This is a genomic window from Pseudomonas sp. R11-23-07 (assembly GCF_003852295.1).
Lineage (GTDB): Bacteria > Pseudomonadota > Gammaproteobacteria > Pseudomonadales > Pseudomonadaceae > Aquipseudomonas.
In genome coordinates, this window is sequence record NZ_CP027761.1 from 1,991,968 (window position 1) to 2,048,054 (window position 56,087).

The following is a 56,087-nucleotide window of genomic DNA, read 5'->3' on the forward strand; positions in this document are numbered from 1 at the left end:
GCGGCAGGTGAAAGACCTGGCACAACAGCCACGCCACGCCTGGCATGATCACAAAGTGCGCGACCACGCCGAGGGCGACGCGCCAGGGATGGCGGGCCACCTCAGCGAAGTCTTCAAGTTTCAAGGTCAGGCCCATGCCGAACATCACCAGGCCCAGCAACGGCACGATGGCGCTTTTCAGGCCGATGAACCACGCGGGTTCCAGGAAGGCGAGCACCGCGAACATCAGCACCCAGTAGGCGAAGGTATTGCCGACGAATCGGCTCAGGGCGGCGAGTGCGCGCATGGGGTAGTCCTTGTTATAGAGATTTGTAAATGCGGTCGAATGTGGGAGGGGGCTTGCTCCCGATGGCGGTGGTTCAGTCAAAGATACTTTGGCTGACACTCTGCCATCGGGAGCAAGCCCCCTCCCACATTTTGCTTCACATGGCTTAGATGCCTTGTGGCGTCTCTTCACCGCCGAGTGCTTCGATCAGCGCTGGCAGGAACTCGCCGAAGGTCAGCATCATCAGGGTAAAGCTGGCATCCAGCTGGCCCAGGGCTTCGTCGCCGCCGTCCTGTTCGGCCTGGTCCTGCAGCAGGTCTTCGAACTTCAGGCGCTTGACGGTCATTTTGTCGTCGAGCATGAAGGACAGCTTGTCCTGCCAGGCCAGGGACAATTGGGTCACGACTTTGCCGGTGGTCAGGTGCAACTGGATTTCTTCGCCGGTCAGGTCCTGGCGCTTGCAGCGCACGATGCCGCCGTCTTCGTGGGTGTCGCGCAGTTCGCATTCGTCGAGCACGAAGAAGTCGTCGGCGGGTTTCTGGGTGGTGACCCAGTCGGTCATGATCGCCGTCGGTGCGGTTTTCACGGTCAGTGGGCGAACGGGCAGGGTGCCGATCACTTCGCGCAAGGTAGAAAGCAAGTCTTCGGCGCGTTTCGGGCTGGCCGAGTTCACCAGGATCAGGCCCTGTTTCGGCGCGATGGCGGCGAAGGTCGACGAGCGACGAATAAAGGCGCGCGGCAGGAACGCCTGGATGATTTCATCCTTGATCTGGTCGCGTTCCTTTTTATAGACCTTGCGCATTTGCTCGGCCTCGATCTCCTCGACCTTCTCTTTAACCGCATCGCGCACCACGCTGCCCGGCAGGATGCGTTCTTCCTTGCGTGCGGCGATCAGCAGGAAGTCGCCGCTGACGTGCACCAGGGGCGCGTCTTCACCTTTACCGAAAGGCGCGACAAAACCGTAAGTCGTCAACTCCTGGCTTGCGCACGGGCGCGCCAGTTTGGTGGCCATGGCCGCTTCCAACGCCTCGGCATCAACGGGCAGATCTTGGGTCAGGCGATAGATAAGCAGGTTCTTGAACCACATGGGGTGAGTCTCTCCTCTATACAAAGGGGGGCATTATTCTCTTGATCACGCCCCAGGCCAACCCTGCGTAAGCCATTGGAAGGGCTGAAAAAAAAGATTTAAGAAAGTGCTTGCCAGACCTGGGGGCGCTCCGTAGAATGCGCGCCACACCGAAACGAAGGGTGATTAGCTCAGCTGGGAGAGCATCTGCCTTACAAGCAGAGGGTCGGCGGTTCGATCCCGTCATCACCCACCATTCGCTTCATGTGTTACGCGCAGCGGTAGTTCAGTCGGTTAGAATACCGGCCTGTCACGCCGGGGGTCGCGGGTTCGAGTCCCGTCCGCTGCGCCATATTCGGTAACCTGGAACGCTGAACGCCAGGTCACCACAAGAAGCCCGCTCATTGAGCGGGCTTTTTATTGTGCGAAATATGGCAAAAAGTCGTGCGGTAAACTTTTTTTAAATAAACTGCATTTAAATCAAGACATTACGATTTTTTGATGTATGATGCGCCCACACCGAAACGAAGGGTGATTAGCTCAGCTGGGAGAGCATCTGCCTTACAAGCAGAGGGTCGGCGGTTCGATCCCGTCATCACCCACCATTCGCTTCAAGTGTTACGCGCAGCGGTAGTTCAGTCGGTTAGAATACCGGCCTGTCACGCCGGGGGTCGCGGGTTCGAGTCCCGTCCGCTGCGCCATATTCGGTAACCTGGAACACTGAACGCCAGGTCGCCACAAGAAGCCCGCTCATTGAGCGGGCTTTTTTTCGTCTGCACAATTTCGCTGCAATTGCATCGCCAACCACGATTTTTAATAAGACGGTTAAGCTGCGTCGTTAGAACAACGGGAGGGGCGTCATGCAGCACCTGGATCACTTATCTTTGCACTTGTTCATTCTGGTCTGTGAAGAGGGCACGATTGCGCGCGCCAGCGAGCGGGCATTCATTGCGCCGTCGGCGGTCAGTAAACGTATTTCCGATATTGAGGCGCGGTTTGGTACGCCGCTGCTGAACCGCAGCAAGCGCGGGGTCGAACCGACGCCGGCGGGGTTGGCGCTACTTCGGCACGCTCGGTCCCTGACGCGGGCCATGGAGCGGCTCGATAGCGAGCTTAGCGAATACGCTGAAGGCGCCCGAGGACATGTGCGGGTATTGGCAAACATCTCATCAATCATGGAGTTCCTGCCCGAAGAACTGTCGGACTTCATGATCGAGCATCCAAGAATCCAGGCAGACATCGAAGAGCGTTTCAGTCCCGACGTGGTGCGCGGGGTAGCCGAAGGCAATGCCGATTTAGGTATTTGTCGACGATCAATGGCCGTGGGCGATCTGGAATTTCTGCCCTATCGCCGGGATCACCTGGCGGTCGTGGTAGGGGCAAACCATGCCCTGGCCGGTCGTACCCATATTGCGTTCGCAGAGACCCTGGCCTTTGATCACTTGGGGCTGTCGGCTTTCGCCACGTTGAATAACTTCATGCGCAGTGAGGCGACGAAGGAGGGCCATGAGCTGCGGTTTCGCTCCTATGTGTCGTCATTTGACGCAGCTTTTCGGCTGGTGCAATTCGGCTTGGGACTTGCCGTATTCCCCCTGGAAGCAGTGGAGCGGTATGCGCGGTTGTTTGACTTGCGGATTATCCCTCTGACCGACGATTGGGCATTGGGTGAGTTTGTTATCTGTGTCCGTGACCGGGATGCACTTTCGCTGTCGGCCCGGCGATTGCTGGATCATCTGCTTTTGCGCGCGACACCGCTTGCGCCCCGCACCTGACTGTATCCGTCGCCGTTGGCGATGGATCACCGCGTAAATGACGTCTTTTTGCTGACTCCCTGGCTCTCTAATCTGAAGGTGCGCTTCAGCCTGTGAGAGCTTTTTTCATGACAAAAATAACAATCAACGAAGTCGGCATGCGTGATGGTTTGCAAAGCCTTCAAGCCACTATGCCGACATCCGCCAAACGACAATGGATTGATGCCGCCTATGCCGCAGGTGTGCGGTACATGGAGGTCGCGTCCTTTGTTCCCGCCAAACTGTTGCCGCAGATGGCCGATGCCAAAGAAGTCGTCGCCCATGCCTTGAGTTTTCCGGATCTGGTTGTCACGGTCCTGGCGCCTAACCTGCGCGGCTGTCGCGATGCGCTGGAATCCGGCGCGCACCGTATCATTGCGCCCGTGTCCGTCAGCGCAGCCCATAGCCTGGCCAATGTGCGCCGTACTCCGTTGGAAATGGTCGAAGAGCTGGCGCGAATGTGCCAGCTGCGGACTGAATCCGGCTTGCCCAACGTTCAAGTGATCGCCGGAATGTCCGTGGCCTTCGGCTGTACCCGCCAAGGTGATGTGCCATTGAGCGATCTCTGCGCGTTGACCGGGCATGTGCTGCAAGCCGGCTGCGATCTTGTGTCCCTGGGAGACACCACGGGCTACGCCAATCCCGGCCAGGTGGCGACCACCTTGCAGGCGGTTCGCGCCATCGCAGGTGACAAGCTCAGGGCCGCGCACTTCCACGACACTCGAGGCCTGGCGCTTGCCAATAGCCTGGTTGCCGTTCAGCAAGGTATCACCGAGCTCGACTCGTCACTGGCCGGGTTGGGCGGTTGTCCGTTCGCACCGGGTGCATCCGGCAATACGGTTACAGAAGACTTGGTGTTCATGCTGCAAAGCATGGGCTACGAGACGGGCATCGACTTGGCAGCCCTGATCGCTTCCCGACACGTGCTCAGCGAAGCACTGCCGCACGAGACGCTCTACGGCTGCATTGCACGAGCTGGCCTGCCACTCAATTACGCATCAGTCGCCGGTCGCGTCTGAACCTGCCCGATCAAGGAGAACCCTAATGTCCAGGCTTCCATTGGACGGCATTCGTGTCGTTGAAATTTCTCACATGGTGATGGGCCCGACCTGCGGAATGATCCTGGGTGACCTCGGTGCCGAGGTGATCAAGATTGAACCGATCCGTGGCGACGGTACACGCCGTCTGCTGGGCGCCGGTGCCGGTTTTTTTCGCACGTTCAACCGCAACAAACAGTGCATCGCCATCGACGTCAATACTCAACAAGGACGAGATGCGGTACTGGAGCTGATCGATACCGCTGACGTATTCATCGAGAATTTCAAGCCCGGCCGCATGAGCGAGCTCGGCTTCGGTTACGCGGCGATTCGAGCGCGTAACCCGCGCATTATCTACGCCTCGCACAAAGGCTTTCTCAACGGCCCCTACGACAATCGCCTGGCCCTGGATGAAGTTGTGCAAATGATGGCAGGCCTGGCCTATATGACCGGCCCGGTAGGCAGGCCTCTACGTGCCGGCAGTTCGGTGAACGACATCATGGGCGGCATGTTCGGTGCTATCGGTGTGCTTGCTGCACTCAACGATCGTCATGTCACCGGCGTCGGTCGTGAGGTGCAAAGCGCGCTTTACGAAAACTGCGTATTGCTCGCTGCTCAGCATATGCAGCAATACGCCGTGACCGGCCAAGCGGCTGCACCGATGCCAAACCGTATCAGTGCATGGGCCATTTACGATGTATTCGAGTTTGCCAATGGGGAGCAGATGTTCGTCGCCGCCACGGGTGAAGGTCAGTGGACCGCCCTGTGTCAATTGCTCGGCCAGACCGCGTTGCTGGACGACCAGACCCTTGCTACCAACAATGATCGCGTGCTGCAGCGGCCACGTCTGCTGGCTCACTTGGCTGAAGTCTTTGCCGGCATGGACGCTCAAGCGCTGGCCCTGGAGCTTGAGGCCAACAGTATTCCGTTTGCTCCGATTCGACGGCCCGAGGAATTGTTCGAGGATCCTCATCTGCTGCACAGCGGTGGCCTGGCAAATCTTGAACTTGAAGACGGATCGTTCACCGCCATGCCATTGCTGCCGTTGTCCCTGGATGGCGAGCGGCTGCAACCCCGTCGATCTATCCCACGCATCGGCGAGCACACCCACAACGTCATGCGTGAACTGGGCTACAGCGACGAACACATTGCCGAGCTGTGTGCCGCCGGTGTCCTGAAAACCGACGCTCAGCCTTGAGGAAGAACTGCCATGGCTATTTATCAATACGACACCCTTATTCCTGTCATTCACGCCGAAACTTTCATCGCGCAAGACGCTACCGTCATCGGCAATGTCACGCTGGCGCAGGGCGTCAGTGTCTGGCCGCAGGCTGTTCTGCGGGGTGACAACGAGCCGATTCACATCGGTCAGCACAGCAATGTGCAGGAGGGGGCGGTGCTGCATGCCGATCCGGGATTTGCGCTGACGGTGGGCGAGGGCGTCACTATCGGCCACCAGGCCATGTTGCACGGTTGCACCGTCGGCGACGGAGCGCTGATCGGGATTCAGGCTGTTGTGCTCAATGGCGCGGTCATCGGCAGCAATTGCCTGGTCGGTGCCGGGGCGGTTGTCACCGAAGGCAAGGTGTTCCCGGACAACTCACTTATTCTCGGCGCACCTGCCAAAGTCGTGCGCGAACTGACACCTGAAGCAATTGCCGGCATGCATCGAAACGCCGCTGACTATGTCGTCAAAGGTCAGGCTTACAAGGCCAAACTTATTCTGATCGGCTGAACCCATTGAGCAGGGTTCCTCAAGAGCCTTGCCTCTCTCCAATAATTACAACAATGGAGAAACATCATGGTTGCCATGACTGGCGAGATCGCGCTTGCGCGCAACGCAGAAACAATCAATGAGCTGCTGCTCTACCGGCGTGTGGCCTGGCGCATCATGCCGCTGGCCATTATCTGCTTTCTCTTTTCCTATTTTGACCGGATCAACATCAGCTTCGCCAAGACCCAGATGCAGCAAGAATTGGGTTTGTCCGACGCGGCGTACGGCCTGGCCGCAAGCATGTTCTTTTTCGGCTACGTACTATTTGAAGTCCCCAGCAGCCTGGGGCTCAAGCGCTATGGCGCACCTGCCTGGATCTGCCGGATCATGATCTCCTGGGGGCTGGCAACGGCGGCGTTAATGTTCGCCTACACGCAATACACCCTGTACTTCCTGCGTTTTCTGATCGGCGTCATGGAAGCCGGTTTTGGCCCGGCGATCCTGTTTTACCTGGCGTGCTGGTTTCCCAAGAAGCACCTGGCGAAGATGAATGGTCTCTGGTTCCTCGCTGTCCCTCTGGCAGGCGCCGTCGGGGGGCCAGCGGCGGGAATTCTGTTGGGCACGATGGATGGCGTGTTCGGTCTGGCTGGCTGGCACTGGCTGTTCCTGATGTCCGGACTGCCCTGTGTGGTGCTCGGCCTGCTAGTGCTGTGGAAGCTGGACCGAGACATCGAATCGGCCAAATGGTTAAGCCGTAGCGAGAAGGATCTGCTGGCGGCGAACCTGGCGCATGACAAAGTCAACGATAAGCCGGTATTGGGGTCCTTGTGGCGCGTGTTGCTGACCCGGGAAGTCGCGATCATGGCGTTCATCTACTTTGTGATCAAGACAGCGTCTTATGGCCTCAATTTCTGGATGCCACACCTGATCAAATCGTCCGGTGTACAGAGTCTATTCTGGATAGGGATGCTTTCGGCGCTGCCTTACATCGTGGCCTGTATCGGCATGATATGGCTGACCCGGCGTTCCGATCGTACGGGTGAGCGCAAGACTTACCTTGTTCTGTGCCTGGCGGCGGCAGCCGTCGGCTATCTGTTGGCTTGCCTGTTCTCGGATTCATCCTGGGCCATGATGGCAGCGCTCGTACTCGCTACTGCGGGTACCTTTATTGCGATCCCGATTTTCTGGACCATCCCGCAATCGACCTTTTCGGGACTGGCGATCGCCACGGGGACTGCGGCGATCAACTCCATCGGTCAACTGAGCGGTATGGTTGCCCCGGTGATGGTGGGGAAAATCAATGATCTGACCGGCTCTACCTACATGGGCATGCTCTCCATCGCACCGCTGATTCTGGTCGCTGGTTTCGTGGTCATGCGTTACGTCAAGAATCCCGGGGCCTGACCCCGTTATTCAACCCGGCAAGGGCTAATCTGCTGAATCCGCCCGGCAGGCTTTGTGCTTCAGCCGATCGCCTGGGTCACCAGCGCAAACTCGGTGACCCCGGCGCTTGATCGGGGCGGCACACCGCGCACCATCCGTGGCGCGTTATCCACGCAGGGCAGCCCCAGGTTTTCCAGCCAGTCGGCCAACCCGCATGCGGTGGGAATATCGAAACGCACGAACGCACCCGGGATCAACCGAAGAAGGTAAGTGATCAAGTGTCGGGCCTGCTCCGGGTGTTGCGCGACGACGGGGCCAATGAGGTGGCCGCGACCAAATTGGCGCAGCAGGGCGCACCCTTGCAGGTGCCCCTCTACCTCGATACCCACCACGTGCTCGGCCGTCGGCAGCAGGTCGTTGAGTACACCAGTGCGGTCCAGGCCACTGGCGGCATTGGCCAGTTCGATTACCTTGGGGTAGTCGGCCCGGTTCAGTACGCGACATTGCGCGTGGCGGGTCTCGGGTAGGGGCTCCGGCGTCTGCGGCACGCCCTGATGTTGCTGAATCCGTGCAAATTCAACGAACCCCATGCTGGCGTACAGCGGCGCGCCTGACTCAGTGGCATTGAGGATCGGCGTGCGCGGGCCCACGCTGTCCAGGCACAGATTCATCAAGCGACGCCCGATGCCTTTGCGCTGGTGCTGATGACTGACGATCACCAGGCCGATGGACGAATAGGCCCCCTGATGGCAGGCGAATGCAACGCCCGCCAAGACACCGTCCTGTTCGGCGACGAAGCCTTCGGATGTGCGCTGCACCATCGCCCAGTCTTCCTCGCGGTGCGGCCATTTGAGGTGCACGGACAGTGCATGGGCGGCGGGCATGTCGGCGGCGGTTGCCGGGCGATACAGGTAAGCGCAACTCACATCGGTTTCCTCTGCTGGCATGCAGGCTCCGAGCCTACGGTGCGTTGCGGCTGTGGCGATAATCGCTGACGGCCTCGTACACCGCCTTGCGCAGGCGGTTGATGCCGCCGATGGGGCGGTGTTCTTCCACGCCGAACCAGGGGTTGAATGACTGGTTGTCACAGGCGAGATTCAGCGCGGGCGTGTCGAAGTCCTGCGCCGGAACCCGCACCTTGGCCACGGTTTCAAAAGGGGCGTCGCTTTCCTTCCATTCGATGCTGGTGTCTTCGATGGGCATGAATGTCTGCGGGTTCTGTCGCTGGATCTGCAACACGAAGCACGCCGGTACGCGGTCGGTGGAGAGCTGCTGGTTCAGGGCGCTGCGCAGGAAGTTCGGCAGGTCCAGGTTCTGTTTGGGCAACGTATATTCCGGGCAGCTTTGCGGGTCGGGGGCGACGCGGAACTTGGCGTTGGCCGCACCGAACTTGTAAGGCGAAACCGAAAAGTAGGTGGTCTGCGTCGGGCTGGCCGGGGCGGGGGCGAGGGTTGCCAGGGCGATGAACAGGTGGCGTATCTGCCAGGTGCGTGGGTCGGCCTTGGGGAAGAACGCCAGCACTTTCTTGCCATCCGCCTGGGCCCCGATGTTCTGAGCATATTCGGCCACATCGCTGACAAAGAAGTTCGGGTGGCTGAACATCACGAAGTCCTGTTCCGTGCGCGCTTGCTGATCGGCCATCAGCTGTTTGCCCGGTACATCCAGCAGTTTGATGGCCATGCCGCGGGCATCGCGGATGCTGTCGAATTGCGGGTAGGCATTGCCGTTGGACAAGCGCATCGTCGCCTGCCAGGTTTTGCCCGGCTCGGCGAACACACCCTGGCGCAAGGCCGGGTCGAGGTCGGCCAGCACGCTGACTTCGGCTTTCACACAGCCATGCGCCTTGGCGTGGGCATCGCGCAGGTAGCGCGTGCCTTCGCGGTGCTGGTCGACGATGCGTACCGCCGTCTGAATGATGCCCTGGGTCATGGCGGCTTCACCTGGAGGGATCTGTTCGTCCGGCGACACCGGGCCGCTGTGCTGCCAGGCGAACCACAGGCTCGCGGCCAGCCATACCAGCAAGCCCAGGCCCACCAGCCACAGCAATGTTTTGCCAACGAAGGCGCCGAGACGCAGCCAGATACGCGCGAGCATGGAGGGTTCCTTGTGGGGTGATCGGATCATCATGGCAACTGTTGCTCCAAGGGGCCGCCCAGCACTTTGAGGTATTCCAGCAGCGCCCAGCGTTCTTCGGGGAGCAAGCCCCGGCCGATCACGCCGTTGCCACGCTGGCCGGCACGGAATTCGTGGCCGCTGTTGTGGTTGCCGGTAATTTTGGTATCGAACACAAAGGCATTCTTGAACGCGTCGGTCTCAAAGCCGAGATGGCGCGGATCATAGTTGAACGTGCCTTTATAGAAGGTGCTGCTGCGTTCATCCTGGGGTGAAAGCAACTGGTAAATCGTCGGCACGGAACCGTTGTGCAGGAACGGCGGGGTGGCCCACACGCCCGCCAACGGCCGGGCTTTGTAAGCACGTAATTCCCTGACCCCGATGGGCAGGCCAAACCCATCCAGGCCGGGGCGTTCGGCAGGAGTCACGCCTGCGGCGCGGTAGGCGTGTTCTTCAACGAGCGCGGTGACATATGCCAGGCCCTGGGCCACGGACAGGTGTTTGGGGTCCAGTGGCTTGGTTGGTGTGGGGTGCAGCTGCACATTGAGCGTGGCCAGTTCCGCTGGATCCCATTGCAGGGCGCTGAGGTCGTAGCGCTGGTCGGCAATGTTGTTGGCGGTGTTGGGGTCGGTGCCGATGTAGTCCACCGCCAGCATCTTCAATTGTTGCACCGGGCGACCCTTGTCCTGGGTGACGCTGGGCACGTGGCAACCGGCGCAGTTTTCCGCGAACAGTGCGCGGCCTTGAGCGGCGAGCGGTTTGTCGATGGCGCCGAACAGGTCTTCGGGCCAGGTGGGCGCCTTGAGGCGCTGCAAGGTTTCTTCGATCAGGTTCAGATCACGCACGCGTACGCTGGACGGGTAGCGCGCGTCGCCCTGCAAAGGCTGGCCGGCAGCGTCGAAGAAGTCCAGGGTCGCGCCCACGCCGAGGGCTTCACCGATATTGCGTGCCATGGGTTGCTGGGCCGAACCGTTCCATTGCACCCAGTCGAAGGTCCAGATATCCCACAGCTGCGGGTAGTCCACCGGGGCGTTGGCGATGCGGTAGTTCTGCGGCGAAATGGCATCGCCGAAGCTGGCATTGGCGATGCGGCCGAAGGCGTCGGTGCGCCCCGGCCCTTCTTCGGTGGGGTAGAGGCCACGGTGGGTATCGTTCCAGGCGACCTTGAGGAACCTGTTCAGCGATTGTTTGAAGTCCCGGCGCAGTTGGCTGTGCTCGGCTTCGTAGCGGTCGCCCAGGACCTGGCGGGCGAAGCGCTCGAACTTCCATGGGTTGTAATAAGTCGCCGCAAGGCTGGCGACCAGGGCTTGGCCGAAACTGCCGCCGCGCAAGGTCGGCACGCTCGACGGCAGTACATGCTGGGCTGAGCCACCGTCGATTCGCAGAGCCTGGCCCTTGAAGTGCAACTCGCCGGTGTGGCAGGCGGCGCAGGTGATATCCAGGTATTCAACGTCGCTGCCGGCATTTTTATGCCGGGCGAAACCTACAGGCAGGTTGCCGGGGTTTTGCGTGGTGGGCACTTGCTTGGGGTCGACCAGGAAACCGAAACGGGCCAGGTACTCAGGCGTGGCAAAACGGCGCTCGGAAAACGGCAGCTCCAGGGCGCTGAACCAGTCGTAGTGCAGGCCTTTGACCTGGGTGCCCTGGGGTGTGAAGTAATAGGTCTGGCGGTCGGCGGCGCTCCATTGATCCTGGTAGTGCACCTGCTCCACGGGCACGTAATCCGGCAGCTTGGGGTTGACGATGTAGTAGAGCACCACGGCCAGAATCAGGCCCAGGGCTGTGAGGATCACGAGCAATACACGGGAAAAAATGCGCAAGTTAACTATCCTTGTCGAGTTATCACGTTGTTATGCCACTACGCCAAGGGTGCGGCAAGTGGCCATGAGCCTGGTAGTGGCCGTCCCACGATCCGTCGCGGGCCTTCATCATGGATGAAATGCTTTTAAACACGTGAACTTATCAGACGTTTCCTGCTCACATGCCGGTAGCCATTGGTCGTGGCCGCCTGATAAGCTCGCGACTTTATTCGAATGCCCTTTTGGCGCATGAACAAGGAAATAGCATGAAACAGCATCGGTTGGCGGCGGCGGTGGCCCTGGTTAGCCTGGTACTTGCGGGTTGTGATTCGCAGACCAGCGTAGAGCTGAAAACCCCGGCGCAAAAAGCTTCCTACGGCATCGGCCTGAACATGGGCAAAAGCCTTGCCCAGGAAGGCATGGATGACCTGGACTCCAAAGCGGTAGCCCAAGGCATTGAAGATGCGGTCGGCAAGAAAGAGCAGAAGCTCAAGGACGACGAACTGGTTGAAGCCTTTGCCGCGCTGCAAAAGCGCGCTGAAGAGCGCATGACCAAAATGAGCGAAGAGTCGGCCGCAGCCGGCAAGAAATTCCTCGAAGACAACGCCAAGAAAGACGGCGTCGTCACCACCGCTTCCGGTCTGCAGTACAAGATCGTCAAGAAAGCCGACGGCGCCCAGCCTAAGCCGACCGACGTGGTGACTGTTCACTACACCGGCAAGCTCACCAACGGCACCACCTTTGACAGCTCCGTAGACCGTGGCAGCCCGATTGACCTGCCGGTCAGCGGCGTGATCCCAGGTTGGGTCGAAGGCCTGCAACTGATGCACGTAGGCGAGAAGGTCGAGCTGTACATCCCGTCCGACCTGGCTTACGGCGCCCAGAGCCCGAGCCCGACGATTCCAGCCAACTCTGTGCTGGTATTCGACCTGGAGCTGCTGGCCATCAAGGACCCAGCCAAGGCTGACGCCGCTGCCGCACCCGCTGCACCTGCTGCACCTGCCGCCAAGAAGTAATCGGCGCTTGAACAGACAACGCCCCGTTTCGACGGGGCGTTGTCGTTTATGGAGTTTGAGGCGCTGCAAACCCCCGGTGAGGCTCGCGAGCCGCCGCACAACGCCCGGGCAAATCCAAACGAACGTCCGCAACCTGAAGCAGTCTGATATAAAACTCGAGCACGGGTAGCCGCACACGCCTGCCAAGTCAATGAAATCTTGGGTTTTTTTGATGTGCGCAAAAAACGCCCGATCTGACTGCAAGCCTTGTAGTCCGTGGCTTTCAGCCATGAAAAAAGGCTCTGTTCACAAGGTTATCCACAATTTGTGTGGATAACCTTTCTGTCGTATGGAACTGGAGTGACCCATGAAACCACCCTTCAATTTCACCCGCTTCCTGCCCATGGCCGCACGTCTGCTCGGGCGTGGCCGTTTGCCAACGCTGCTGTTCGCGGTCGCTGCCAAGGGCTCAAGCCAGGGCAATCGCCTGGGCCAGCTCAAGGATGATCTCAAGTTGCTCCAGGCCCTGTGCCTGGCCTACTGGCGCGGCGAATATCGGGCGATCAGCCCCAAGGCGTTGATCTCGGTGGTGGCGGGGCTGATGTACTTCCTCAGTCCGATTGACGCGATCCCGGACTTTATCCCCATGTTCGGCATGCTCGACGACATCGCCGTGCTGGCATGGGTCATGAAGACCCTGAGCGGCGAGCTGAGCGCGTTTCGTGCCTGGCGTGACGCGCAGCGCCCGGAAAAGCTGGCCGTGGTCGAGCGCCTGCCCGCCACGCCCGAGCTGCTCGCCCGGGAAAATCCGCAAAAAAACTAATGCTATGGACTATCCTCTGCGACCTCTGTGGCTGTTAGGATTACACTTCTAAGGAAAGAACTTACTTAGTAAGTGTTTTTATCCTACGGGGCAGTCATGGATATCCAGATCATTTCACGCAATGGCGAACCCGAATATGCGGTGTTGCCATGGGACCAGTACCAGGCGCTGCTAAAAGCGGCCGGTCAGCAACCCCCCACATTCGCTCCTTCCCCTGCCGCACCCACTCTCACCGACCAGGACCTGCGCCCGCTCGCAGCCCTGCGCGGCCTGCGTGAAGCCAAGGGCCTGGCCATCGAAACCCTGGCGCGCACGGTGGGTATCAGCCCCTCGTACCTGGGTTTGATTGAAACGGGTGAACGCCAGCCGGATGCCGCTATTCGCCGCAGCCTGGCCTGGGAATTGGGCGTTGCAGGTTGGAGGGAAGAATCGTGAGTCTACGTATCAGCCGTCAACATTGGGATGGGTTACTCAACGAACTGGACCAGGCACGCCGCCAGCGCCATCTGCTGACCTACCGTGCGCTGCTCGAGCGCTTGCAGTTCCCGACGCCGGCGATGCAGACCCTGGCCGCCGCCCTGGAGCACCTGGCGGCGCTGGACGCCAAGGCCGAGCAGCCGCTGCGCAGCTCGCTGGTGATAAGCCAGGGCGCCAGCCGCCTGCCGCGTACGGGGTTCTTTGAATGTGTGGAGCGCCTGGGGCGTTTCAGCGGGCCTTCCGACGGCGTGGCCGCCGCCTCTTGGCACGCTTCGGAGGTGGTGCGGGTGTTCGAGTACGAGTACCCGGAATCCGCCGAAGCCTAAGCGGGCAGCAGGTCCACGCTGTCGATCACATGGATGCTGTAGCCGGCCACTGCTTTGGCATGATGCTTGGCCTGCGACGCCAGTTCCGCCAACTGGCTGGCATCGAGTTGCGCACAGGCCTGTGGATACAAATGCACCACCCCAATCGACAGTGAAAGCAATGCGAACTCCTGGCGTACGCCCTGGCGGTTTAGTGCGACGAAGCAGCCGGCATCGAGGTGCTCGGCGCGGTAGAAGCGCCGGCATTGGGTGTGAAAGTCATCCAGCAGTTGATTGAGGCGTTTGCGCCAGTCCTGTGGGCCCAACACCAGTAAAAAGTCATCGCCACCGATATGCCCGACAAAGTCGCGGCTGGGGTCGACCCGATCGTTCAGGCACTGCGCCAGGCACAACAGCACCTCATCCCCGCGCCCATAACCGTAGATATCGTTGAATGGCTTGAAGCTGTCGATGTCCACGTAGCAGATCACCGATTCACGCTGCTGCTGCAGCAGACGCGTCAGGCACTGCTGGATCGGCACGTTGCCCGGTAGCAGGGTGAGCGGGTTGGCGTAACGCGCCTGCTGGATTTTCAGCTCGGTGATCAGCTTGAGCACATCGATGACCCGGCCCAGGCCCAGGTAGTCGCCGTTCAAGGTAATGATGAAATCTTCTTCAATGCGTTGCCGCGCGCGGCTGGTCAGCAAGCGGCTGACCTGCTGCAGGGACTGGCTCAACTCCACGGCCAGGAAGTCGTCGCTCATCAGGCGACTGATCGGCTTGCGGGCGAACAGGTCGGTAGCGAAGGGTTTGAGCAGCGCGTCCGACAGCGAGTGTCTATGCACAATGCCGACCGGGTGGCCACGGCTATCGAGCACCGCCAGTGAGTTGAGATTGGCCTGGCGGCGGAAGGATTCGAGCACCTGGGCGGTTGCGGTGTTTTGGTCCACCGCCGGCTGTTCATTGAGCAGGGCGCTGAGGTCACTGCCTTCTTCACTGAGCGCGATATTGGCGTTATCCGGCTTGGGCAGCATCAAGCGTGCTTCTTGCGGCGGCTGTTCCTGGGGCCGGCAAAGCAGGTAGCCCTGGACCAGATCGACGCCCATGTCCGTCAACACCGCCAACTCTTCCGGCAGTTCGATCCCTTCGGCGATCACCTGGGCGCGGGATGCCTTGGCGATCTGCATGATCGAGCCGACGAATTCGCGCTTGAGGGCGTCCTGGTGAATGCCGTCGATAAAGTGCCGATCAATCTTCACATAATCCGGGCGCAGCTCCGACCACAACCGCAGGCTGGAGTAACCGGCGCCCAGGTCATCCAGAGCGATGGCAAAGCCCATGTCGCGATAATGATGCAACGCGGTCTGCAACAGCTGGAAATCATCAGTGGGGGTTTGTTCGGTGAGTTCGATCACCACCTGGCTGGGGGCGATCCCGAAGTCGCGCAGCAGCTGCAGCGTGCGTCCGGGTTGGTGCGCCGTCTCCATCAGGGATTCCGGCGAGATATTGAGAAACAGCTTGCCCGGCAGCTTTTGTTCGCTGAAGCGTCGGCAGGCGCTCGCACGGCAGGCCATTTCCAGTTCGCTCAGGCGCCCGGCATGGCTGGCGATGGAGAACAGCGCGACGGGGGAATGCAGCGGGCTGTTGGACGGGCCGCGACTGAGGGCCTCGTAGCCGAGAACGCGCCGTTCAGACAAGCAGATGATGGGTTGGAACAGGCTGTGCAAACTGCCTTGAGCCAGGATAGAGCCCAGTGCATCCAGCTGTTCGGTCATGGTCATGGCAATCTCGAGCGAAAATAAAGGACCGCATGCGTGAAGCCTGCGGTCCTTTATTTCACGACAGAATGATGTCTATATGATGACACTCCGAGGAGCGATCACATTAAATTGCCATCATTTACTGCTTGGCCACCTGCTTGGTGATTTTCAGGTAGTCCAGCAGGATGCGACCGGTCTCGGCCAGATAGGCGTCGTCTTCCGGCTTGGTTTTATCTGCCTCGGTGGGCAGTGCATCTTCATCTTCTTTCTTCAGCTCTTTGAGCGGCTCTTCGCCCTTGGCCTTGCGGCGCACGTTTTCCAGGACAAGCTGTTGATTTTCAATGTCGGCGTGCTGCTTGCGACGATCCGCCTCGTTGAGGCTGACGGTTTTCTCTTCCATCAACTTCTTGGCCAGGGCCAGCTTGTCGCGGATGAAGACGAACTCGGCGTCCTTGGCGGAGCGCGTGTCGTGGTCAGCTTTGAGCTGGGTCAGGAACGGTTTGAACGGGTCCGACGCCGGCTTGATCGCAGGACGGATGGTGTCCCACGGCATGGCTTCGGGCAGGGCGCTCTCGCCGATTTCCTTGGTGTCGATGATCGACGGGAAGTCGATGTCCGGCAGTACGCCCTGATGCTGGGTGCTCTGCCCGGAAACCCGGTAGAACTTGGCCAGCGTCAGCTTGAGCTCGCCATGGTTCAGCGGCTGGATGGTCTGCACGGTGCCTTTGCCGAAGGTCTGCCCACCGATGATCAGCGCGCGGTGGTAGTCCTGCATGGCGCCGGCGAAAATCTCCGAAGCCGAGGCCGAGAGACGGTTGACCAGCAATGCCATCGGCCCTTTGTAGAAGGCGCCCGGGTTCTCGTCTTCCAGCACGTCGACACGGCCGTCAGCGTTGCGCACCAACACGGTCGGGCCCTTGTCGATGAACAGGCTGGTCAGCTCGGTGGCTTCCTGCAGGGAACCGCCGCCGTTGTTGCGCAGGTCGATGACCACGCCGTCGACTTTTTCCTTCTGCAGTTCCGTGAGGATTTTCTTCACGTCGCGGGTGGTGGACTTGTAGTCCGGGTCACCGGCGCGGAAGGCCTTGAAGTCCAGGTAGAAGGCCGGGATTTCAATCACGCCCAGCTTGTAGTCCTTGCCATCCTGCTTGAGGTTGAGGACTTTCTTCTGCACGGCCTGGTCTTCGAGCTTCACCGCTTCACGGGTGATCGACACGATTTTGCTGGTCTGGTCGTTCGGTGCATTGGTGTGCGGAATCACTTCCAGACGCACCACGCTGCCTTTGGGTCCGCGGATCAGCTTGACCACTTCGTCCAGGCGCCAGCCGACCACATCGACCATCTCTTTGTCGGCCTGGGCCACACCGATGATCTTGTCGGCCGGGGCGACCTGCTTGGTCTTGTCCGCCGGACCTGCCGGTACCAGGCGCACGATCTTGACCTGGTCATTGTCGCTTTGCAGGACGGCACCGATGCCTTCCAGGGACAGACTCATGTTGATATCAAAATTTTCCGCGTTATCTGGCGACAGATAATTGGTGTGCGGGTCGTAGGACATCGCGAATGTGTTGATGTAAGCCTGGAAGATGTCTTCGGCACGGGTCTGGTCCAGGCGCGCCAGTTGATTCTTGTAGCGCTTGGTCAACAGTTCCTGGATGGCCTTAGGCTCTTTGCCAGCGATCTTCAGGCGCAGCACCTCGTCCTTGACGCGCTTGCGCCACAGGTCGTCGAGTGCGGCGGTGCTGGTCAGCCAAGGGGCGTCCTTGCGATCCACCAGAAGGGTTTCCTTCTCGGTGAAGTCGAGCTTGTCGATGCCTTTGTTCAGCTCACCCAAAGCGAAGTCCAGACGCGCTTTGACACGGTCCAGGTAACGCTTGTAGATGGTGAAACCAGGCTGCAGGTCGCCGCTCTTGAGCAAATCGTCGAACTGGGTCTTCCATTTGTCGAACTCAGTGATATCACTGGCCAGGAAGTAGCTGCGCGACGGATCCAGCAGCTTGAGGTAGCTGTCGTAGATGATCACCGAGCGCGCGTCGTCCAGCGGCGGCTTGCTGTAGTGATGGCGCTTGAGCAACTCGACGACGTTAAGGCTGGCAATCACCTCATCGCGATCAGGCTGAAGGTTGTCCCAGCTATTGGCTGCGAACGTATTGGTCGACATCGACGCGAAGCCGAGACCAATGAAAAGAGCGAGGGCGGTGCTGGGGAACAGATGCTTCATGCTGATTCGACGCGGGGGCAATTGATAACGCATATTAGGCCGTCTTTGAGGGAGCCGGTTCCATATGGTCCGGTCGCATAATGCAAAAAGCCCGGCGCTACTGCTACGGGCTCAGTCCGGACTCACTATGGAGGCACTGTGAAAGCATTGCAAGGCGTTGAGGGGCATGTCGAGTCGTGGAATAGCTCACTCCTACATGGGATGTAGGCCAAGTTCGCATCCCTGAGGTGACAGCGAACGCTCATCGCGCTGAATTCCAGAGTGGGACGGGGCTTGCTCCCGATGGCGGTGTATCAGTGAAGAATGTTTCATCTGATAGACCGCGATCGGGGGCAAGCCCCCTCCCACAGGGGGATCCCGGGGGGTTCAGACCCAATGGTGGATCGGCCAGCCGGCGTTTTCTGCGTGTTCGCGCAGTACCGGGTCCGGGTTGACCACCTGCGGATGGTCCACCTTGAGCAATAACGGCAGGTCATTGCGCGAATCCGAATAGAAATACGCGCCCTCCAGGTTTTCACCTTCCTGCTCCAACCACGCCAGCAGCCGTGTGATCTTGCCTTCGCGGTAAGTCAGTACGCCTACCGTACCACCGCTGTACACGCCATGGCTGACATCCAGCTCGATGCCGAGCACTTCGTCGATACCGATGCGCGCCGCAATCGGCTTGACCAGGTGCGTACCCGAGGCGGAAATCACCAGGATCCGGTCGCCATTGGCGCGGTGCCGGGCGATGGTCTTGGTCGCGTCGCTATAGATCAGCGGCTCGATCACGTCCTCGACCCAGGGCTCCACCAAGTGTTCGATTTCTTCCGGGGTGCGGCCGATCATCGGCTCCAGGCTGAAATCCATGAAATCTTCCATGCGCAACTCGCCCCGGCTGTAGGCCGCCATCAGTTCGTCGTTCCTGCGCATGAAGGATTCAGGGTCGACCCAGCCCAGGCGGCCCATCTGTGCGCTCCATAACGTGGCGCAGTCGCCGTGGATCAGGGTGTCGTCCAGATCAAAAATTACCAATGCCATCCGTCTGCTCTCTCAGTCAATCGTCGCCCTTCAGGCTACTTCACACAGGGCGCTGGGGTCGATGGAAAGTGCCAGGCGCTGGCCGTCCGGATGCAGATCGTCGGCGCTGCGGTTGAGCACATCCACCACCAACTCCACGCCACGCGCTTCGATACGGTAGCGAATCACGTTGCCCAACAGGCTGTGGCTGCGCACCAGCGCATCGAGTTCGCCGCTGCGGCTCAGTTCGATGGCTTCGGGGCGGATCGCGATGCGCCCGCTGATTGGACGTTGCAGCAGTTGGCTGGCCTTGTCGGCATCCAATAGGTTGTAGTTGCCGATAAAACCGGCTGCGAAGACATCCACCGGCGCGGTATAGAGGGTCTCGGCATCGCCGCTCTGCACGATCTTGCCCTGGTTCATCAGGAAGATGCGGTCCGACATGGTCAGGGCTTCTTCCTGGTCGTGGGTGACGAAGATGGTGGTCAGCCCCAATTCGCGCTGGATCTGGCGGATCTGCTCGCGCAGGTGTTTGCGAATCCGGGCATCCAGCGCCGACAGCGGTTCATCCAGCAGCAACAGGCGCGGGCGGGTCACCAGGGAACGGGCGAGGGCGACGCGCTGGCATTGGCCGCCGGACATCTGGTGCGGGTAACGGCCGGCCAGGTCCTTGAGCTCCACCAATTGCAGTACATCCTGCACCCGCTTGTGACTCTCGTCGGCGTTGACCTTCTGCATGCGCAGGCCGAAGGCAACGTTCTGCTCCACGGTCATGTTGGGAAACAGCGCATAGCTCTGGAACACCATGCCGATGTGGCGTTTCTGCGGGCTCAGCGGGACGATGTCCTGGCCGTCCAGCAGGATTTTCCCACTGTCCACCGAGGTCAGCCCGGCGATGCAGCGCAGCAGGGTCGACTTGCCGCAACCGGACGGGCCGAGCAGGGTGACGAACTCGCCCTTGGCGATTTCGCAGTTGATATCACTGAATACCGGCGTGCCGGCATAGCCTTTTTGCAGGTGTTGGACGCTGACGAAGCTCATTGGCTTTTGTCCTTGTTCAAGATATTGGCGGCCCAGGTCAGCACCAGCACAAAGAAGAAGTAGGAGATCACGACGGCGCTGGTGAAGTGGCCGCTGCTGTTGCGCATGTTGTTCAGGTACACCTGCAGGGTTTCATAGCGGGTGCCGACCAGGATGTTGGCGAACACGAACTCACCGAACAGGAAGGAGAACGACAGCAGCAGTGCCACCATCAGGCCTTTGCGCAGATTGGGCAGAACCACGAAGATCGCGGCTTGCCAGGTGCTGGCGCCGAGCAGTTGGGACGCGTCCATCAAGTCGCGCAGGTTGATCGCCTGCAGGTTATTGGTGATCGCGCGGTACATGAAAGGCAATGCCACGGTGAAATAGCAGCCGATCAAAATCCACGGGGTGCCCACCATCGCCAAGGGGCCGGAACCGTACAACTGCAGCAGGCCCACCGACGACACCACCGGTGGCACGGCGAACGGCAGCAGGATCAGGATGTTCATCAGCGCATCCAGCTTGGGGAAGTGGTAATGCACCACGAACAGCAGCGGCAGGATCAGCACCACCGAGAGGACCAGCGCGCCCACGCACACCAGCAACGATTGCGCGAAAGCCATCAGGAAGCGCGGGTCGCTCCATAGCTGCGTGTACCATTTCAAACTGAAACCGGCGGGCAGGATGGTGGCCGACCAGCTGCTGGAGATTGAATAGACAAAGGTGCCCACCAGCGGCAGCACCAGGATCAGGAACAGTATGTACACCACCACCCGGTGGTAGAGCGACGCCGGGCCGGCTTCAGCGCGAGACATGGTAGCTCCTCTTGAGCAGCAGTTGATGGACCACCGTGACCACGGTCATCAGCGCCACCAGCACCACGGCCAGGGCACTGGCCAGGTTCGGGTCCAGCGACACGTCGCCGGAAACCAGCCCCGCGATGCGGATCGGCAGCACGTTGAAGTTGCCGGTGGTGAGGGCGTACACGGTGGCGTAGGCACCCAGGGCGTTGGCCAGCAGAATCACGAAGGTGCCGAGCAGCGCAGGCGTCAGGACCGGCAAGCCGATATGCCGCCAGAAGTGCCAGCCATTAGCGCCGAGCAGGGCGGCCGACTCACGCCAGTCTTCGCGCAATGCATCGAAGGCCGGGTACAGCAGCAGCACGCCGAGGGGAATCTGGAAATACGTATAGAGGATGATCAAGCCGGTTTTCGAGTACAGGTTGAAGTCCTCAATGATCCCCGCCTGCTTGAGCATGATGGTGATGCTGCCGTTGAACCCCAGCAGGATGATGAACGCGAAGGCTAGGGGCACGCCGGCAAAGTTGCTGGTCATGTTGGCGAAGGCGGTGACGAAGTTGCGCAGCGGCGAATCGACCCGGCGCAGGGAGTAACTGCCCAGGGTGGCGATGATGATGCCGAAGACGCTGGAGTAGAAACTGATCTCGAGGCTGAACTGGATCGCCTGCAGGTAGAACTTCGAGCTGAAGATACGCGTGAAGTTTTCCAGGCTCCAACCGCTGTCTTCGGTTTGCAGGCTGTTGATCAGCACCCAGGCCAACGGCGCGATTTCGAACACGATAAAGAACAGCGCGAAGGGCACCAGGCACAGCAAGGCCAGCCATTTGCCGCGATTCATGGCATTCACTTGAGCAACTCCCGGCAGACAGGCTTGTCGTGGTGCACGCCGAGCAACTCGCAGACGGTACCGCACAGCTCGGTCTGTTTCGGCGCGGCGTTGGCATCCAGGCTGAAGGCGTCGCCCAGCACAAACAGTGGCACTTCGCGCTCTTCCGGCAGCAGGCCGTTGTGGGAGCGGTCGTTGTTCATGCCGTGGTCGGCGGTGACCAGCACTTGGTAACCGGCGTCGAGCCAGCCCTGCAGGTAGTCGGCGAGAATGATGTCGGCCGAGCGTGCGCTGTTGCGGTACTGCGCGCTGTCGAGGCCGTGCTTGTGGCCGGCGTCGTCGATGTTCATCGGGTGCACCAGCAGAAAGTCCGGCGCGTGCGCAAGGCGCAGGCTTTCGGCGTCGGCCAGCAGGTGGGAGTCCGGGTAGTGGTCATTCCAGTAGAAATGCCCATGCTGGATCGCCAGCGCCTGATCGTCGGTATGACGATCACGGGCGGCGAGAAAGGGGCTGCGGTTATACAGTTCGCTCACCCAGTGGTAAGCCGCCGCTGCGGTGGTCAAGCCGGCATCGCGGGCGTAATGAAAAATGCTGCGCTGGTTGGACAGGCGCGAGACGCTGTTGTGGACGATGCCGCTCAGGATCGGCGCAACGCCGGTCAGGATGCATTCATACAGCGGGCGGGACAGGGCAGGCAGTTCACATTCCAGTGTGTAGAGGGCTGCGCGTCCTGCGCCGACATAGGCCTGCAAATGCCCCATGGCGTGCCGTGCAACCGCGAAGTTCAGGCCGTCGAGCACGACAAGGATGACAGGGTGCTTCATGGGGGAGAGCGCTCCGCAGCAATAGACTTGACTCAATTTCCCTGGAGGAACGAGGTCAAAAGTGTGGGAGGGGGCTTGCCCCCGATAGCAGTGGATCAGCCAATGAATCTGTTGAATGACACACTGCTATCGGGAGCAAGCCCCCTCCCACATTGGATCTCCAGTGGATTTCCAATGTGGGCGACAGGCTTACTTCATCTCTACGATGACCTGCTCGTTCCACAGCTGCGGCAGCTTTTTGGACGTGGCTTCCCAGGCATCGGCATCCTTGATCGGCTGCGGGTTGGCCTTGGTGTACTGCTCACCCGGGATCAGGTTCTTGGCGATGTCAGCCGGCAGTTTCAGGTCGGTTTCGGCGCGGATCGGGCGTGCATTGCCTTTGGCCAGGTTGATCTGGCCGGCATCGCTGAAAATGTATTCGCGCGTCAGCTTGGCGGCGTTCGGGTGTTTGGCGTACTTGTTGATGATGGTGGTGTAGCCGGATTTCACTGAGCCATCCGACGGGATCAGCACCACGTAGTCATCCGGGTTGGCCATCTTGGCTTTATAGCTCAGGCCGTTGAAGTCCCAGACGATACCCACTTCGACTTCGCCTTTTTCCATGGTGGCGATGGTCGGGTTGGACAGCGAGAGGCGACCTTGCTGGGCGATCTTGGTGAAAAATTGCAGGCCCGGCGCGATGTTTTTCTCGTCGCCTTTATTGGCGATGGCGGCTGCCAGCACAGCGTTGGAAGCCTGGGCTGCGGTGCTTACGTCACCCACCGAGACCTTGTACTTGCCGGTTTGCAGGTCGGCCCAGCTGGTGGGCACTTCGGAGCCGTGCAGCAGCTTCTTGTTGACGATAAACGCGATGGTGCCGGTGTAGGCCAGCGCCCAGTGGCCGTCCTTGTCTTTCGCCCAATCCGGCACCTGGGCCCAGGTGGACGGTTTGTAAGGCTGGGTCACTTCCTGCTTCACCGCGATGGGGCCGAAGGCCGCGCCCACGTCGCCGATATCAGCGCTGGCATTGTCTTTTTCGGCTTTGAACTTGGCGATTTCCTGGGCCGAACTCATGTCGGTGTCGATGTGCTTGAGGCCATAGGTCTTGGCCAGGTCTTCCCAAGTCCCTTTCCAGTTGGCCCAGTCATCGGGCATGCCGACGCTGTTCACGGCGCCCTCGGATTTGGCGGCGGCTTCCAGGGTTTTTAGATCGGTATCAGCGGCCATGGCTGCGGTGCACATGGCAATGGTCGAGCCTAACAGTGATGCCAGGAAAAGCTGTTTCATCCGAAGCTCCTTTGGGCGTTTTCAACGCGGCGTTTTATGCAGGCGGTGTGGTTGGTCTAGGTCAGAGCAATACCTGAGCCAATCTAGACGCGATGGATGACAGTTTCATGTCGATGTTGTTTTTGAGGCGCTGATGTCGTTCGGCGCAGACTTAGCGTAGACCATGCCCAAGTGCCCGTGGCGCCTGGACTTGGCCGATGTATTGCAGGGTGTGGTGCACGCGGGTGATGCGGCTGTCATCTGTCGGTCATCTGCAATGCCTAGGCTGGCGCAATATTGAGGCGGGGCGTTTGTGCAGCTTTATGTGCACTCGAATGGTGCTGGTCTAGTCCAGATAGGTAACGTTGATGCGTGACGAGGCAATCAAAGCGGTAACCTCCATCGGGCTGGCACTGCAGGAGCAGATCGACCACGGCCTGTTGCCGCCCGCCAGCAAACTGCCCGCCGAGCGCAAGCTCAGCGAGTTGTTTGGTACCACGCGCATTACCGTGCGGGAAGCCTTGTTACAGCTTGAAGCCCAAGGGCAGATCTATCGCGAGGAGCGCCGAGGCTGGTTCGTCTCGCCGCCTCGGTTGGCCTACAACCTGATGCAGCGCAGCCACTTTCACGCGATGGTCAACGACCAGGGCCGGGTGGCATCGACCCAGGTGATTTCTGCACGGCTGCAACCCGCATCGGCGGCGGTCTGCGCCTGGTTACAGTTGCCGGCGCTGTCCAGCGTGATCCAGATTTGCCGGGGGCGGCGGATCGACGGGCGGCTGGTGCTGTACGTCGAGCACTACCTGAACCCGCAGTATTTTCCTGGGATCCTGGCGTGCGACCTGAATCAGTCGATGACCGAACTGTATGCGCGCAAGTACGACTTGCACTATGGACGGGTGCGTTTCGAGATCGTACCGACCTCACTGCCGGTGGAGGCCGCCGCTGCGTTGCGCGTATCGGTGGGCAGCCCGGGCTTGCGGATCGCCCGGGTCAACTATGACCAGCACCAGCGCTTGATCGACTGCGACCTGGAGTTCTGGCGGCATGATGCGATTCATGTGGGTGTGGACGTGGTTTGAGGCTATGGCGAGGGTGTGAGTGCCTTGATCACCTGATCCACATTGGTTTCCAGCTCCGTCACCGGGTCGGCACCGTCCACATTCAACACCAGCAGGGTGGCGCCGCCAGCCGTGACCGCCGTTTTCACCGCCTCACTCGGCTGGCGGTGGTGCAGCACCGTCGCCACATCATTGGTTTTCAACTGCGCACTGAGCTGTTGCAGCGCTTCAGGCGTCCAGTCCGCATCCGGTCGTGCATCGGTACTGACCAGTTCCAGGTTCAGGCTGCTGACCAGATAGGCAAAGTGATCGCTCAAGCTGACCACACTCAGGTTATCGGCCTGGGCCAGGCGCGCCTCGCTGTCGGCGGCGAGCTCGAGCAGGCGCTGCTTGAGCGCGGCCAGGTTCGCGTCGATCTGCGGTTTGGCGCCCGGCGCCAGGCGGCTCAGGTCGGCCGCCAATACATCGGCCATGCGCCCCATGTTGTTGCCCGACTGCCACGGTTGGCTGTTCAAGCCATCGCTGACGCCCGGCTGTACGGCGATGCCCGGTAAGCCGCCATCCACCGGGCGCGCGGCGTCCACTTCGACAATGCGGATATTGCTGCGCCGCGCCACGGGGTAGAGCGGGTCGTCCGCCCACAGCGAGCGCAGACCGATGGCGGCATCGGCATCCTGGGCCAGTTGGCTCAGCGCTGGCGCACCGCGCCCGGTGAAGTACGACACTTGCCGCGAACCGGGCAGGTTGGCGGGGGCGGCGCGTTCGAGCTGCACATCGGTGCCTTTGAGCAGCACTTGCGCGAGGCCGTAGGTGATCGGCAACGAGGCCAGCACCTTGACCGGTTTTACTGTGTTGGGCTTGGTCAGCGCGGCATGGCCAAGGCCATGGTTGGCGACGAAGTCCCTGGTTTGAAAGCCATCCACGACGGCGAACGACGGGGTGCTGATCAGGCAAGCCATGGCCAGGGCCAGTGGGCGAAAGTCAGGGCGCATTATCCAAGATTCCCTTTGAGGCTGGGCACCGTACCGCGCGCGATCGCGGCGAGGGCGAAGGCGATACCGGCGACCAGGATGATTGCGGCGCCGGAAGGCACCGGCAGGTCGAAGATGATCGGCAGCAGGATGCCGCACAGGGTGCTGACGGTCGCAATCGCCACCGACACCCAGAAGAACCCTTTGAGCGACTGGCTCAGCAGCCGCGCCGCCGCCGCCGGGATCACCAGCAGGGCACCGACCAGGATGGCGCCGATCACCTTGACCGCCGCGACGGTGATCAGCGTCACCAGGATTACGAACAGATAGTCCAGGGTCTTCACCGCCACTCCGCGCACCGCCGCCAATTGCGGGTTGAAGCTGGCGAGCATGATGCGGTTGTACAGCGGCAACGCCAGGGCCATCACCAGCGAACCGACGACCGCCAGCACCAGCAGGTCGTTGCCGTTGACCGTCAGCACCGAACCGAACAGCACGTTTTCCAGAATGTGCACATTGATCTTGCCGGCCAGGATCAGCAGCAGGCTTGCGCCCAGCGCCAGGGACACCGACAGGAACACGCCGATCAGCGTATCCGGCGCCAGGCCGGTACGGTTGCGCAGGTAGTTGAGCAGGATGCCGAACAGCAGGCAGTAGCCGAACAGGCTGCCGTAGGGCCCGGTGTAGGGTTCTCCGAGCAGAATGCCCACGGCCACGCCGGTCAGCGCGGCATGCCCGACCGCTTCGGAGAAAAACGCAAAGCGCTTGACCACCACCAGCGTGCCCAGGCCGCCCAGCACCGGGCCGATCAGCAGACCGGCGAGCAGGGCGTTGACCACAAAGCCGTAGGCCAGTGCCTCGGGCAGATAACCAGAAGAGGCCCAGCCCTGGACCATCAGGCGAAACGCTTCATAACTCATTGCGCCAGGCTCCGAGGGTGGGTGGAGAACAGGGTCAGCAGGCGGTCGGGGGTAAGTGCCTGTTTCGGCGTGGCGTCGAACAGTACGCGGCGGTTCAAGCCGGTCACGCGGTCGGCCAGGCGCCCGACTGCCTCCAGGTCGTGCTCGATCCACAGCACGGTAATCCCGGCCAGTCGCCAGTCATTCAACAGCCGCTCGAACACCTGGATACCAGCCTCATCGAGGGCCGACATCGGTTCATCCAGCACCAGCAATTGCGGCGCCGGAATCAGCCCCTGAGCCAGCAATACCCGCTGGCGTTCACCGCCGGACAAGGCGCCCATGCGCCGCTTGCGCTTGTCCTGCATGCCGACCCGTTCCAGCGCCTCGCCAATCGCACCGGCGTAGTGCCGGGACAGGCCGAGAAACGCCGGCCGCCGCTGGCACATGGCGGCCATGAAATCATCCACGGTCATCGGCAAACCCCGGTCGAACTCCAGGGCCTGGGGCACATAGCCAATGGTGCCGGGGCTGCCCGGCCACTCCAGGCTCAAGCGGCCCTGGTGCGGCGTTTGCCCGAGCAGGGTCTTGATCAGCGAGCTTTTGCCGCCGCCATTCGGGCCGACCAACGCATGGATGCTGCCGGGCCGCACCTGAAAGCTCACTTCATCGAGAATCACGGTGCGGCCCAGGGTCAGCGACACCTGGTCAAAGTCGAGGGTCGGGCCACAGGCCAGGTTCAGCGGTTGCGCCGCCGTCATGTTCCCGACTCCTGGATCGCGCGAACCACGGTGTCGAGGTTGCCGGTCATTTCCACCTCATACTTTTGCGCGCTGTATTCACCGTAGGAAATATGCGACAGCGGATACAGCTTGACCCCGGATTCCCGTTGGATTGTGTCGACATAGGAAGACGGGAAATCCATTTCCGAGAAAATTACTTTCACGTCCAGGGCGCGCAGTTCATCAATGGTTTTTTTCAACTGGCTGGGGCTGGGCTCGATGCCGTGGGCCGGTTCGACCACGGCGGTGACTTCCAGGCCGAACTCGCGCAGCAGGTAGTCATAAGCCGCGTGCACCGTGGCCACGCGCAGGTCCGGGTTGGGCGCGCTGGTCAGCTTGGCCAGGGCATCGGCGCGCATCTGGCGCAGGCGCTTGCCGTAGGCGCGGGCGTTCTGGGTGTAGGTCTTGGCGTTGTCCGGGTCGAGCTTGCCCAGCTCGCGGGCGATGTTGTTGACCTGGGCAATCGACGCACTGATCGACAGGAACGTGTGCGGGTTGACCACCTTGCCCGCACCGCGCGCGGCATTGCCGGTGGCGGCCAGCAAGGGCACGTTGGCGTTGGCTTCGATCACCGGGATGTCCGGGCGCTCGCTGGTGGCGATCATGCGGTCGGCGAAGTCATCATGCCCCACGCCATTGAGCACGATCACGTCCAGGGTCCCGATGCGCTTGATGTCTTCGGCGCGCGGTTCGTAGGCATGGGGGTTGAACCCCGCGGGAATCAGTGGCACCACCTCGGCCTTGTCGCCGACGATGTTGGCCACGTAGCTGTAGTAAGGATGCAAGGTGATGCCGATGCGCAGGCGTTTACCCGCCTCGGCGTTCGCCAGGGGCGCGAGCACCAGGCTGAACAGGCCAACCAGCAACAGGCGCAACAGGGGAGATGAAATGGACATGGGCAATCGGTCTTCTCGTTCAGTGGCGGTGCTGGCGGGTCACGCCAGCATCGAATTGCGCGACCACTTGCCGCCAGCCGGCAGCAATCAGCGCCTGGTCAGTGAGGTCGGAGGGGGCAGCCAGGTCGTTGCCACGGTTGAGCCAGATATCCGGCTCGGTGCCCTGCACGCGCATCAACAGCGAACCGCTGGTGCCCGGTGCCTGGCTCAAGCCCAGGTAAGCCGAGGGGGCGAGCAGCTGCCAGCGATGATCGCCACGGCTGACGGAACTGGCGTCCTGGGCAAACGGCGCAAAGCCCTCCTGGGCCAACTGGTCCGGTGTCGGCAGGGCGTTTTGCTCCTGCTGCAGCAAGTGGATTTCATCCAGGGTCACCCGCAGGTCGGCGTAGATGCCCTGTTCGGCGGCGCTCAGGTCGCGTCGCGCATCCAGTTGGTGGCTTGGCACCGCTGCGAGCTCCTGGGTCTCGCTGTGCAAGGCCACCACCGTTCCCGACACCGCCAGGATGATCAGGCACAGCAACAGCACGTAAAGGGTTTCATGACCCGCGCCGGCCGGGCGCACTACTTGTACGGTACTCATGGCGCCTGGATGTCCGCTTGGTCGATTTCCACCACGTGACCGGGGCCGGCATCGAACAGCACATAGAACTCGGCCGCGGGTTTCTTGAAGGTCAGGGTCGAATCCTCACCGAGCTTGCCCGGCACCAGGATGGTCTCGTCGTAGCCGATCACATCCAGGGTCACGCCCGGAGCGCCGCTGCCATCGGAGAACCCCCCTTTGCACTGGATCTGCTCGCCGGGGATTTCCTTGCATTCGCACATCGGGTTGTGGGCGAAGGCCACGTCAGTGAAGCCGGCGCTCAGCACTAGCACGCCAGCGGCGCGCATCAGGCGCTTGAACATCATGGTTTGACTCCTTGCTTGTTCAGCCAGGCAACAGTGGCGGGCGAGGCCTGGCTCAGTGGAATGGAACCCTGGTGCATGCTGCCGTCCCAGCCTTCCATGGTGACCCACAGTTCAGCGTCGACCGGCGTGCGCTCCGGCACCGGCAGGACGGCGCCCATGCGGTAGGGCGTGCCAAAGAAGATCACCCCGGCCGCCCGCAGGCTGCGCGGTTTGCCGATGCGCAGGTAAGTGGCCTTGACCTGCTCGGCGCAGGTGGCGCACAGGGCGGCGTTAAAGGTTTTCATCGGGCCGGCCGGGTCCGGGCGCGGGCCTTCGTTGCGAAATTCCGCGAGGGCCAGGCTCCAGGGGCCGACTTGAACGTCCCCGGCGACCCGCTCGCCGATGCCGGCATCGCCGCGAAACAGCGCGGCATCGGCAAAATACTTGGGCATGAACCCCAGCGGCACCAGCAACAGCAGGATGTTTATATGAAAACGCCACTTCAGCCACCCGGCGCGCAGGGGTGAAGAGGGTTTGGTCGCGACCTTGCTCATCAGTGCGTCTCCGAGGTTTCAGCCTGCAGGGCAGGGATGGGCACAGGCGGGCGCTGGGTCTTGGCCTCGCGTTTGAGGGCGTGGAGGGTGGCCAGGGCGGTGCGCTTGGTCCAGATCAGCAAGCCGCTCAGCACCATCATGCTCAGCACCAGGCCGAAGAAGGCCCAGATCAGCTTGATCCACAGGCCACCGAAGTCACCGGTGTGCAGCGGGCGCATGGACTCGGTGACGAACTCCAGCGTGGTGCGGTCGGACAGCAGGTGCGAGACCGCGATTTCACCGCTGTAGGGGTTCAGTTGCGCGGTCTGGAACATCAGCGGGTACCAGCCGCGCCCGCCGATCTGCAGGTGGCTGTAGGCATTGAGCGGCAGGAAGGCAAACGTGGCTTCCAGCCCAGGAATGCGCTGGGTGGCGATCTTGATCGCTTCGTCCAGGGCAATCATCGGGGCAGGCACGCCGGGGGCGGACAGCGGCACCTTCTCCCGGGCAATCACCGGCACGATGGGCTCGCTGGAAATGGAAATCTGATTGTCGGCCAGGGTCGCCTCGATCAGGAACCAGGTGCCGGTAATGGAAATGACGGCGATGAACCAGATCGACCAGATACCGCTCAGGCGGTGAAAGTCACCCCAGAAGATGCGCGCGCCGTGGCGGATGCGCAGGGTCGGGCGCAAAAAGCCTTTCCAGAAACGCTTGTACACCACAAGCCCGGTGACCAATGAGGCCAGCAAGGGCAGGCCGAGCAGCGACACCAGGTACCAACCCCAGCTGTAGCCATTGGTGAACGGCACCAGCCACCAGCCGTGCAGGGCACGGGTAAATTGCTTGAAGTCGAACGATGGGCTGATGCCCTGGATGGCGCCCGTGTAGGGGTTGGCATAGGCCTCGACGGAACGCCCGTCCGGGTAGCTGAGGCCGACGGTCAACGCGAAGTGTGATTCGTCGGGGCGGATAATCGAGCGCACGATGACCTGGGGCTCGTCGCGCTTGATGGCGGCGATTACCTGGTCGAAGCTCAGCGGCTGGGCATCATCCGACGGCTTGGTCGCGCGGATGTCCGGGTTGGCCAGCCAGACGATTTCCTGGCTGACCACCGCCAGGGTGCCGGTGACGCAGACGATCAGTACAAAGAACCAGATGGGCAGCGCCAGCCAGCTGTGTACGAGAAACCAGAGTTTTGAGCGTGACTTCTTCGACATGTGAATGAGGGTCTTGATCGGAGGGGCGATGGAAGCCCGGAAAAGGCCAGTCGTAGCTTTTGCTGACGCGACGGGCTGTATCTAAGTTAAGACGGATGAGAATGAGAAATCCCCAAGGGGGAAATGAAAGAAAATGTTTCAAGGACCCAACGGCGTCGTATGCGCGGGCGATGGTCTTCGGTGATGGCGCCGAGGTTCATAGGGCATGCGAAGCGCAAACTGAAGGCTAAGTTGAATTCGCTGGAGTACGTAGTTGCATAAGTATAAAAATGCACCGGCAAACACCGGAGGATTATTTGTCAGTATTATTTAGATTTTAAATTAACCCATTTTAACCATGAGATACCCCTGTTTACAGGCAGATGAGCGCAGGGCTGGTATAAGTCGGAAAAAAAGCAAAGATATTGTATTGACGGCGTAGAGACCTTCCGCTTAAGTAGGTGTCGGCTTGGAAGTCAAATAACGCTAAAAAGGAAGTTTATTACATGGCCGTATCAGTCGTTCATCCGCACCCTGGAATAATAAACTTATACCGTCCCCGCGCGGCTGATTGAATCATCCCTTTTGATCGCGGCCCGTCGCCCGAGTCGATTGTCATTGTTGCGAATATCGCTGTTCCCGCCAGGGAAAGCGCGCATTCATATGCCTGAACAGAGAGTACGCACTCATGTCAATTTACGATCAAGACATTCATCGCTCAGTACAGTGGCAAGACTGGCGCTGGCAGCAGAAGAATGCGTTGCGTGATGAACCGACACTTCGCGATGCCTGTGGGGGGTGGGGCGAGGACACCACCGCGCATATCGAACACAACCTGCAAGGGCGCAAGATGCAGATCACGCCCTACTACATCGAGCTGATCAAGCGTTCTCTTACCACCGGCGCGGTCACGGACCACCCGCTATGGCGGCAAGTGGTGCCGTATTGGAGCGAGCAGGTCGAGGGTGATTACGATGGCACTTCCGAAAATTGGGAGTTGGGCCATGAAATGAAGACGCCCATCTGCCAGCACAAGTACGACAATCGCGTCATCCTGCGCATCACCAATACCTGCAATGCCTATTGCCAGTTTTGCTTCGAAGCGCTGCGCACGCTGCAGGTGGGCACTGAAAAGGCCAACGCCAGCAAGGATTCCTTCATGGAGTCGGTCGAGTACATCCGCGGCAACCCGGCCATCGAGGAAGTGATTCTCAGCGGTGGCGACCCGTTGATGCTGGCCGACCGCAAGCTCGACGAGTACCTGGCCGCCCTGCGCGGGATCAGTGATGACTTGCTGATCCGTATTCACTCCCGGGCCCTGAGCTTCAACCCGTATCGCGTGACCGATGAATTGATCGCGATGTTGGAAAAGTACAAGGTCAATGCCTTTGGCGTGCACGTGTGCCATCCGCTCGAACTCAGCCCTGACTTTGTGGTGGCGGTCAAACGCATTCAGAGCGTCGTGCCGATTGTCTTTTCCAATATGCCATTGTTACGGGGCGTCAACGACGATGAAGCGACCCTGCATAAATTGTTTATCGATCTTTATCGTCTGGGCGTAAAACCGTATTACTTATATCACTTCATGCCGTTTTCACCCGGTGCTTCGGAATATAAGGCATCGATCAGCCAGGCCATCGCGATCATGGATCGCCTCAAACGGCGAGTGTCTAATATCGCCCTGCCTGAATATGTTCTACCGCACGCACAAGGCAAGTTCACGGTGCCGCTGTTGGACTTTGAAAAACCTGAGAATTTACCGCACTTCGAAGTTCGCGACGGGCAGCGCCATTACCGCTTCCGCAACTGGGAAGGGCAGTGGTGCAGTTGGCAGGATGCCTGAATCAACGTATGGACTGAGGCGGTATAAGTGATGAAACAAGACGCCATTCTTTTTATTGATGTCGATGACAGTACTGCTGTCCGTTATAACTACCGAGAGCCGCATTTTGCGGTTGCCCGCGCCCAGGGCCTGGTGTGCCTGACGGCGGGGGTGACTGGGCGCAGGCATCTGCAACGGCTCAGGGATGACAGTGATGCGGTGTTCCTGCTCGACGCACTCAACGAGGAGGCCATCCTCGACCTGGTTGGCCAGCTCGATGAGCAGTATCAGATTCGCGGAATTTTCTGCCAGGCCGGTCATCCGTCTGCGCAAGGCGAAGTCGGCTGCATCGTGGCACGGGCGTCCCGGCGCCTGGGCCTGGTGCACAGCAGTCCCGAGGCGATTGCCGCGTGCAACAACAAGTTCCTGATGCGCAGGGTACTGAAACAGCACGCCATTCGTTCCGTGCCGTTTGCGCTGTGCAATGACGAACAACAACTCCAGCAGAATGCCGAGCGGGTGGGTTACCCGCTGATCGCCAAACCGCCGTTTGGCGGGGCTTCGGCGTTTATCAAGAAGTGCGCCAATTGGGCCGAGCTGCGCAGCCACTACGCGCTGTTCGTCAGGGATCACGCTGGCGCCGCGTATGCGGATTTCTACGGCTGTGCACACACCCTGCCGGAAGACGACGACCAACGGCACGACTACATCCCCGGGCGCAGTCTCTTGCTGGAGGGCTACATACCCGGTATCGAAGGCAGTGTGGAATGTGTGGTGGCCGGCGAGCGCGTCCATCCGCTGCTGATCAACGAAAAGCTACTGTTGACCGAGCGCAGTGGCACGGTCCTGGAAAACCTGCTGATTTCCCCACCGACCTCCTTCACCGACAGCCAGTGCGCGCAGATCCGCGAGTACGCCGTGACGTGCCTGCACGCGGTCGGCCTGACCAACGCCGTGGTGCATTTCGAGTTCCGCATGACGGAGCAAGGGCCGGTGGTGATCGAGATCAACCCACGCGTGGGCGGGCTCTATGTGAACGCCGCGTTGCGTGACCTGGCCGGTATCGATCCCTACCAACTGTATCTCTCGTTGTTGACGGGCGAGCAGGATGTCACTGCGCAGTTGGAGGCGGGGGCACGCAAGGTTGCCGAGACGGGGCAGCATTACGCGATGCTAGCGATTTACCCGCAGCACAGCGGCCGGTTCGAGGGCATCGAAGGCATGGAGTACCTGGACCGTAACGCAGCGGTGCTGGAGTACGCTCAGCAGGAGCCGGGCCACATGATCGATGCGGACATCGAGGAGCACTATCTGCTCAAGTGCTGGGCCAAGGTCGACGACGCTGCCGATGCCCACGCGCTGCATGACGCGGTCAGTCAGCATCTGCGCGTTATCATCGACAACCCAGTGGCAGGCTAGCGATATGGACATCCCACGAATTAGCGCGCAGTTGCGCGAGCAGCATTACTGCCATCGCCGTGACTTTGGCGAACTGGTCAATGTCGAGCCCGCAGAAGAACAAAGTTTCCGGGCCTACTGGGCCAACCTGGTGCGCGACGAGGCGTTCAAGGCGTACACCCATCGCGAACGGCGGATCCTGCGCTATCGTTTATCACCTTCACGGCAGTTGCAGATCGACAGGAGCACCGCGTTCAAGTCGCCGGTCACCTACGCCATCAACTATCGACAGGGGGTGAACCACTTGAGCTATAGCGAGGAAGGCTTTATCGAGCATCCACTGATGCGCAAGCTGCTGGCCACCGACCTGGCGGTGATCGCACCGCACCTGGGCGAACAGAGCTACACCATCGACATCCACCAGTTCCGCGTGCGTGCGGATGCGCAAGCGAGCAGCCCCACCACGTCCGGGATTCATCAGGATGGCCTGGATTGGGTGTTCATGCATTTTATCGGCGAGCACAACACGGTGCCGGTGGTGTCGGAAGTGTTCACCAGCGAAGCGGAGCACAGTCGGGTGTTGAATGTGCCCATGGAGCGGTTCCTGGAAACCCTCGTGGTCAATGATCGCAGGCTCTACCATCGCGCTGGAGATGTACGGCCGAAGGACGATTCGACTCCCGCGTGGCGCGATATGCTGCTGGTCAGCCTGCGCAGCGTGCCCGCTGATGAAGAGGCGCCGCCCGCATGAGCCTCGATCAACAGCTGTACCTGTCGACCCGCAACGCGCGGCTGATCATTTTTGCTCGCGGCGTTTCGGACTTTGGCGCCTTTCTCAACCTGGTGGCCCTGTCCACCTATGTCTACTGGCTCAGCCAGAGCGTGGTGTTCGTCAGCATCTTCCTGGCGTGCCGCGTCACCGGTGGCATTGTCGCTAGCCTGTTTGGCATCCCGTTTTTCCGGCGCTTTGCCGGGCGCGGCACGTTGGCGGGGCTGGACCTGGCGCGAGCGTTGTTGCTGACGCCGCTGTTGCTGCTGATCCCCACCCATCAACTCAGCCTGTTGCCGTTCATTGCCTTTGGTATCGGCCTGTGCAATTCGCTGTTTGCCATTGGCCTCAACAGTCAGTTGCCCATCTGGGTTGCCCCTGAACAGCGGGTGAACACCAACGCCTGGATCACCTCGGCGGCCGCCACCGGCGCGGTGTTCGGCAGTCTGCTATCGGGGTTGCTGATTGCCACCGGGGGATTCGAGGCGGTGTTCGCGGTGAATATCGGCACCTATGTGATTGCCGCTTGCCTGGTGCTGCCATTGCGCGGGTTGTACTGCGTTGCCATCGCCGCCCATCGCGGGCTCTCGGCCGAATGGCGCGAGTTGACCAAGGGGCTGCGCGGCGCGCCGGTATTGGCCGCCATGTTGTTGATCAGCATGCTCGACACCCTTGGCAGCGCGGCGCATAACGTCGGTTGGCCGGTGCTGTCCCAGTACATTTCCCCGGACACGGCCAAAACGGTGATGGGGTATCTGCTGGCGGTCTGGGCCTGCGGCAAGTTTATCGGGGCACGTATCGCCAGTGCGCTGTTAAAGGGGCGCGGCACGCCGAGCATGGAGCGGTTGTTCATGTTCGGCGTGGCGCTGATGTCCAGCGGCTTTATCCTGACGTTCCAGCAAACCCAATTGTGGCTGGCGCTGCTGTTGGTGGTGTGGGCGGGGTTGGGAGACGGGCTGTCTGAAGTGGCGTTGGTCTCGCGTGCGCAAAGTGAACCGGATAGCCTGCGCCTGCCGCTGTTCAGTTTATTGACCCTGATTCAAATGGCGGGCTTCGGCGTGGGGATGCTGGTGGTCGGGCCGTTCTACCTGACGTGGACGCCGGCCCAGGTGATTGTGCTGTTCCATGGGCTACCGCTGACGGCGCTGGCGGTAATGACCCTGTGGCTGGGGTGCATGGCTTACCGAAACCGGCCGGACGTGTCGGGTTCACCGCCCACGCGTTGATAGCGATCGGTGGGAGGGGGTGAGCCCCTTCCCACCTGGGTAGCGCCTCAACTGGGTTCAAGCAACTGCGCTCCCGGCCCGCGCTCACCGAGTTGGTCACCCTGGTTGCGCAACGGGCAGGCGTCCATCGACAAGCACCCGCAGCCGATACAGCCATTGAGCTTGTCGCGCAGTTGCACCAGCTTGTTGATCCGCTCATCCAGGTCTTCCCGCCAGCGTGCCGACAGGCGTGCCCAATCCTTGGCCGTCGGTGTGCGGCCTTCAGGTAATGCTTGCAGCGCCTCGCCGATGGTCGCCAATGGAATGCCCAGGCGCTGGGCAACCTTGATCACCCCCACCCGCCGTAACACATCCCGCGTGTAGCGCCGTTGGTTGCCGGCGTTACGATGGCTTTTGATCAGCCCCTTGGTTTCGTAGAAATGCAGGGCCGTGACGGCGACGCCGCTACGGGCAGCCAACTGGCCAACGCTGAGTTCCTTGTTGAGCATAAAAACCCCGATTCATCACTTGACCTTGACTTAACTAGAGGTTTTACCCTGCCGAGCACTGGATCGCAAGATTCTGCCTACGGAGAAAGGGGAGTGTTCATGCAGGTATCAGAGAAGAATCGCAGCTTCACGCAGTTGATCGAGTTTCAGATCGACCCCCGCCAGCAGTCTGCCCTGGTGGCCGCCCTGACCCTCCAGAGCGAGCGACTGGCCGAGAACCATGGCGGCTTTTTGAGTGCGAGCGTGCAGGTCAGCGATGATGGGCGGCGGGTGCTCAACTGCCTGCAATGGCAATCCCGCGAGGATGGCGAGGCGGCGTTCCGGCGCTTCGAGCAGGGCGGCGAAGACCTCTGGACGCTGATCCGGGCGCATCAGGCCAGGGCGGTGACCTTTGATTCGTTCCAGGTGCTGCGCAGTTTTGAGCGCAGCCATGACGACGCCTTGCACTGCCGCCTAAATGGATAGGTGCAGCATCCGCTCGCCCTGCAGGTTTTCCCCTGGTCGGCGCTTGTTGACCGCCAGCTCGCCGATCTTGATCAGGCGCGTGCGCGTGACGTTGCGGCTCAAGCCCAGCAGGCTGGCGGTGTGCACCTGGTTGTAATGGCTGAAGCGGTAAGCGGCGCGTAACAGTGCATCCTCGACTTTTTCGTGCAGGGCGCCGGCCTGTTCCTCGAACAGCTTTTGAAAGGCGCGCGCCAGCAACGCTTCGGCGCTGTTGTCGGTGCCGTGCTGGCTGTCGTCCTGGCGCTCGATGCGCAGGTTCGACAGGCGCAGATCGTCGCGTTCGATCACGCTGTTGCGGCAGATCAACAGGGTGTGGTGAATCACGTTTTCCAGCTCGCGGATATTGCCCGGCCAACTGTAGCTGCGCAGTTTTTGCTCGGCCTCACGGCTGATGGTGATCGGACCGTAGCCCAGGCGTTGGCTGTAGGCTTCGATGAAGTGTCGGGTCAGTGGCAGGATATCGCCGGGACGCTCGCGCAGGGGGCTCAGCTCCAGGCTGACCACGTCGAGACGGTAGTAGAGATCTTCGCGGAAGTGCCCGGCATTGATGGCCTTTTCCAGTTGCACGTTGGTTGCCGCCAGTACCCGGACGTTGATCGGAATGCTCTTGCGCGAGCCCAGGCGCACCACTTCGCGCTCCTGCAGCACGCGCAGCAACTTGACCTGAATAGCCATGGGCAGATCGCCGATTTCGTCGAGGAACAAGGTGCCGCCGTCCGCCTCTTCGAACCAGCCCGCCTTGGCGCTGAGGGCGCCGGTAAAGGCACCTTTTTCGTGGCCGAACAGCTCGGCTTCGACGAGGGATTCAGAGAACGCCCCGCAGTTCACCGCCACGAAGGGTCGGTTGCGCCGCGCGCTGAGGTTGTGGATATGCCGTGCCACCAGTTCTTTTCCGGTGCCGGTTTCGCCGATGATCAGCACGCTGGCTTCGCTGGGCGCCACTTGCTGGATATGGTCGAGCAGGGCCCGGGATTTCGGGTCTTCGAACACCTGAGCCGTGGCACGGATCGAGGTCGCGAGGGCAGGCGAGGGTGGGAGGGTCAACAGCTGCATGGGCACCTCTCTTAGGAATAGAACGTGGGAATCGGCAGGGCCGGGTTCAGCGCCCGGTCATGCAATGCGTGGAGTTTGTAATCCAGCGGGCTTTGAGCAGTGCTGTGGCCTGCACGCTGGGGCGTGGGCGGGCAGCATTGCGGTGTTTATAGAGGGATTCTTATATTCCGTAAATTAATCGATTTACATATTTATAGATCTTAAAGGAATATATGGCTGTGCCTATTGAGACTGCTGCAACGGTTGATAGCCACTATCGAGGACGGTGATTTTTCCCTGGGCAGGGGCGGGAGTAGCCTGTGTTCATTGACCCGACACCTCCTTCGCAGGGCTACCGCCATGAACCGTTCACTCGCCATCTCGCTGTTGCTTGTCACCGCTGTGCTCGCTGGATGTGCAACCCATCCGGCGCCTGAATTGCGTCCTTATACGGAACAGGAAACCAGACAGCTGGCGTTGGAAGCGCTGAGCCGCCGCGGATTGTCCTTCGATGACTATCAACAGCAGCGGGCGGCATTGACCGGCCAGCCACAAAAAACCTTTGGTTTTGATCATCAGGGCGAGATGAACGCCGAGCGCAACGTAGCCCTGAAGGATCGCCCCAGTTGAGCGGCTCTGTTGCGGTGAAGAACCCGAGTGTTCCCATAAGGAAACTCGGGTTTTTTGTTTTCCATGGCGTGACTTCAGCCTGTTAAGCTGAATTTCAGGAGCGTTCCTACGCACATTTTCATAAAGTGGTCCTTCTATAACGGCATCTGATCAGTTAAACCTGACGACCTCTGTTCTGTTCGATGCCCCCGCGACACTGTTCTCGGGAACACGCTCTGCGAGTTTTTAACGCCATGAATAAACGTCCGTTGTATTTCGACTACGCCGCCACCACACCGGTGGATGAGCGGGTCATCCAGGTGATGGTTGAGTGTCTGGGTTTCAATGCCAATTTCGGTAACCCGGCGTCCAGTTCCCACGCGTTCGGCCAAGCGGCCCGGCAAACGGTCGAGCAGGCGCGTCACCAGGTGGCCGAACTGGTCGGCGCCCAGCCCGAGCAGATCGTCTGGACCTCCGGCGCCACCGAGTCCAACAACCTTGCACTCAAGGGTGTAGCCCAGGCGCGTGGCGTGGCGGGCGGGCATATCATCACCAGCCAGATCGAGCACAAGGCCACACTCGACACTGCGCGGCAGTTGCAGGAAGCCGGTGTGGCGGTGACATATCTGGTGCCTGATGCCGATGGCTTGATCAGTGTCGAAGCGGTCAGTGAGGCACTGCGTGAAGACACCTTTCTGGTGTCGCTGATGCTGGTCAATAACGAGCTGGGCACGTTGAACGACATCCCGGCTATCGGCGCACGGGTGCGCGAACAAGGGGCGTTGTTTCACGTGGACGCGGCGCAAGGGGCGGGCAAGGTGGCCATAGACCTGGCGCAGTGGCCGGTGGATTTGATGTCGTTTTCCGCGCACAAGCTTTACGGTCCGAAGGGCATAGGCGCGTTGTATGTAGGACCACGTGCGCAGCAGAAGGTGTTGGCGCAGATTCATGGTGGCGGGCATGAGGGCGGCTTACGTTCGGGTACCCTGGCCACTCACCAGATTGCGGGCATGGGCACGGCGTTCGCCCTGGCAGCAGCGTCTTTCGCCGAGGAGAAGGCACAGATCGTAGCCTTGCGTCAGCGTCTGCTGGATCAGTTGGCGTCGATCGCGGGTGTGCACCTCAACGGCAGCCCCACACAGCGAATCCCCCATACCCTTAGCCTTACGTTCAATGAAGGTGAGTTCAACGCGGCTGCGTTGAGTGCAGGAATTGCCTTTTCGGCGACTTCAGCATGCAATTCGGCCAGCAACGCGCCGTCCCATGTGCTACTGGCCCTCGGGCATGACGCTCGCAGCGCCGGCCGTACCATTCGCCTGAGCCTGGGCCGGTTTACCACCGAGCGGGATATCGACGAAGCGGTACAACTGATCAAGTCGGCACTGGCCAGCGCACCGGCGTTCTGGGCCGTCTGAAACTTCATTCGCAGTGCATAACAATTATTAGCGGTTAGCAGGAGACACAATGACTACGCAGCCTTTGACCCATGGAACGGTTCCCCAGCGCCTGGCGCAAACCCGTGAGCTGATGAGCCGAGAGGGGATTCATGCCCTGCTGGTACCGTCTGCGGACCCGCATTTGTCCGAGTACCTGCCCGGATACTGGCAGGGCCGTCAATGGTTGTCCGGGTTCCATGGTTCGGTGGGGACGCTGATCGTCACTGCGGAGTTTGCCGGGGTATGGGCCGACAGCCGCTACTGGGAACAGGCGACCAAGGAGCTCAAGGGCAGCGGCATCGAACTGGTGAAACTGCAACCGGGCCAGCCCGGACCGCTGGAATGGCTGGCTGAACAAACCCCGGAAGGCGGCGTTGTGGCGGTGGATGGCGCGGTAATGGCCGTGGCCTCGGCGCGCACCCTGGGTGACAAGCTGGCGCAGCGTGGCGCGCGCTTGCGTACGGACATCGATCTGCTCAATGCCGTCTGGCACGACCGCCCGGCGCTGCCGAACCAGCCGATCTATCAGCACCTGCCGCCGCAGGCTACCCTCAGCCGCAGCGAAAAACTCGCGGCCCTGCGCGTCAGCCTGAAAGAAAAAGGCGCTGACTGGCATTTCATCGCGACCCTGGATGACATCGCCTGGTTGTTCAACCTGCGCGGTGGCGATGTATCGTTCAACCCAGTGTTCGTATCCTTTGCCCTGATCAACCAACAGCAGGCCACCTTGTTCGTGGCGCTGAGCAAGGTCGATGCCGAGTTGCGCGCTGCGCTCGAGCGCGATGGCGTGAGCGTGCGCGACTACAGTGATGTGGCTGATGCGCTGCGAGCCGTACCGTCCGGAGCAAGCCTGCAGATTGATCCGGCCCGCGTGACGGCCGGTTTACTGGAGCACCTCGACGCCGGCGTGAAACGGGTGGAAGGCTTGAACCCCACCACGCTGGCCAAGTCGCGCAAAAGCTTGGCCGATGCCGAACATATTCGTCAGGCCATGGAACAGGATGGCGCCGCCTTGTGCGAATTTTTCGCCTGGCTGGAATCGGCCCTGGGACGTGAACGCATCACTGAACTGACTATCGATGAGCATCTGACGGCAGCGCGTGCCCGCCGTCCGGGATATGTGTCGCTGAGTTTCAACACCATTGCTGCCTTCAATGCCAATGGCGCGATGCCGCATTACCACGCCACGCCAGAAGAGCATGCCGTGATCGAAGGCGATGGCTTATTGCTGATCGACTCCGGCGGCCAGTACCTGGGCGGTACTACAGATATCACGCGGATGGTGCCCATCGGTACGCCGAGCGCAGAGCAGAAACGTGATTGCACGCGGGTGCTCAAGGGCGTGATTGCCTTGTCCCGCGCTCAATTCCCCAAAGGCATCCTGTCGCCGTTGCTGGACGCCATCGCGCGTGCGCCGATCTGGGCCGAGGGCGTGGATTACGGCCACGGTACGGGTCACGGTGTAGGGTATTTCCTCAACGTGCACGAAGGCCCGCAGGTGATCGCCTACCAGGCTGCAGTTGCACCGCAAACGGCGATGCAGCCGGGCATGATCACGTCGATTGAGCCGGGCACCTACCGCCCTGGACGTTGGGGCGTGCGCATCGAAAACCTGGTGTTGAACCGTGAAGCGGGGACCACCGAATTTGGTGAGTTCCTCAGATTCGAAACCCTGACCTTGTGCCCGATCGACGCCCGTTGCCTGGAGCCTTCCTTGCTCACGGCGGATGAGCGCGAGTGGTTCAACGCTTATCACGCCCAGGTGCGTGAACGCCTGAGCCCGTTACTCAGTGGCGAGGCGCTCACGTGGTTACAGGTGCGCACAGCGGCGATTTGATCGCGGGCTGACTGACGGCTTCGTGCTGGGCTGTTTTGATCGCGAGCGATCAAGACAGCGCTCAGGCGTCTACTTGCAAATGACGATCATGCTGCGACTGGTGTAGCCGGCAGGGTTGAGGCCGAAGGGGTAATCGCCGGGTTCTTCGGCGTTATCGCCGGATTTGGCGATAACCCGATAGCCCTTGGTGCCGCAGGCATCGGCCGCACTGGTGTAGCACTTATCCCAGGAGGAGGACAGGCCCGAGCAGTTGATATGCAGTCCTTTCTTGCCTCGCTTCACTTCTGTTTTCGTGGTCGCGGCACAGCCGGCAACGCCTACGACCAGCAACAGTATCAAAATTCGTTTCATTCCCATCCTTAAATAGCCGCTTCGCAAAAGAAACGAAGCCGGCCTTTACTCGCTCTCGAGCGTAGCGTTCATGCTGTCCGTGTCGAATTTCTCCATGAAAGACCTTCGTTTACGGCCTAAACATGGCCTAAATGAGCGGTAAATACCAGAGCTGCCTTTTAAAGAGGTCAGTCGGCGGGCATCAGCGGTTTGGATTCGTTGCGCATTGTCAGTGTGGCGCCGACGGAGGCCAGAATGATGCAGGTGATCGCCAGCCATTGCGCGAGCGTCAGATGTTCATGCAGGAAGAACAGCCCGGAGAGGGCGCCGAACGCCGGCTCGACACTCATCAGGGTGCCGAAAGTACGTGCGGGCAGGCGAGTGAGCGCGACCATTTCCAGTGTGTAAGGCAGCGCTGTCGATAAAATGGCGACACCGATGGCGATGGGGATCAAGGCGGGAGTCAGCAGCGCGGTACCCGCGTGCACGATGCCGATTGGCGCGACGAACAAAGCGGCAATCATGACGCCGAGCGCGGCGGTCTGCACACCGTTATCGTTACCTGCCTTTTGGCCGAACAGAATATAAAGCGCCCAGCAGACACCAGCGCCGAGAGCATATGCGGCACCGATCGCGTCGATGCCACTGCTGGTTTCGCCCGACGGTATCAGCAGGAGTAAACCGACGACTGCGAGCGCGATCCACAAGAAGTCCACTGCCCGGCGCGATGCATACAGGGCGACGGCGAGCGGTCCGGTGAATTCCAGCGCTACCGCAATACCCAGGGGCACGGTGCGCAACGACATATAGAAGAGAAAATTCATGCCGCCCAGCGCCATGCCGTAGACAACTACAGTGCGCAAGGACTTGGCCGTCAGCTTGGCGCGCCATGGGCGTAATAGAAGCAACATGATCACGCTGGCGAAAATCAAGCGCAGGGTGGTGGTACCTTGCGCGCCGATGACAGGGAACATGCTTTTCGCCAGCGAGGCGCCGGACTGGATGGATGCCATTGCTATTAACAGCAGGCCAACAGGGAACAGTATGGAGGCCAGGCTGCGGGGTGGGGTGGTCATTGAAGGTTTTCGTCCGAAGTCTTTCATATAAAGGGCAGAGCGCTGATGCGCTTAACGGGCACGCAATGCGCAATATACTGCTCAAGTGCAGAGGATTTAAAGAGTTTCGGGCTGTTTGATAGGAAATTCAAATTAAACGTTGACGGCAGATTCTGTGCGCCTATAATTCGCCCCACTTCCGGCGCAGTCGAAACGGAAAACTCCTTGGTAAACAATGAGTTAAGTAGTTTTCGGCAGCAGGTTGCTTCAGTCCATCGAAGCCAAAAGGAAGTTGAAAAAGAGGTGTTGACAGCAGCGTGTAACGCTGTAGAATTCGCCTCCCGCTTACGAGAGATCGCAAGCGCAAGTGGTTGAAGTTGTTGAAAAATTCTTCGAAAACTTCTGAAAATAACCGCTTGACAGCAAATGAGGCTGCTGTAGAATGCGCGCCTCGGTTGAGACGAATAGCTCTTAACCAACCGCTCTTTAACAACTGAATCAAGCAATTCGTGTGGGTGCTTGTGGAGTCAGACTGATAGTCAACAAGATTATCAGCATCACAAGTTACTCCGCGAGAAATCAAAGATGTAACCAATGATTGCTGAGCCAAGTTTAGGGTTTCTTAAAAACCCAAAGATGTTTGAACTGAAGAGTTTGATCATGGCTCAGATTGAACGCTGGCGGCAGGCCTAACACATGCAAGTCGAGCGGTAGAGAGAAGCTTGCTTCTCTTGAGAGCGGCGGACGGGTGAGTAATGCCTAGGAATCTGCCTGGTAGTGGGGGATAACGTTCGGAAACGGACGCTAATACCGCATACGTCCTACGGGAGAAAGCAGGGGACCTTCGGGCCTTGCGCTATCAGATGAGCCTAGGTCGGATTAGCTAGTTGGTGAGGTAATGGCTCACCAAGGCGACGATCCGTAACTGGTCTGAGAGGATGATCAGTCACACTGGAACTGAGACACGGTCCAGACTCCTACGGGAGGCAGCAGTGGGGAATATTGGACAATGGGCGAAAGCCTGATCCAGCCATGCCGCGTGTGTGAAGAAGGTCTTCGGATTGTAAAGCACTTTAAGTTGGGAGGAAGGGCAGTTACCTAATACGTGATTGTTTTGACGTTACCGACAGAATAAGCACCGGCTAACTCTGTGCCAGCAGCCGCGGTAATACAGAGGGTGCAAGCGTTAATCGGAATTACTGGGCGTAAAGCGCGCGTAGGTGGTTTGTTAAGTTGGATGTGAAATCCCCGGGCTCAACCTGGGAACTGCATTCAAAACTGACTGACTAGAGTGTGGTAGAGGGTGGTGGAATTTCCTGTGTAGCGGTGAAATGCGTAGATATAGGAAGGAACACCAGTGGCGAAGGCGACCACCTGGACCAACACTGACACTGAGGTGCGAAAGCGTGGGGAGCAAACAGGATTAGATACCCTGGTAGTCCACGCCGTAAACGATGTCAACTAGCCGTTGGGAGCCTTGAGCTCTTAGTGGCGCAGCTAACGCATTAAGTTGACCGCCTGGGGAGTACGGCCGCAAGGTTAAAACTCAAATGAATTGACGGGGGCCCGCACAAGCGGTGGAGCATGTGGTTTAATTCGAAGCAACGCGAAGAACCTTACCAGGCCTTGACATCCAATGAACTTTCCAGAGATGGATTGGTGCCTTCGGGAACATTGAGACAGGTGCTGCATGGCTGTCGTCAGCTCGTGTCGTGAGATGTTGGGTTAAGTCCCGTAACGAGCGCAACCCTTGTCCTTAGTTACCAGCACGTTATGGTGGGCACTCTAAGGAGACTGCCGGTGACAAACCGGAGGAAGGTGGGGATGACGTCAAGTCATCATGGCCCTTACGGCCTGGGCTACACACGTGCTACAATGGTCGGTACAGAGGGTTGCCAAGCCGCGAGGTGGAGCTAATCCCAGAAAACCGATCGTAGTCCGGATCGCAGTCTGCAACTCGACTGCGTGAAGTCGGAATCGCTAGTAATCGCGAATCAGAATGTCGCGGTGAATACGTTCCCGGGCCTTGTACACACCGCCCGTCACACCATGGGAGTGGGTTGCACCAGAAGTAGCTAGTCTAACCTTCGGGAGGACGGTTACCACGGTGTGATTCATGACTGGGGTGAAGTCGTAACAAGGTAGCCGTAGGGGAACCTGCGGCTGGATCACCTCCTTAATCGACGACATCAGCTGCTCCATAAGTTCCCACACGAATTGCTTGATTCATTGAAGAAGACGAAAAGAAGCAGCCCGAAATTGGGTCTGTAGCTCAGTTGGTTAGAGCGCACCCCTGATAAGGGTGAGGTCGGCAGTTCGAATCTGCCCAGACCCACCAATTTTGTGTGGGAAACGCCTGTAGAAATACGGGGCCATAGCTCAGCTGGGAGAGCGCCTGCCTTGCACGCAGGAGGTCAACGGTTCGATCCCGTTTGGCTCCACCACTACTGCTTCTGTTTGTAGAAAGCTTAGAAATGAGCATTCCATCGTTGTGATGGTGAATGTTGATTTCTAGTCTTTGACTAGTTCGTTCTTTAAAAATTTGGGTATGTGATAGAAAGATAGACTGGACGTTACTTTCACTGGTAACGGCTCAGGCTAAGGTAAAATTTGTGAGTCGCTCTTAATTGAGTATGATCGAATTTTCGGCGAATGTTGTCTTCACAGTATAACCAGATTGCTTGGGGTTATATGGTCAAGTGAAGAAGCGCATACGGTGGATGCCTTGGCAGTCAGAGGCGATGAAAGACGTGGTAGCCTGCGAAAAGCTTCGGGGAGTCGGCAAACAGACTTTGATCCGGAGATGTCTGAATGGGGGAACCCAGCCATCATAAGATGGTTACCTTACACTGAATACATAGGTGTATGGAGCGAACCAGGGGAACTGAAACATCTAAGTACCCTGAGGAAAAGAAATCAACCGAGATTCCCTTAGTAGTGGCGAGCGAACGGGGACTAGCCCTTAAGTGGCTTTGAGATTAGCGGAACGCTCTGGAAAGTGCGGCCATAGTGGGTGATAGCCCTGTACGCGAAAATCTCTTAGTCATGAAATCGAGTAGGACGGAGCACGAGAAACTTTGTCTGAATATGGGGGGACCATCCTCCAAGGCTAAATACTACTGACTGACCGATAGTGAACTAGTACCGTGAGGGAAAGGCGAAAAGAACCCCGGAGAGGGGAGTGAAATAGATCCTGAAACCGTATGCGTACAAGCAGTGGGAGCCTACTTTGTTAGGTGACTGCGTACCTTTTGTATAATGGGTCAGCGACTTATTTTCAGTGGCGAGCTTAACCGAATAGGGGAGGCGTAGCGAAAGCGAGTCTTAATAGGGCGTCTAGTCGCTGGGAATAGACCCGAAACCGGGCGATCTATCCATGGGCAGGTTGAAGGTTGGGTAACACTAACTGGAGGACCGAACCGACTACCGTTGAAAAGTTAGCGGATGACCTGTGGATCGGAGTGAAAGGCTAATCAAGCTCGGAGATAGCTGGTTCTCCTCGAAAGCTATTTAGGTAGCGCCTCATGTATCACTGTAGGGGGTAGAGCACTGTTTCGGCTAGGGGGTCATCCCGACTTACCAAACCGATGCAAACTCCGAATACCTACAAGTGCCGAGCATGGGAGACACACGGCGGGTGCTAACGTCCGTCGTGAAAAGGGAAACAACCCAGACCGTCAGCTAAGGTCCCAAAGTTATGGTTAAGTGGGAAACGATGTGGGAAGGCTTAGACAGCTAGGAGGTTGGCTTAGAAGCAGCCACCCTTTAAAGAAAGCGTAATAGCTCACTAGTCGAGTCGGCCTGCGCGGAAGATGTAACGGGGCTCAAACCATACACCGAAGCTACGGGTATCACGTAAGTGATGCGGTAGAGGAGCGTTCTGTAAGCCTGTGAAGGTGAGTTGAGAAGCTTGCTGGAGGTATCAGAAGTGCGAATGCTGACATGAGTAACGACAATGGGTGTGAAAAACACCCACGCCGAAAGACCAAGGTTTCCTGCGCAACGTTAATCGACGCAGGGTTAGTCGGTCCCTAAGGCGAGGCTGAAAAGCGTAGTCGATGGAAAACAGGTTAATATTCCTGTACTTCTGGTTATTGCGATGGAGGGACGGAGAAGGCTAGGCCAGCTTGGCGTTGGTTGTCCAAGTTTAAGGTGGTAGGCTGGAATCTTAGGTAAATCCGGGATTCTAAGGCCGAGAGCTGATGACGAGTTGTCTTTTAGACGACGAAGTGGTTGATGCCATGCTTCCAAGAAAAGCTTCTAAGCTTCAGGTAACCAGGAACCGTACCCCAAACCGACACAGGTGGTTGGGTAGAGAATACCAAGGCGCTTGAGAGAACTCGGGTGAAGGAACTAGGCAAAATGGCACCGTAACTTCGGGAGAAGGTGCGCCGGTGAGGGTGAAGGACTTGCTCCGTAAGCTCATGCCGGTCGAAGATACCAGGCCGCTGCGACTGTTTATTAAAAACACAGCACTCTGCAAACACGAAAGTGGACGTATAGGGTGTGACGCCTGCCCGGTGCCGGAAGGTTAATTGATGGGGTTAGCTAACGCGAAGCTCTTGATCGAAGCCCCGGTAAACGGCGGCCGTAACTATAACGGTCCTAAGGTAGCGAAATTCCTTGTCGGGTAAGTTCCGACCTGCACGAATGGCGTAACGATGGCGGCGCTGTCTCCACCCGAGACTCAGTGAAATTGAAATCGCTGTGAAGATGCAGTGTATCCGCGGCTAGACGGAAAGACCCCGTGAACCTTTACTATAGCTTTGCACTGGACTTTGAATTTGCTTGTGTAGGATAGGTGGGAGGCTTTGAAGCGTGGACGCCAGTTCGCGTGGAGCCAACCTTGAAATACCACCCTGGCAACTTTGAGGTTCTAACTCAGGTCCGTTATCCGGATCGAGGACAGTGTATGGTGGGTAGTTTGACTGGGGCGGTCTCCTCCTAAAGAGTAACGGAGGAGTACGAAGGTGCGCTCAGACCGGTCGGAAATCGGTCGTAGAGTATAAAGGCAAAAGCGCGCTTGACTGCGAGACAGACACGTCGAGCAGGTACGAAAGTAGGTCTTAGTGATCCGGTGGTTCTGTATGGAAGGGCCATCGCTCAACGGATAAAAGGTACTCCGGGGATAACAGGCTGATACCGCCCAAGAGTTCATATCGACGGCGGTGTTTGGCACCTCGATGTCGGCTCATCACATCCTGGGGCTGAAGCCGGTCCCAAGGGTATGGCTGTTCGCCATTTAAAGTGGTACGCGAGCTGGGTTTAGAACGTCGTGAGACAGTTCGGTCCCTATCTGCCGTGGACGTTTGAGATTTGAGAGGGGCTGCTCCTAGTACGAGAGGACCGGAGTGGACGAACCTCTGGTGTTCCGGTTGTCACGCCAGTGGCATTGCCGGGTAGCTATGTTCGGAATAGATAACCGCTGAAAGCATCTAAGCGGGAAACTAGCCTCAAGATGAGATCTCACTGGGACCTTGAGTCCCCTGAAGGGCCGTCGAAGACTACGACGTTGATAGGTTGGGTGTGTAAGCGCTGTGAGGCGTTGAGCTAACCAATACTAATTGCCCGTGAGGCTTGACCATATAACACCCAAGCAATTTGCGTCGGCTCTTTAATCCAGAGCAACCAGATTGCGGTGTGTGAAGACGCAATGAACCGAAAGTTCGATACTCACAAAACACCGACTTCTATCCCATACCCAATTTGCTGAAGCGAGGCCATCTGGTCACGACTCAGTACCCGAATTTCTTGACGACCATAGAGCATTGGAACCACCTGATCCCATCCCGAACTCAGTAGTGAAACGATGCATCGCCGATGGTAGTGTGGGGTTTCCCCATGTGAGAGTAGGTCATCGTCAAGATTAAATTCCGAAACCCCATTTGCGAAAGCAGGTGGGGTTTTGTTTTGGGCGGTCGAAAAGTGCCAAGACGCTCATTGCAGTGGCCTTCAGTGCTAAAGTCCACGCCTCGATTCTTGCTTTCTCAATGATGAAATAACCCGCCGTTAAGGGAAATCGATGCAAAGTGTTTCTGCATTTTTGGTATGGTGCAGCACATTTTCACAAGGATTGACCCTTATCCGCAGGACGCGGCGTCGACCTTTTTCAACGAGATGCTGTAGCAATGCCTGAACCGATACCCATCAAGGACCACGAAAAAGAACACCGTCTGGTGAACAAACGTTTGCTCGCCTGTGCACTCCTGGTGATTGGCATCACCTGCGCCCTGGTGGGGCGCATGTACTTCCTGCAGGTCGTGCAATACGACTATCACGCCACCATTTCTGAAAACAATCGCGTTCACGTGCTGCCCATCACCCCTACGCGCGGCTTGATCTATGACCGCAACGGTGTAGTCCTGGCTGACAACCGACCCAGCTACAACCTGACCATAACCCGCGAACGCACCACCGACCTTAAGGGAGAGTTGGACGCGATCGTCAGTCTGTTGCACCTGCCCGCCGAAGACCGTGCCGTGTTCGACAAAGCGCTCAAGCAGGCTCGCCATCCGTTCGTCCCTGTCACGCTGTTCTACGAGCTGACAGAAGAACAAATTGCCGTTCTGGCCGTCAACGAGTTCCGTCTACCGGGTGTAGACGTTGAGCCTCAGTTCGTCCGCCACTACCCGCTGGGTGCGCACTTCGCTCACTCCATCGGCTATGTCGGACGAATCAACGAGAAAGAATCCAAGGCCCTCGATTCGGTGGAATACCGCGGCACCCAGTCTATTGGCAAAACCGGTATCGAACGCTTCTACGAGTCTGAACTGCATGGTCACGTGGGTTATGAAGAAGTCGAAACCAACGCCCAAGGACGGGTATTGCGCGTGCTCAAGCACACTGACCCTATCCCCGGCAAAAACATTGTCCTGAGCCTCGACGTCAAGCTCCAGGAAGCCGCCGAAGAAGCCCTGGGTGACCGCCGTGGCTCGGTGGTGGCCCTGGACCCGCAAACCGGTGAAGTGCTGGCCATGGTCAGCAAGCCGAGTTTCGACCCGAACCTGTTCGTCACCGGTATCAGCTTCAAGGAATATGCCGCGCTGCATGATTCCATCGATCGCCCGCTGTTCAACCGCGTGCTGCGCGGGCTGTATGCGCCCGGCTCAACCATCAAGCCTGAAGTGGCCATCGCAGGGCTCGACAGCGGCGTTGTCACCCCGCAAACCCGCGTGTTTGATCCCGGTTACTACCAGTTGCCGGACTTCGATCACAAATACCGCAACTGGAACCACAGTGGCGACGGCTGGGTAGACATGGACGCCGCCATCATGCGCTCCAATGACACCTACTTCTATGATCTGGCCCACAAGCTCGGCATTGATCGACTGCATGATTACCTGGCCGAATTCGGCCTGGGCCAGAAGGTGTCCCTGGACATGTTCGAAGAATCCGCAGGCCTGATGCCGTCCCAGGCCTGGAAGCGCGCGACACGTCGCCAGCCCTGGTTCCCGGGCGAAACCGTGATCCTGGGTATCGGCCAGGGTTATATGCAAGTCACGCCGCTGCAACTGGCCCAAGCCACTGCGCTGATCGCCAATAAGGGTGTATGGAACCGCCCGCACCTGGCCAAGACCATCAACGGCGTGCCTCCGGTGGATGAGAATCCGATGCCCAACGTAGTGCTCAAGGACCCGCGTGATTGGGAACAGGTCAACCACGGCATGCAATTGGTAATGCACGACCCGCGCGGTATCGCTCGGGCCGCCGCGCAGGGCGCCCAATATCGCATCGCCGGCAAGAGCGGTACCGCGCAGGTGGTGGCGATCAAGCAGGGGGAGCGCTACAACCGCAATAAGACCCTGGAGCGTCACCGCGACAACGCCTTGTTTGTTGGCTTTGCGCCAGCCGAACACCCCAAGATCGTGATTTCAGTGATGATTGAAAACGGTGAGGCCGGTGGCCGTGTAGCCGGCCCGGTGGTGCGACAGATCATGGACGCCTGGCTGCTCGACGAGGAGGGTCACCTGAAGCCCCAATATGCGACGCCGGCCAAAGCGCCCGGCGATCCGCACGTTTAAGTCACACTTCCCATTCGCCCCAGCGCTTTATGTCGTCATAAACGAGCCAGGGCACATCATGGGTTGTCCAGATATGCGCGGTGGGCCTGGCGCCCGGATCATCGTCCAGCGTCGCCACCCGCACGATGACGTGGGGCTGGTGCGCGCGCTCGGCGATCAAATGCGAGCCACAGCGCGAACAGAAATGGCGCCGTTTGCCTGGCGATGACTCAAACGACGACAGCAATTCTTCACCGTGCGTCCAGCGAAAGTGCTCGCGCATCACCCCGGCCGTGGCGACAAAGGCTGCCGCATGCGCCTTGCGACAGCTGCCGCAATGGCAGTGACTGATGGGCATGTCCAGACGCTCCACCCGATAGCACACACCTTTACACAAGCAACTTCCATTCAACGGTTCAGTCATAACTTATGGCCAGGTCAAGGATGGGGGTCATCATCATTGCGCATAACCAAAGGTTGCGCATTGGTCGATGTCGCCTAGTGTTCAATGGAGGAGGTGACTTATGCACGTATTAGATCGCATCGAACGGAAAGTCCTGCTCAACGCATCGCGTAAACACGTCTGGGAAGCGCTCACGAATGCCGAACAATTTGGCGAGTGGTTCGGTATCGCCCTCAAGGGAAAAACCTTTGTTGCCGGAGAACCCATCGAAGCGCCGATCACCTACCCAGGCTACGAACATGTCGTGTGGAAGGCCAGGATCGAACGTATTCTGCCGCAAACCCTGTTTTCCTTCTGGTGGCATCCCTTTGCGGTGGAGGAAGACGTCGACTATGACCAGGAAACCCCGACGCTGGTGGAGTTCACCATCGAGGATCGCGCGCCGGGCATTTTGTTGCGGGTGGTCGAGTCCGGTTTCGACAAGGTGCCACAGGCCAGGCGCCTGAAAGCGTTCAAGATGAACTCCCGTGGCTGGGACGAGCAAATGGGCAATATCGAAAACTATCTGGACAAGGCCCGGCGAGCCTGACGCGAACGGGCATCCACGTTTGTGAGATCGCAGTTAACCTGCCGCGTTTGCCCGGATGCCGAGTAGAATCACGCCCTGAAAGCGATTCCTGAGGTGCGGTACGGTGGATTTACAGCAGGGGTTTGTCCTGACCCGGCATTGGCGCGACACCCCGGCGGGTACGGAGGTCAGCTTCTGGTTGGCCACCGACCAAGGGCCACGGTGTATTCGCCTACCCGTGCAAACCTCGGTGGTGTTCATTCCCGAGGCCCATCGCAAGCCGCTGGACTGGCTGCTTAAGGGCGAGCGCGATATCGAATTGCGTGGGTTGCAGTTGTGCGACTTCCATCATCGACCGGTCCTGGGTCTCTACGCCCGGCAGCACCGCCAGATAATGGATATCGAAAAGCGCTTGCGCGCTGCCGGGGTGGATGTCTACGAAGGTGATGTACGCCCGCCCGAGCGCTATATGATGGAACGGTTCATCACTGCGCCGGTGTGGTTCGGCGGCACGCCGGATGCCAGCGGTACGCTGCTCGATGCGCAGATGAAGCCCGCTGCCGATTACCGACCGACCCTGAAACTGGTGTCCCTGGATATTGAAACCACCGCCCAGGGCGATCTTTATTCCATCGCGCTTGAAGGGTGTGGCGAGCGCCAGGTGTACATGCTCGGTCCGCCCAACAACGCCTGCGCGGTGGATTTCAAGCTCGACTATTGCGACACCCGCGCCCAACTGCTCGAACGCCTCAACCAATGGCTGGCCACCCACGATCCGGATGCGATCATCGGCTGGAATGTGGTGCAGTTCGACCTGCGCGTACTCCACGAACATGCCCAACGCCTGAACGTGCCGCTGCTGCTGGGGCGGGGCGGTGAAGCCATGGCCTGGCGCGAACATGGCAGCCGCAATCATTACTTCGCTGCGGCAGCCGGCCGGTTGATCATCGACGGCATCGAAGCCCTGCGCTCAGCCACGTGGAGTTTCGAGTCGTTCAGCCTGGAGAATGTCGCGCAAACCCTGCTGGGTGAAGGCAAGGACATCTCCACGCCGTACCAGCGCATGGACGAGATCAACCGCATGTTCGCCGAGGACAAGCCCGCCCTGGCGCGCTACAACCTCAAGGACTGCGAGTTGGTCACGCGGATTTTCGAGAAGACCGAGCTGCTCAAGTTCCTGCTCGAGCGCGCCAGCGTCACCGGTCTGCCTGCCGACCGCAATGGCGGCTCCGTCGCGGCGTTCACCCACCTCTACATGCCGTTGATGCACCGCCAGGGCTTTGTCGCGCCGAACCTCGGCGACAAGCCGCCCCAGGCCAGCCCCGGCGGGTTTGTCATGGACTCGCGCCCAGGCCTGTACGAGTCGGTGCTGGTGCTGGACTACAAGAGCCTGTACCCGTCGATCATCCGCAGTTTTCTGATCGACCCGGTGGGCTTGATCGAAGGCCTCAAGCATCCCGACGACAGCGACTCGGTGGAAGGCTTTCGCGGTGCGCGTTTCTCCCGCACCCGGCATTGCCTGCCGTCTATCGTCACGCGGGTGTCCGAAGGCCGCGAAGTGGCCAAGCGCGAACACAATGCACCGCTGTCCCAAGCCCTGAAGATCATCATGAACGCCTTCTACGGCGTGCTCGGTTCCAGCGGTTGCCGGTTCTTCGATACCCGGCTGGCGTCCTCGATCACAATGCGCGGGCACCAGATCATGCGCCAGACCCGCGAGCTGGTGGAGGCCCAGGGTTATGAAGTGATCTACGGCGACACCGACTCCACTTTCGTCTGGCTCGGCGGCGCCCACTCTCTTGAGGACGCCAGCCGCATCGGCCAGGCGCTGGTGCAGCACGTCAACGACTGGTGGCGCAGCCATCTGCACACGGAATACGGCTTGCAAAGCGCCCTGGAGCTGCAATACGAAACCCATTTCAGCCGCTTCCTGATGCCGACCATTCGCGGCGCGGAAGAGGGCAGCAAGAAGCGCTACGCCGGCCTGGTGGTGCGCGCCGATGGCAGCGAAGAGATGGTCTACAAGGGCTTGGAAACCGTGCGCAGTGACTGGTCGCCCCTGGCCAGGCAATTCCAGCAGGAGCTCTACCGGCGCATCTTCCATCGCCAGCCCCATCAGGATTATGTACGCGACTATGTGCGCCGTACCTTGAGCGGCGAACTCGACGAGCTGTTGATCTACCGCAAGCGCCTGCGCCGACCCTTGCATGACTACGAACGCAACGTCCCGCCCCATGTGCGCGCCGCACGCCTGGCCGACGAATACAACGACCGCCTCGGGCGCCCGCGCCAGTACCAGCGCGGCGGCTGGATCCGCTATGTGATCAGCGTCAATGGCCCGCAGCCGCTGGAAGTGCAGCAAGCGCCTATCGACTACGATCATTATGTGACGCGCCAATTGCAGCCCGTGGCTGACGCCATCCTGCCGTTCGTGAACGATGATTTCGCCACCCTGGTGGGCGGGCAGATGGGCCTGTTCTAGGCAATCGGCCACTATCCCCGTTGCACCTGAAGCTTAGGAGGAACGCCCATGTACACACTCTATGGTACCGACGAATCCGGCTCCTGCATGATCGAGATTGCGCTGCAGCGCTGTGGCGTGCCGTGGCATCGCGTGGATGCCAGCTCCTGGCATGAAGGCGAGGGCAGCGAAGCCCTCGCGCGCATCAACCCGCTCAAACAGATCCCCACTCTGGTCACCCCCGATGGCCAGGTGCTGACCGAAAGCGCCGCCATCCTGATCCACCTGGGCTTGGAGTTTCCCGACGCGAACCTGCTGGCCGGCAACCGCGCGCAGATCCTGCGCGGTCTGTTGTACATCGCGGCCAATTGCTATTCGGCCATCGGCATCATCGACTATCCGCAACGCTGGCTGGGCGACGCCGGTGAAAGCCTGCAAACGCAACTGACCACCGGCACGCGGCGTTATCTGCATCAGGCCTGGGTGGTGTTCGCCGATCAGTTTGCCGACCAGTTGTTTACGCCCGACAACGTACCCAATGCACTGGGCATCATGGCGGCGGCGGTGTCGCGCTGGGACGAGGGGCGCGAGGTGCTCCGCAGCCTGGCACCGGGCTTTGCCCACGCCCTGGAGCGCGTGGATGCCGACCCGGTCGTGGCGCCCGTGTTCGCCCGGCATTGGCCGCAGTGGCAGGTCTCGTAATCAGAAGAAACAATGCCCCGCCGCCCGCCAATCCCTTGCGGCGCGGGCATCCTGACCTACGCTTCTCAATGTAGCGTAGGAATCATCCTTGAATTTGACTGTCGCAGACATGAAACTCAAGAACCCTGCATGGAATTCAAAGGAGGTGCGCATGCTCATCCGGTCGCTGACCCTGGCTACCTTGATGGCTTTTACGGGGCCGTTGTTGGCTGCTGATGATAATCCGCTCAAGCTGGAGATGGGCAAAACCCGCCCTCTGGTGGTGGTGGAACTCGATGCGGGTAACCCGACGTTGGCCACGCTCAGGAAACAACTGGAAGAGCCTGCCACCAAGCAGTCCTTCGAAGAGCGCAGCATGGTGTTCTACACCGTGAAGTTCGGCAGCATCGGCGCCGAGGGCGAGAAGTTCGCCAAGGATCCCAAGGACAGTAAAAAGCTCACCCCGCCTGAAACCAATGCACTGATCCGCGCCCTCAAGCTCGGTGTCGGCAGCGGCACCAAGGTGATCCTGATCGGCAAGGATGGCGAGAAGAAACTCGAGAAGACCGTGCCGCCCGATAGCCTTGATCTCAAAGAGTTCTTCAGTGCCATCGACCAGATGCCGATGGCCGAGAAAGAAGCGGCTGCCGCGCCGGAACCAGCGCCCGTTGCACCTGCACCGGCCAAGGGCGCCAAACCGGTCAAACCCGGCAGCAAGCCGGCGCCGCAACCCCTCGACGATTGAATACATAACCCTGTAGGAGCGAGCTTGCTCGCG

Annotated in this window: 49 protein-coding genes, 6 tRNA genes and 3 rRNA genes (1 of these 58 running past the window's edge); 32 read left to right on the forward strand and 26 right to left on the reverse strand. The window is 59.6% G+C overall.

The genetic code is table 11. The annotated features are described in order from the left end of the window. Positions 1 to 286: the 5' portion of a bile acid:sodium symporter family protein gene (locus C4J84_RS09180; protein ID WP_124429166.1), read on the reverse strand. The gene continues 680 nt to the left of window position 1, outside the view; 286 of the gene's 966 nt are visible here — the first part of the coding sequence; its start codon is at positions 284 to 286; its stop codon lies beyond the left edge, outside the window. 145 nt (positions 287 to 431) lie between these two features. Next, on the reverse strand, positions 432 to 1,352 hold the full coding sequence (rdgC, locus tag C4J84_RS09185) for a recombination-associated protein RdgC (protein WP_124357762.1): 921 nt from the start codon (positions 1,350 to 1,352) through the stop codon (positions 432 to 434). A gap of 159 nt (positions 1,353 to 1,511) precedes the next feature. Here rdgC and C4J84_RS09190 point away from each other — a divergent pair. The 9 genes from C4J84_RS09190 to C4J84_RS09230 all read left to right on the forward strand — a co-directional run bounded on the left by C4J84_RS09190 (position 1,512) and on the right by C4J84_RS09230 (position 7,276). After that, positions 1,512 to 1,587 (forward strand) — tRNA-Val (locus C4J84_RS09190). A 19-nt stretch (positions 1,588 to 1,606) separates the two neighbouring features. Then, a tRNA-Asp gene (locus C4J84_RS09195) sits at positions 1,607 to 1,683 on the forward strand. A gap of 177 nt (positions 1,684 to 1,860) precedes the next feature. Then, positions 1,861 to 1,936: transfer RNA gene (locus tag C4J84_RS09200), tRNA-Val, on the forward strand. A 19-nt stretch (positions 1,937 to 1,955) separates the two neighbouring features. After that, positions 1,956 to 2,032, forward strand: a tRNA-Asp gene (locus C4J84_RS09205). 159 nt (positions 2,033 to 2,191) lie between these two features. After that, positions 2,192 to 3,103 carry a LysR family transcriptional regulator gene (locus tag C4J84_RS09210; protein ID WP_124435199.1) on the forward strand — a complete coding sequence of 304 codons (912 nt, stop codon included), beginning with the start codon at positions 2,192 to 2,194 and terminating at the stop codon, positions 3,101 to 3,103. Positions 3,104 to 3,210: 107 nt separating this feature from the next. Next, the gene (locus tag C4J84_RS09215; RefSeq protein WP_124435200.1) at positions 3,211 to 4,140 is read left to right on the forward strand and encodes a hydroxymethylglutaryl-CoA lyase; all 930 of its coding nucleotides are present in this window, start codon (positions 3,211 to 3,213) and stop codon (positions 4,138 to 4,140) included. Between the two features lie 25 nt (positions 4,141 to 4,165). Continuing rightward, a complete protein-coding gene (locus C4J84_RS09220; RefSeq protein WP_124406755.1) occupies positions 4,166 to 5,356 on the forward strand; it encodes a CaiB/BaiF CoA-transferase family protein in 1,191 nt (396 codons plus the stop codon). Between the two features lie 12 nt (positions 5,357 to 5,368). Further along, positions 5,369 to 5,893: a gamma carbonic anhydrase family protein gene (locus C4J84_RS09225; protein ID WP_124429170.1), complete on the forward strand. Its 525-nt coding sequence runs from the start codon at positions 5,369 to 5,371 to the stop codon at positions 5,891 to 5,893. A gap of 66 nt (positions 5,894 to 5,959) precedes the next feature. Further along, positions 5,960 to 7,276: an MFS transporter gene (locus C4J84_RS09230; RefSeq protein ID WP_124370210.1), complete on the forward strand. Its 1,317-nt coding sequence runs from the start codon at positions 5,960 to 5,962 to the stop codon at positions 7,274 to 7,276. A 59-nt stretch (positions 7,277 to 7,335) separates the two neighbouring features. Here the strand turns inward: C4J84_RS09230 and C4J84_RS09235 are convergent, their stop codons facing one another. Genes C4J84_RS09235 through C4J84_RS09245 form a run of 3 tightly spaced genes read right to left on the reverse strand, consistent with a single transcriptional unit; the run spans position 7,336 to position 11,187 of the window. Then, a complete protein-coding gene (locus tag C4J84_RS09235; RefSeq protein WP_177412743.1) occupies positions 7,336 to 8,202 on the reverse strand; it encodes a GNAT family N-acetyltransferase in 867 nt (288 codons plus the stop codon). Positions 8,203 to 8,215: 13 nt separating this feature from the next. After that, positions 8,216 to 9,349, reverse strand: coding sequence for a catalase family protein (locus C4J84_RS09240; RefSeq protein WP_124435201.1), 1,134 nt, complete (start codon positions 9,347 to 9,349; stop codon positions 8,216 to 8,218). A 29-nt stretch (positions 9,350 to 9,378) separates the two neighbouring features. Continuing rightward, positions 9,379 to 11,187, reverse strand: coding sequence for a cytochrome c (locus tag C4J84_RS09245; RefSeq protein WP_124435202.1), 1,809 nt, complete (start codon positions 11,185 to 11,187; stop codon positions 9,379 to 9,381). A 245-nt stretch (positions 11,188 to 11,432) separates the two neighbouring features. Between C4J84_RS09245 and C4J84_RS09250 the strand changes: the two genes are divergently transcribed. The 4 genes from C4J84_RS09250 (at position 11,433) to C4J84_RS09265 (ending at position 13,787) form a co-directional block, all read left to right on the forward strand. Further along, on the forward strand, positions 11,433 to 12,182 hold the full coding sequence (locus C4J84_RS09250) for an FKBP-type peptidyl-prolyl cis-trans isomerase (protein ID WP_124370213.1): 750 nt from the start codon (positions 11,433 to 11,435) through the stop codon (positions 12,180 to 12,182). A gap of 346 nt (positions 12,183 to 12,528) precedes the next feature. Next, positions 12,529 to 12,984 (forward strand): YkvA family protein, encoded by a 456-nt coding sequence (locus C4J84_RS09255; protein ID WP_124362037.1) that lies wholly within the window; start codon positions 12,529 to 12,531, stop codon positions 12,982 to 12,984. Between the two features lie 96 nt (positions 12,985 to 13,080). Next, positions 13,081 to 13,419, forward strand: coding sequence for a helix-turn-helix transcriptional regulator (locus C4J84_RS09260; RefSeq protein WP_124435203.1), 339 nt, complete (start codon positions 13,081 to 13,083; stop codon positions 13,417 to 13,419). Continuing rightward, positions 13,416 to 13,787 (forward strand): hypothetical protein, encoded by a 372-nt coding sequence (locus tag C4J84_RS09265; RefSeq protein WP_005786715.1) that lies wholly within the window; start codon positions 13,416 to 13,418, stop codon positions 13,785 to 13,787. The genes C4J84_RS09260 and C4J84_RS09265 overlap by 4 nt, the downstream gene beginning before the upstream one ends. Here the strand turns inward: C4J84_RS09265 and C4J84_RS09270 are convergent. From C4J84_RS09270 to C4J84_RS09305, 8 genes are all read right to left on the reverse strand, one after another. Continuing rightward, positions 13,784 to 15,547, reverse strand: coding sequence for a bifunctional diguanylate cyclase/phosphodiesterase (locus tag C4J84_RS09270; protein ID WP_124435204.1), 1,764 nt, complete (start codon positions 15,545 to 15,547; stop codon positions 13,784 to 13,786). The two genes, C4J84_RS09265 and C4J84_RS09270, sit on opposite strands and share 4 nt — an antisense overlap. Positions 15,548 to 15,665: 118 nt before the next feature. After that, positions 15,666 to 17,747 (reverse strand): carboxy terminal-processing peptidase, encoded by a 2,082-nt coding sequence (locus tag C4J84_RS09275; RefSeq protein ID WP_177412744.1) that lies wholly within the window; start codon positions 17,745 to 17,747, stop codon positions 15,666 to 15,668. Between the two features lie 366 nt (positions 17,748 to 18,113). Next, positions 18,114 to 18,767 (reverse strand): HAD family phosphatase, encoded by a 654-nt coding sequence (locus tag C4J84_RS09280; protein WP_124370217.1) that lies wholly within the window; start codon positions 18,765 to 18,767, stop codon positions 18,114 to 18,116. A gap of 30 nt (positions 18,768 to 18,797) precedes the next feature. Next, the gene (locus tag C4J84_RS09285; RefSeq protein ID WP_124370218.1) at positions 18,798 to 19,787 is read right to left on the reverse strand and encodes an ABC transporter ATP-binding protein; all 990 of its coding nucleotides are present in this window, start codon (positions 19,785 to 19,787) and stop codon (positions 18,798 to 18,800) included. Then, complete coding sequence (locus tag C4J84_RS09290; RefSeq protein ID WP_124370219.1) at positions 19,784 to 20,584, reverse strand: ABC transporter permease; 801 nt, start codon at positions 20,582 to 20,584, stop codon at positions 19,784 to 19,786. The genes C4J84_RS09285 and C4J84_RS09290 overlap by 4 nt, the downstream gene beginning before the upstream one ends. Next, positions 20,571 to 21,407, reverse strand: coding sequence for an ABC transporter permease subunit (locus tag C4J84_RS09295; protein ID WP_164485241.1), 837 nt, complete (start codon positions 21,405 to 21,407; stop codon positions 20,571 to 20,573). The genes C4J84_RS09290 and C4J84_RS09295 overlap by 14 nt, the downstream gene beginning before the upstream one ends. 5 nt (positions 21,408 to 21,412) lie before the next feature. Then, a complete protein-coding gene (locus C4J84_RS09300) occupies positions 21,413 to 22,219 on the reverse strand; it encodes an alkaline phosphatase family protein (protein WP_124435205.1) in 807 nt (268 codons plus the stop codon). Positions 22,220 to 22,408: 189 nt separating this feature from the next. Then, a complete protein-coding gene (locus C4J84_RS09305; RefSeq protein ID WP_124366480.1) occupies positions 22,409 to 23,485 on the reverse strand; it encodes an ABC transporter substrate-binding protein in 1,077 nt (358 codons plus the stop codon). Positions 23,486 to 23,832: 347 nt separating this feature from the next. On the opposite strand from C4J84_RS09305, the gene C4J84_RS09310 reads away from it, so the two are divergent. Further along, the gene (locus tag C4J84_RS09310) at positions 23,833 to 24,546 is read left to right on the forward strand and encodes a UTRA domain-containing protein (RefSeq protein ID WP_124362047.1); all 714 of its coding nucleotides are present in this window, start codon (positions 23,833 to 23,835) and stop codon (positions 24,544 to 24,546) included. A 2-nt stretch (positions 24,547 to 24,548) separates the two neighbouring features. Here the strand turns inward: C4J84_RS09310 and C4J84_RS09315 are convergent, their stop codons facing one another. From C4J84_RS09315 to C4J84_RS09350, 8 genes are read right to left on the reverse strand one after another with little or no spacing between them, the layout of a single operon-like run. Continuing rightward, positions 24,549 to 25,517, reverse strand: coding sequence for a metal ABC transporter solute-binding protein, Zn/Mn family (locus C4J84_RS09315; RefSeq protein WP_124435206.1), 969 nt, complete (start codon positions 25,515 to 25,517; stop codon positions 24,549 to 24,551). Further along, complete coding sequence (locus C4J84_RS09320; protein WP_124435207.1) at positions 25,517 to 26,416, reverse strand: metal ABC transporter permease; 900 nt, start codon at positions 26,414 to 26,416, stop codon at positions 25,517 to 25,519. The genes C4J84_RS09315 and C4J84_RS09320 overlap by 1 nt, the downstream gene beginning before the upstream one ends. Next, on the reverse strand, positions 26,413 to 27,156 hold the full coding sequence (locus C4J84_RS09325) for a metal ABC transporter ATP-binding protein (protein ID WP_124362050.1): 744 nt from the start codon (positions 27,154 to 27,156) through the stop codon (positions 26,413 to 26,415). The genes C4J84_RS09320 and C4J84_RS09325 overlap by 4 nt, the downstream gene beginning before the upstream one ends. Continuing rightward, positions 27,153 to 28,073 (reverse strand): metal ABC transporter substrate-binding protein, encoded by a 921-nt coding sequence (locus C4J84_RS09330; protein WP_124370224.1) that lies wholly within the window; start codon positions 28,071 to 28,073, stop codon positions 27,153 to 27,155. The genes C4J84_RS09325 and C4J84_RS09330 overlap by 4 nt, the downstream gene beginning before the upstream one ends. 19 nt (positions 28,074 to 28,092) lie before the next feature. Beyond that, positions 28,093 to 28,653, reverse strand: a complete 561-nt coding sequence (locus C4J84_RS09335) for a DUF6162 family protein (RefSeq protein WP_124429183.1) — start codon at positions 28,651 to 28,653, stop codon at positions 28,093 to 28,095. Continuing rightward, positions 28,650 to 28,961 carry a hypothetical protein gene (locus C4J84_RS09340; RefSeq protein ID WP_256658985.1) on the reverse strand — a complete coding sequence of 104 codons (312 nt, stop codon included), beginning with the start codon at positions 28,959 to 28,961 and terminating at the stop codon, positions 28,650 to 28,652. The genes C4J84_RS09335 and C4J84_RS09340 overlap by 4 nt, the downstream gene beginning before the upstream one ends. A gap of 14 nt (positions 28,962 to 28,975) precedes the next feature. Beyond that, entirely contained in the window at positions 28,976 to 29,512 is a 537-nt protein-coding gene (locus C4J84_RS09345) for a thiamine pyrophosphate-binding protein (protein WP_124435208.1), read from the reverse strand. Then, complete coding sequence (locus tag C4J84_RS09350) at positions 29,512 to 30,711, reverse strand: PepSY domain-containing protein (RefSeq protein ID WP_124429185.1); 1,200 nt, start codon at positions 30,709 to 30,711, stop codon at positions 29,512 to 29,514. The genes C4J84_RS09345 and C4J84_RS09350 overlap by 1 nt, the downstream gene beginning before the upstream one ends. A gap of 667 nt (positions 30,712 to 31,378) precedes the next feature. Between C4J84_RS09350 and C4J84_RS09355 the strand changes: the two genes are divergently transcribed. The 4 genes from C4J84_RS09355 to C4J84_RS09370 are packed head-to-tail and all read left to right on the forward strand — an operon-like array spanning position 31,379 to position 35,905. Next, the gene (locus C4J84_RS09355; protein WP_124435209.1) at positions 31,379 to 32,533 is read left to right on the forward strand and encodes a KamA family radical SAM protein; all 1,155 of its coding nucleotides are present in this window, start codon (positions 31,379 to 31,381) and stop codon (positions 32,531 to 32,533) included. A 30-nt stretch (positions 32,534 to 32,563) separates the two neighbouring features. Further along, positions 32,564 to 33,931, forward strand: a complete 1,368-nt coding sequence (locus C4J84_RS09360) for an acetyl-CoA carboxylase biotin carboxylase subunit family protein (protein WP_124435210.1) — start codon at positions 32,564 to 32,566, stop codon at positions 33,929 to 33,931. 4 nt (positions 33,932 to 33,935) lie between these two features. Beyond that, on the forward strand, positions 33,936 to 34,661 hold the full coding sequence (locus C4J84_RS09365) for a 2OG-Fe dioxygenase family protein (protein ID WP_124435211.1): 726 nt from the start codon (positions 33,936 to 33,938) through the stop codon (positions 34,659 to 34,661). Next, positions 34,658 to 35,905 (forward strand): MFS transporter, encoded by a 1,248-nt coding sequence (locus tag C4J84_RS09370; RefSeq protein WP_124435212.1) that lies wholly within the window; start codon positions 34,658 to 34,660, stop codon positions 35,903 to 35,905. Before C4J84_RS09365 ends, C4J84_RS09370 begins: the two co-directional genes overlap by 4 nt. A gap of 47 nt (positions 35,906 to 35,952) precedes the next feature. Here C4J84_RS09370 and soxR read toward each other — a convergent pair whose 3' ends face one another. Beyond that, positions 35,953 to 36,393 (reverse strand): redox-sensitive transcriptional activator SoxR, encoded by a 441-nt coding sequence (soxR, locus tag C4J84_RS09375; protein WP_124435213.1) that lies wholly within the window; start codon positions 36,391 to 36,393, stop codon positions 35,953 to 35,955. Between the two features lie 99 nt (positions 36,394 to 36,492). On the opposite strand from soxR, the gene C4J84_RS09380 reads away from it, so the two are divergent. After that, complete coding sequence (locus C4J84_RS09380; RefSeq protein ID WP_124403614.1) at positions 36,493 to 36,858, forward strand: antibiotic biosynthesis monooxygenase; 366 nt, start codon at positions 36,493 to 36,495, stop codon at positions 36,856 to 36,858. On the opposite strand, the gene C4J84_RS09385 is transcribed toward C4J84_RS09380, so the two are convergent. After that, positions 36,847 to 37,950 carry a sigma-54-dependent Fis family transcriptional regulator gene (locus C4J84_RS09385; protein ID WP_124403615.1) on the reverse strand — a complete coding sequence of 368 codons (1,104 nt, stop codon included), beginning with the start codon at positions 37,948 to 37,950 and terminating at the stop codon, positions 36,847 to 36,849. The genes C4J84_RS09380 and C4J84_RS09385 overlap by 12 nt on opposite strands. 339 nt (positions 37,951 to 38,289) lie before the next feature. Here C4J84_RS09385 and C4J84_RS09390 point away from each other — a divergent pair, with 339 nt between their 5' ends. From C4J84_RS09390 to C4J84_RS09400, 3 genes are all read left to right on the forward strand, one after another. After that, on the forward strand, positions 38,290 to 38,559 hold the full coding sequence (locus C4J84_RS09390; RefSeq protein WP_124366498.1) for a hypothetical protein: 270 nt from the start codon (positions 38,290 to 38,292) through the stop codon (positions 38,557 to 38,559). A 233-nt stretch (positions 38,560 to 38,792) separates the two neighbouring features. Beyond that, the gene (locus C4J84_RS09395; RefSeq protein WP_124435214.1) at positions 38,793 to 39,953 is read left to right on the forward strand and encodes a cysteine desulfurase family protein; all 1,161 of its coding nucleotides are present in this window, start codon (positions 38,793 to 38,795) and stop codon (positions 39,951 to 39,953) included. Positions 39,954 to 40,002: 49 nt separating this feature from the next. Then, on the forward strand, positions 40,003 to 41,811 hold the full coding sequence (locus C4J84_RS09400; RefSeq protein ID WP_124435215.1) for an aminopeptidase P family protein: 1,809 nt from the start codon (positions 40,003 to 40,005) through the stop codon (positions 41,809 to 41,811). A gap of 69 nt (positions 41,812 to 41,880) precedes the next feature. On the opposite strand, the gene C4J84_RS09405 is transcribed toward C4J84_RS09400, so the two are convergent. After that, positions 41,881 to 42,162, reverse strand: coding sequence for a hypothetical protein (locus C4J84_RS09405; protein WP_124435216.1), 282 nt, complete (start codon positions 42,160 to 42,162; stop codon positions 41,881 to 41,883). A gap of 167 nt (positions 42,163 to 42,329) precedes the next feature. Continuing rightward, on the reverse strand, positions 42,330 to 43,217 hold the full coding sequence (rhtA, locus tag C4J84_RS09410) for a threonine/homoserine exporter RhtA (protein WP_124435217.1): 888 nt from the start codon (positions 43,215 to 43,217) through the stop codon (positions 42,330 to 42,332). 621 nt (positions 43,218 to 43,838) lie between these two features. Between rhtA and C4J84_RS09420 the strand changes: the two genes are divergently transcribed. The 6 genes from C4J84_RS09420 to mrdA all read left to right on the forward strand — a co-directional run bounded on the left by C4J84_RS09420 (position 43,839) and on the right by mrdA (position 51,217). After that, positions 43,839 to 45,375: ribosomal RNA gene (locus tag C4J84_RS09420) — 16S ribosomal RNA — on the forward strand. Between the two features lie 82 nt (positions 45,376 to 45,457). Then, positions 45,458 to 45,534: transfer RNA gene (locus C4J84_RS09425), tRNA-Ile, on the forward strand. A 30-nt stretch (positions 45,535 to 45,564) separates the two neighbouring features. Further along, positions 45,565 to 45,640 (forward strand) — tRNA-Ala (locus tag C4J84_RS09430). 249 nt (positions 45,641 to 45,889) lie between these two features. After that, positions 45,890 to 48,781: ribosomal RNA gene (locus C4J84_RS09435) — 23S ribosomal RNA — on the forward strand. Between the two features lie 165 nt (positions 48,782 to 48,946). Continuing rightward, a 5S ribosomal RNA gene (gene rrf / locus C4J84_RS09440) occupies positions 48,947 to 49,062 on the forward strand. Together the 16S, 23S and 5S rRNA genes with 2 tRNA genes alongside form the textbook arrangement of a ribosomal RNA operon. A gap of 262 nt (positions 49,063 to 49,324) precedes the next feature. Further along, the gene (mrdA, locus tag C4J84_RS09445; protein ID WP_124370238.1) at positions 49,325 to 51,217 is read left to right on the forward strand and encodes a penicillin-binding protein 2; all 1,893 of its coding nucleotides are present in this window, start codon (positions 49,325 to 49,327) and stop codon (positions 51,215 to 51,217) included. Position 51,218: 1 nt separating this feature from the next. Here the strand turns inward: mrdA and C4J84_RS09450 are convergent, their stop codons facing one another. Next, positions 51,219 to 51,620, reverse strand: a complete 402-nt coding sequence (locus C4J84_RS09450; protein WP_124370239.1) for a GFA family protein — start codon at positions 51,618 to 51,620, stop codon at positions 51,219 to 51,221. A gap of 100 nt (positions 51,621 to 51,720) precedes the next feature. Between C4J84_RS09450 and C4J84_RS09455 the strand changes: the two genes are divergently transcribed. From C4J84_RS09455 to C4J84_RS09470, 4 genes are all read left to right on the forward strand, one after another. Further along, positions 51,721 to 52,188 carry an SRPBCC family protein gene (locus C4J84_RS09455; protein ID WP_124370240.1) on the forward strand — a complete coding sequence of 156 codons (468 nt, stop codon included), beginning with the start codon at positions 51,721 to 51,723 and terminating at the stop codon, positions 52,186 to 52,188. A 103-nt stretch (positions 52,189 to 52,291) separates the two neighbouring features. Beyond that, the gene (locus tag C4J84_RS09460; RefSeq protein WP_124370241.1) at positions 52,292 to 54,649 is read left to right on the forward strand and encodes a DNA polymerase II; all 2,358 of its coding nucleotides are present in this window, start codon (positions 52,292 to 52,294) and stop codon (positions 54,647 to 54,649) included. Positions 54,650 to 54,697: 48 nt separating this feature from the next. Next, positions 54,698 to 55,330, forward strand: coding sequence for a glutathione S-transferase N-terminal domain-containing protein (locus C4J84_RS09465; RefSeq protein WP_124362074.1), 633 nt, complete (start codon positions 54,698 to 54,700; stop codon positions 55,328 to 55,330). Between the two features lie 151 nt (positions 55,331 to 55,481). Next, positions 55,482 to 56,054: a DUF4174 domain-containing protein gene (locus C4J84_RS09470; RefSeq protein WP_124366507.1), complete on the forward strand. Its 573-nt coding sequence runs from the start codon at positions 55,482 to 55,484 to the stop codon at positions 56,052 to 56,054. Positions 56,055 to 56,087: the final 33 nt, after the last annotated feature.

Bases quoted from the DNA above. Each gene is read 5' to 3' on its own strand.
- rdgC (WP_124357762.1), bottom strand. From the start codon at position 1,352: ATGTGGTTCAAGAACCTGCTTATCTATCGCCTGACCCAAGATCTGCCC.
- C4J84_RS09210 (WP_124435199.1), top strand. From the start codon at position 2,192: ATGCAGCACCTGGATCACTTATCTTTGCACTTGTTCATTCTGGTCTGT.
- C4J84_RS09215 (WP_124435200.1), top strand. From the start codon at position 3,211: ATGACAAAAATAACAATCAACGAAGTCGGCATGCGTGATGGTTTGCAA.
- C4J84_RS09220 (WP_124406755.1), top strand. From the start codon at position 4,166: ATGTCCAGGCTTCCATTGGACGGCATTCGTGTCGTTGAAATTTCTCAC.
- C4J84_RS09225 (WP_124429170.1), top strand. From the start codon at position 5,369: ATGGCTATTTATCAATACGACACCCTTATTCCTGTCATTCACGCCGAA.
- C4J84_RS09230 (WP_124370210.1), top strand. From the start codon at position 5,960: ATGGTTGCCATGACTGGCGAGATCGCGCTTGCGCGCAACGCAGAAACA.
- C4J84_RS09235 (WP_177412743.1), bottom strand. From the start codon at position 8,202: ATGCCAGCAGAGGAAACCGATGTGAGTTGCGCTTACCTGTATCGCCCG.
- C4J84_RS09240 (WP_124435201.1), bottom strand. From the start codon at position 9,349: ATGCTCGCGCGTATCTGGCTGCGTCTCGGCGCCTTCGTTGGCAAAACA.
- C4J84_RS09250 (WP_124370213.1), top strand. From the start codon at position 11,433: ATGAAACAGCATCGGTTGGCGGCGGCGGTGGCCCTGGTTAGCCTGGTA.
- C4J84_RS09255 (WP_124362037.1), top strand. From the start codon at position 12,529: ATGAAACCACCCTTCAATTTCACCCGCTTCCTGCCCATGGCCGCACGT.
- C4J84_RS09260 (WP_124435203.1), top strand. From the start codon at position 13,081: ATGGATATCCAGATCATTTCACGCAATGGCGAACCCGAATATGCGGTG.
- C4J84_RS09270 (WP_124435204.1), bottom strand. From the start codon at position 15,547: ATGACCATGACCGAACAGCTGGATGCACTGGGCTCTATCCTGGCTCAA.
- C4J84_RS09275 (WP_177412744.1), bottom strand. From the start codon at position 17,747: ATGAAGCATCTGTTCCCCAGCACCGCCCTCGCTCTTTTCATTGGTCTC.
- C4J84_RS09280 (WP_124370217.1), bottom strand. From the start codon at position 18,767: ATGGCATTGGTAATTTTTGATCTGGACGACACCCTGATCCACGGCGAC.
- C4J84_RS09285 (WP_124370218.1), bottom strand. From the start codon at position 19,787: ATGAGCTTCGTCAGCGTCCAACACCTGCAAAAAGGCTATGCCGGCACG.
- C4J84_RS09290 (WP_124370219.1), bottom strand. From the start codon at position 20,584: ATGTCTCGCGCTGAAGCCGGCCCGGCGTCGCTCTACCACCGGGTGGTG.
- C4J84_RS09295 (WP_164485241.1), bottom strand. From the start codon at position 21,407: ATGAATCGCGGCAAATGGCTGGCCTTGCTGTGCCTGGTGCCCTTCGCG.
- C4J84_RS09300 (WP_124435205.1), bottom strand. From the start codon at position 22,219: ATGAAGCACCCTGTCATCCTTGTCGTGCTCGACGGCCTGAACTTCGCG.
- C4J84_RS09305 (WP_124366480.1), bottom strand. From the start codon at position 23,485: ATGAAACAGCTTTTCCTGGCATCACTGTTAGGCTCGACCATTGCCATG.
- C4J84_RS09310 (WP_124362047.1), top strand. From the start codon at position 23,833: ATGCGTGACGAGGCAATCAAAGCGGTAACCTCCATCGGGCTGGCACTG.
- C4J84_RS09315 (WP_124435206.1), bottom strand. From the start codon at position 25,517: ATGCGCCCTGACTTTCGCCCACTGGCCCTGGCCATGGCTTGCCTGATC.
- C4J84_RS09320 (WP_124435207.1), bottom strand. From the start codon at position 26,416: ATGAGTTATGAAGCGTTTCGCCTGATGGTCCAGGGCTGGGCCTCTTCT.
- C4J84_RS09325 (WP_124362050.1), bottom strand. From the start codon at position 27,156: ATGACGGCGGCGCAACCGCTGAACCTGGCCTGTGGCCCGACCCTCGAC.
- C4J84_RS09330 (WP_124370224.1), bottom strand. From the start codon at position 28,073: ATGTCCATTTCATCTCCCCTGTTGCGCCTGTTGCTGGTTGGCCTGTTC.
- C4J84_RS09335 (WP_124429183.1), bottom strand. From the start codon at position 28,653: ATGAGTACCGTACAAGTAGTGCGCCCGGCCGGCGCGGGTCATGAAACC.
- C4J84_RS09340 (WP_256658985.1), bottom strand. From the start codon at position 28,961: ATGCGCGCCGCTGGCGTGCTAGTGCTGAGCGCCGGCTTCACTGACGTG.
- C4J84_RS09345 (WP_124435208.1), bottom strand. From the start codon at position 29,512: ATGAGCAAGGTCGCGACCAAACCCTCTTCACCCCTGCGCGCCGGGTGG.
- C4J84_RS09350 (WP_124429185.1), bottom strand. From the start codon at position 30,711: ATGTCGAAGAAGTCACGCTCAAAACTCTGGTTTCTCGTACACAGCTGG.
- C4J84_RS09355 (WP_124435209.1), top strand. From the start codon at position 31,379: ATGTCAATTTACGATCAAGACATTCATCGCTCAGTACAGTGGCAAGAC.
- C4J84_RS09360 (WP_124435210.1), top strand. From the start codon at position 32,564: ATGAAACAAGACGCCATTCTTTTTATTGATGTCGATGACAGTACTGCT.
- C4J84_RS09365 (WP_124435211.1), top strand. From the start codon at position 33,936: ATGGACATCCCACGAATTAGCGCGCAGTTGCGCGAGCAGCATTACTGC.
- C4J84_RS09370 (WP_124435212.1), top strand. From the start codon at position 34,658: ATGAGCCTCGATCAACAGCTGTACCTGTCGACCCGCAACGCGCGGCTG.
- soxR (WP_124435213.1), bottom strand. From the start codon at position 36,393: ATGCTCAACAAGGAACTCAGCGTTGGCCAGTTGGCTGCCCGTAGCGGC.
- C4J84_RS09380 (WP_124403614.1), top strand. From the start codon at position 36,493: ATGCAGGTATCAGAGAAGAATCGCAGCTTCACGCAGTTGATCGAGTTT.
- C4J84_RS09385 (WP_124403615.1), bottom strand. From the start codon at position 37,950: ATGCAGCTGTTGACCCTCCCACCCTCGCCTGCCCTCGCGACCTCGATC.
- C4J84_RS09390 (WP_124366498.1), top strand. From the start codon at position 38,290: ATGAACCGTTCACTCGCCATCTCGCTGTTGCTTGTCACCGCTGTGCTC.
- C4J84_RS09395 (WP_124435214.1), top strand. From the start codon at position 38,793: ATGAATAAACGTCCGTTGTATTTCGACTACGCCGCCACCACACCGGTG.
- C4J84_RS09400 (WP_124435215.1), top strand. From the start codon at position 40,003: ATGACTACGCAGCCTTTGACCCATGGAACGGTTCCCCAGCGCCTGGCG.
- C4J84_RS09405 (WP_124435216.1), bottom strand. From the start codon at position 42,162: ATGAAACGAATTTTGATACTGTTGCTGGTCGTAGGCGTTGCCGGCTGT.
- rhtA (WP_124435217.1), bottom strand. From the start codon at position 43,217: ATGACCACCCCACCCCGCAGCCTGGCCTCCATACTGTTCCCTGTTGGC.
- mrdA (WP_124370238.1), top strand. From the start codon at position 49,325: ATGCCTGAACCGATACCCATCAAGGACCACGAAAAAGAACACCGTCTG.
- C4J84_RS09450 (WP_124370239.1), bottom strand. From the start codon at position 51,620: ATGACTGAACCGTTGAATGGAAGTTGCTTGTGTAAAGGTGTGTGCTAT.
- C4J84_RS09455 (WP_124370240.1), top strand. From the start codon at position 51,721: ATGCACGTATTAGATCGCATCGAACGGAAAGTCCTGCTCAACGCATCG.
- C4J84_RS09465 (WP_124362074.1), top strand. From the start codon at position 54,698: ATGTACACACTCTATGGTACCGACGAATCCGGCTCCTGCATGATCGAG.
- C4J84_RS09470 (WP_124366507.1), top strand. From the start codon at position 55,482: ATGCTCATCCGGTCGCTGACCCTGGCTACCTTGATGGCTTTTACGGGG.